Below are 57,671 nucleotides of genomic sequence, written 5' to 3' on the forward strand. Positions count from 1 at the left end.
CACCCCCCAGGTCATCCGTTCGACAGGGGGGAACAGTCATGCCGGGCCCGGAGGCCAACGGTCCTCTTGCAGGACCGCGGAAAACATAACGGGGGCGGCACCGTCCCGTACACACCGCCCCGCCCCCGGACGTACGCGGGGGGGCGGGGCGGGGCGGGGCGCGTCCGGGGCGCAGACGCCTACGCGGTGCCGGGCAGCGGCGTACGGCTGACCCGGATCTTGGACTGGCCGTGCGGGCGCCTCTCCCAGTCCGTCATGAACTGTGCGTACAGCCCGCGTTGACGGGCGAGGTCCAGCAGCGTCTCCGTGCGGTAGTAGAAGTCCTCGCGGAGCACCTGGTGTTCGGTGCCTTCGGTCCGGTCGAAGGTGAAGTCGAAGAAGCCGGACGGGGTGAGCACCCGCCCGATGTGGGAGAGGCATTCGTCGATCACGTGGAGCGGCGAGTGGGAGAACACGCTGTGCGCGTGCACCACGTCGAAGTGTTCGCTCGGCAGGAAGTCGAGCGTGAGATCACCGGTGATCGTCAGGTGCGGCAGTTTGTCCTGGAGTCCGCGCTCGGTGACGGTCTTCTTCGCGTGCATCAGGATGTCCGGCGAGATGTCGATGCCGTAGTAGTGGCCGCTGTTCAAGTGCTGTATGAACCGCCAGCCGCCGCGCAGGTTTCCGCAGCCGATCTCGAGCATGCGGTGCTCCGGGCGGAGACCGTGCTCGATGAGGTAGTCGAACTGCATCTGCCCCAGCGCCAGCCAGCGTTCCCGGGTCGGGCTGCCGATGGCGCCCCCGGGGTTGCGCTGCGTGTCCGAGGCCATGACGGCGCGGTAGTACGCGACGTGGTCGCGGTGCTTCCACCGCAGCACGGTGTCGCGTCCGGAGCGGCGCAGATACGGCGCGATACGGCCGGGGTTCCGCAGCGCGTAGGTGATTTTGTGACCGAGGCTCGACCGGTTGGAGGCGAGCTTCTTCTTCGACTTCGGCGAGGAATGCGCGGCGTTTTCGGGCATGACGAGAAGACCTTTCGTGCGGGTCATGGAAGAGGTGGTTCGACTGGTGAGGTGAGCCCGTACCGGAGGAACCGGAGAACGGGACGGGTCGGAAAGCAGGGATAGAGGTGGACGGGAAAGCGGGATCGGGACGGCGTGCCGTGGCGTTGCGGAAGGGATGCGCCGCAGTCACGACGCGGGGGCCGTCAGCACCCGCAAGGTCCGGTCCTGCCCGACCGGAATCTCAGGAGCCCTCGGACGAGGGCGAGTGGTGAGGTGGGGCTGAGTCAGATACGGCGGCGCAGCCGCCACACCGTCAGCGCCACCAGCCCGACGGCCAGTCCGGCGAGGACCGCCGTGTCGATCCACTGGAACGCCCAGTAGTCGCCGGGCGGGTTGGCCGAGTAGACGCGGGAGACGTAGCCGTGGCCGGTCATGCACTCCTTCAGCTCCCGGCCCGCGGGATAGGGGCAGTTGGCGATGGACTCGCGCCGCCCGGAGGGGGTGAGGTAGCCCCAGTTCCCCGCCGACCACTTGTCGGCCATCGGCTGTCTTCGTCCGGCTCCCTGGCTGACGTAGACCTGGGGCGGTACGAACAGGCGGGCCTGGTGCGCCCACTGGAGCAGGACACCCACCGTGCCCGTGACGACGACGGTCAGCCCCATCGCGAGGACCACGCGGCGCACGAGCAGTCCGGCCAGGGTGCCCACGGCGAGCCCGAAGACCGCCGCGGCCACGGCGCGCGGCCCGGATCCTTCCAGGGCCACGGTCTCGTACCAGTACAGGCCGTAGCTCCGGTCGGCCACCGGCTCCCACCACCAGTCGAAAAGCAGCGCCGGCACTCCGGAGACGACGACGGCGCACGCGGCGGCGAGCGTCATGCGGGTGGCGAACCAGCGGGTCCTGCTCACGCCTTGGGTCAGCACCAGCCGGTGGGTGCCCAGCTCCCGGTCGCGCCCGATGAGCGGTGCGCCCCAGAGCATGCCGATCAGGACGGGCAGGACCATGGTGAGGTTTCCGAGCAGCCGCAGGGGTCCGGTGTCCAGCCCTCGGGGAAGGCCGATGGGGTCTCGGCAGGTGAGTGGTCCGACGCCGCAGTCGCCCACGGCGCCGCTGCCCAGGGCCGAGACGATGGCGGCGCGTTCGGACGCCGCGACGACGGCGAGGACGGCCAGCACCCCGGCGCTGCCTATGATCAGCGCGCGCTGCTGGCGCCAGGCCAGCCAGAACGGGCCCTTCACGCGGCCCCCTCCCTCGTACCGGTTCCGGCGTGAGGGACAGCCCCGGGGCCGCGGAGGTGGCCGAGCACGATCTCCTCCAGGCCGGGGCGTTCGGAGATCCAGTCGCCGCGCACCGGGCCCCGCGTGCGGACGAGGGCGGTGATCTGTCTGCCGCTGGTACGCGTATGGACCACGCTGTGCTCCTCCAGTGCCTCGGCGGCGCCGGCGTGCCCGGTCAGCACGGTGTGCGACGCCCGCAGGTCGTCCACGTCCGCGCAGAGTCCGACGCGTCCCTCGCGGAGCAGGACGACCCAGTCGCAGACCTCTTCGACGTCGGGGAGCACATGGGAGGAGAGCACGATGGTGACGTTGCGCTCCGCCGCCTCCTCCATCAGCGTCGCGGTGATCTCCTCACGGACGAGCGGGTCGAGATCGGCCAACGGCTCGTCCAGGAGCAGCAGTTCGGGGCGGCGTCCCAGGACGAGCGCCAGAGCGACGCGGGTGCGCTGGCCGGCCGAGAGCCGGCCGACCCGGTGGGTCAGGGGGATGTCCCCCGCCCGTACGACGCGCTCGGCGACCGTCTGATCCCATCCGCGGTTGAACTCGCGGCCCAGGCGCAGGGTTTCGGCCACGGTGAAGCGCGGGTAGAGCGGCTTGTCCTGGGCGAGCAGCGCGACCCTGTTGCGGACGGCGGCCGTTCGGGGGGACGCGCCGAGCACCCGCAGCTCGCCCTCGGTGGGCGTGTTGAGGCCGGACGCGAGGTGCAGCAGCGTGCTCTTGCCGGCTCCGTTGCGCCCGACGAGCGCGGCGATCCGCCCGGCGGGCAGGGTCAGGTCGCAGTCCCGCAGGGCCCGGCCGCCGCGCGCACCGAACCGGAACCCCAGCCCCGCGGCGTGCAGGGCCGGCGCCGTCGCCCCCCTCATACGTCCTCCCGAATCTGCTCCCGGCTGTCCGGTGCCTCCTCGGCCGGCAGCTCGTCCAGCGCTGCTCTGCACAGCGCCAGGATGTCCTCCCGTTCCAGCCCCGCCGCCCGTGCCCGCTCCATCCACGCGGCGAGCCCGGCCCGCAGCTCCGAGCCACCCTCCGCCCCGGGCCGCGCGAGCGATCTGCGGACGAACGTCCCGAGGCCGCGGCGGCCCTCGACCAGACCGGCCCGCTCCAGCTCCCGGTAGGCCTTGAGCACGGTGTTGGGGTTGATGGCGGTGGCTGCCACGACCTCCTTGGCCGTCGGCAGCTTGTCACCGACCTGCAGTGTGCCCATCCGCAGCGCCTGCTCGGTCTGCTGCACGATCTGCACGTACGCGGGTACGCCGCTCCGCCGGTCGATCCGGTAGTCGACCACCGCCACCTTCCATGTTTCACTAGTTAAGTAGTGAAAGCATGGATCACGCGTGGGACGGGTGTCAAACCCCTGACGGGAGAACGGGATTCCGGGGGCGTGCCCCGGGCCGCGCGCCACCCGGCGCGGTGAGCGCCCCGCGGTCAGGCGCCGGTGTCCGGCGCGCCGGCCGCCGTACCGTCCTGCGGTCCGATCGTGCGCGCCCGCACCGGACCGCGTACGGCGTGCATCACCAGCACCGCGAGGTCGTCCTCCATCGGCTCCGGGGCAAAGTCGTGGGCCACCTGACGTACGCGCTCCGCCACCGCCATGGCGCCCATGCCTGCACATCCGCGCAGCACCTCGGACAGCCCGTCGTCGTCGTCCAACTGCCGGTTGCCGTTGCGGCGTTCGGTCACGCCGTCGGTCACGCACAGCAAGGTCTCGCCGAGCGCGAGGTCGAAGGTGTTGGCGCTGAAGCGGGTGCTCCTGTCGATGCCCAGCAACATCTGCGGATCCGCCGCGGGTTCCACCGTCCCGTCGGGAAACAGCCTCAGCGGCAGCGGGTGTCCGGCGCTCGCGATGGTGCACCGCGCGCCGCCCGCGACCGGGTCGGGTTCGAGTTCGCCGTAGAGGAGGCTGAGGAACCGGGGGTGCGCCTGCTCGCCGCCGTAGGCGACGGCCTCCGCGCTCTCCTCGGCCATGGCGATGTTGAGCCGGTGGAGGACGGACTCGACGCCGTGCCCCTCGCGCGCCAGCAGGCGGACGAGGTGGCGGGCCAGTCCCGTCACGGACATGGCTTCCGGGTCCTTGCCCTGGACGTCCCCGAGCAGGAAGCACCAGCGCCGGCCGCCCATGGGGAACAGGTCGTAGAAGTCGCCGCCGACGGTCTGCGCCTCACCGAACGGCTCGTAGACGATCGCGGTCTCCACGCCCGGGACCCGGGCCAGGGAAGGCGGGAGCTGCCGGCGCTGGAGCGCCTGGCTGATCGTGGTCTGCCGCGTGTACTGGCGGGCGGTCACGACCGCCTGCGCCACCAGGCGCGCCACGTCCTCGACCTTCCGGACGACGCTGTCGCTCATCTGCATGCGCCCGGCCCGCCCGAGCAGCAGCACCCCCTGGCAGGCACCACCGGTGACCAGCGGGAACGCGAGAACGGACCCGCCGGCCCCGTCGGCGTCGTGGTCCTCGGGCCACGGCCAGGGCCAGGGGAACCCGGCCGTTCGGAGGCTGGGAGGCGGCGGGTTCTTCTCCAGCACGGGGCGCAGCGTCTCGGTCATCCGCTCGTCCATGTGCCAGATCCGGGACAGCCGCATTCGCCCGCTGTCGGTGCTCAGCCATACGGCGCACCAGTCCGCGAGGCGGGGCACGACGAGCTGCCCGGCGAGCGCCGCGACCATGTCCTCGTCGAGCTGTCCCGCCAGCAGCTCGCTGGCCTCGGCGAGGAAGGACGGGCCGATGCGATCGACGCGGCGGGAGGCCGCACTGTTCTGCCGGGCCGCCTCGGGCTCCTGGTCGCGTGCGGGGCGGTCCGGGGCCGGGGCGGACGGTTCCGCCTCCTCCGTGTCGGACCGGGCGCCCAGGTCGGCCGTCACGAGCAGCTCCGGCTCCTCCGTCCGGGCCTCCAGCCGGAACCACACCGTCTTCGCCGTGTGCCGGTACGTGACACCCCAGGACTCGGCCAGCGCGCCCACCACTTGGAGGCCGAGGCCGCGCCTGCCGTGCCGCGCGTCCGTGCCGCGGCTCACTGCGCTGGACGGGTGGTGGTCGACCACCTCGACGACGAGACCCGGCCGCCTCTCCGCACCCGTCAGGCCGCCGCTGCCGCCGTCCCCGCCCACTCCCGGGGCCACGGCGGCGGGAAACCGCAGTCCGGCCTCCAGCCGCAGGATGACCTCGATCTCGGTCCCGGCGTGCATCACGGCATTGGTGACCAGTTCGTCGACGAGAAGCACGGCATCGTCCACGAAACGGTCGGTGATCGCAACGGAGGAAAGATCCGGGGAGGCCACCTGCTCCACGAGCACCGAACGCACGAAAGCCCTGGCCGCGGACGCGGCCAGCCGGTCCGACGGCAGGCTCGTCCGTGACACGAACACACGCGGGAACGACGGCGAGGGCTCCATAAGCGACCTCGGGAAAGCTGCCAGGGAATTCGGTCGGTTTTTGCAGTCTTATACTAGGACACGCCCGTATAAGTAGATCACTGAGAATGGGCTGTTATGGCACTCGATCCTGCCCCGCCCGCATCAGCGTCCACCACCAGTCGATCACCGGACTCCACAGGTCCACCGGGCCACGCCTCGGATGAAGGGCCGTGGGTGCGGGTAGCCGAGCTGCGCCCGCTGATCGCCGCCATGAGCGCGTTGTGCGACGGAGACTTCACCGTACGTGTCGATGCGGGCGGCGAGGGTGTCGCGGCCGAGATGGCCGGCGTGTTCAACCGCATCGTGGCGCGGAACGATCACTTGGCCCTGGAGCTCCAGCGCGTACGGCGCGAGATGATCCGCCAGGGCCGGCTGGACGAACGCATATCGGCCAGCCCCGGCCAGGGCGCCTGGGCGCGGAACGTCGACACGACGAACACGCTGCTGGACGCCCTGGTGGTCCCGGTCGGCAAGGCGACCCGGGTCCTCGACGCGGTCGCGGACGGGGATCTGACCCAGCACGTCGATCTGCACGACGGCAACCGCCAGCTCCGGGGCGACCTGCGCCGGCTCGGCCTCGGTGTGAACCGCATGGTGGACCAGCTCTCGCGGTTCACCGGCGAGGTGACCCGAGTGGCCCGCGAGGTCGGCACCGAGGGACGCCTGGGCGGCCGTGCGAAGGTCCAGGGCCTCTCCGGCGACTGGCGCTACGTGACGGAGGCCGTGAACACCATGGCGTCCCGTCTGACGGCCCAGGTGCGCGACATCGCGGTCGTCACCACGGCGGTGGCCAGAGGCGACCTCACCCAGCAGGTGACGGTGGAGGCCACCGGTGAGCTGCTGGAGCTGAAGCTGACCGTCAACACGATGGTCGACCAGCTCCGCGCCTTCGCCGACGAGGTCACGCGTGTGGCCCGCGAGGTCGGCACCGAGGGACAGCTCGGCGGACGCGCCCAGGTACGCGGCGTCTCCGGCGTCTGGAAGGACCTCACCGACAGCGTCAACTTCATGGCGTCGAACCTGACGTCCCAGGTCCGCAACATCGCCCAGGTGACCACCGCGGTCGCGACGGGCGACCTCGGTCAGAAGATCACGGTGGACGCGCGGGGCGAGATCCTGCAGCTGAAGAACACCGTGAACACGATGGTCGACCAGCTCTCCGCGTTCGCAGACGAGGTCACGCGTGTCGCCCGCGAGGTCGGCACCGAGGGACGCCTCGGCGGACGGGCCCAGGTACGCGGCGTCTCCGGCGTCTGGAAAGACCTCACCGAGAACGTCAACTTCATGGCGGACAACCTGACCTCCCAGGTCCGCAACATCGCCACGGTGGCGACGGCCGTCGCCGAGGGCGACCTCGGCAAGACGATCACCGTCGAGGCCAAGGGCGAGATCCTGGAGCTGAAGACGACGATCAACACGATGGTCGACCAGCTCTCCGCCTTCGCCGACGAGGTCACGCGTGTGGCCCGCGAGGTCGGCACCGAGGGAAACCTGGGCGGTCAGGCCCAGGTCAGGGACGTGTCGGGCGTCTGGAAGGACCTCACCGACAACGTCAACTTCATGGCCCTGAACCTGACGTCCCAGGTCCGCAACATCGCCCAGGTGACCACCGCCGTCGCCGACGGCGACCTGTCCAAGAAGATCACCGTGGATGCGCGCGGCGAGATCCTGGAGCTGAAGGACACCGTCAACACGATGGTCGACCAGCTCCGCGGGTTCGCCGACGAGGTCACGCGTGTCGCCCGCGAGGTCGGCACCGAGGGACGCCTCGGCGGACGCGCCCAGGTACGCGGCGTCTCCGGCGTCTGGAAAGACCTCACCGACAACGTCAACTTCATGGCGGACAACCTGACCTCCCAGGTCCGCAACATCGCCCAGGTCGCCACCGCCGTCGCCCAGGGCGACCTGTCGAAGAAGATCGACGTGGACGCGCGCGGCGAGATCCTGGAGCTGAAGACCACCATCAACACCATGGTCGACACGCTCTCCTCGTTCTCCTCCGAGGTGACCCGTGTGGCCCGCGAGGTCGGCAGCGAGGGCCAACTCGGCGGCCAGGCACGGGTCGAGGGCGTGTTCGGCACCTGGAAGAAGCTGACCACCAGCGTCAACGAGCTCGCGTCCAACCTCACCACCCAGGTGCGCGCGATCGCCGAGGTCGCCAGCTCCGTCGCCAAGGGCGACCTGTCGGGCGCCATTCAGGTGGAGGCCGAGGGCGAGGTCGCCGAGCTGAAGAACAACGTCAACCTCATGGTGGCCAACCTCCGTGAGACCACCCGCGCCAAGGACTGGCTGGAGTCGAACCTGACCCGTATCGCCGGTCTGATGCAGGGCCACCGCGACCTGGTCGAGGTGGCCGACCTGATCCTGCGCGAGCTGACGCCGCTGGTGAACGCGCAGTTCGGCGCGTTCTTCCTGGCCGAGGCAGGCGCGCAGCCCGGCGAGGGGCTGCAGTTCATCGCCGGGTACGGCACCGACGCCGCCGGCGGCAGCAGCTCCCAGACCACCAACGGCACGATCGGCCGCGGGCTGATCGCCCAGGCCGCGCTGGAGAAGACCCGGATCCTCATCACCGACGTCCCGCCGGACTACATCACCGTCAACTCCGGCCTCGGCGCCGCCCCGCCCGCCAGCATCGTCATCCTCCCGATCATCTTCGAGGACGAGGTGCTGGGCGTGATCGAGCTGGCCTCGTTCAGCAAGTTCAACGAGGTCCACCTGGCGTTCATCGACCAGTTCGTCAACACCATCGGTGTCTCGATCAACACCATCATCGCCAACTCCCGTACGGAGTCGCTGCTCTCGGAGTCCCAGCGCCTGACCACCGAGTTGCGCAAGAGCGCCGACGACCTGCAGAGTTCCAACGCCGAGCTGGAGGAGAAGGCGGCCCTGCTGGCCACCTCCTCGCAGTACAAGTCGGAGTTCCTGGCGAACATGTCGCACGAGCTGCGTACCCCGCTCAACTCCCTGCTCGTGCTGGCCCGGTTGCTCGCCGACAACCCCGACGAGCGGCTGTCCGAGCAGGAGGTGCAGTTCGCGGCCACGATCTACCGTTCCGGCTCGGATCTGCTCCAGCTCATCAACGACATCCTGGACCTGTCGAAGATCGAGGCGGGCCGGATGGACGTGCACCCCAAGAAGCTGCCGCTGACGAAGCTGCTCGACTACGTCCACGCGACCTTCCGGCCGCTGGCCCACGACCGCAATCTGACCTTCGAGGTCTCGGTCGCGGACAACGTGCCCAGGGAACTGTTCTCCGACGAGCAGCGGCTCCAGCAGGTGCTGCGCAATCTGCTCTCCAACGCGGTCAAGTTCACCTCGTCCGGCGGTGTCGAGCTGCGCGTGGAGCGCGTCGCGGGCACCGAGTTCGACGAGGCGACGCTGCGGAGCGCCGAGAGCGTCGTCGCGTTCACCGTCGAGGACACGGGTATCGGCATCCCGCCGGACAAACTGCCGGTGATCTTCGAGGCGTTCCAGCAGTCCGACGGGACCACCAGCCGCAAGTACGGCGGTACGGGCCTCGGCCTGTCCATCAGCCGGGAGATCGCCGGTCTGCTCGGCGGCCTCATCACCGCGGAGAGCGAGGAGGGTGTGGGGTCGCGCTTCACGCTCTTCATCCCGTCGCACTACCCGGCGGTCTCGCCCCAGCCGCAGACGTCGAAGCCGCTCACGGCCGCGACCACGGCCCTCCCCCCGCCGCCGCCACCCGCACCCGCCGCGCCGGCGCCGCTGCCCTCGCAGCTCCCGCCCGGTGCCGACTTCAAGCCGAGCCGGGTCACGGCTCCGGACGGCGACGGGGCGGAGCCCGACCGGATGCCGGCCCAGAGCTCCGACTACGAGGGGGCCCGCACAGAGGCGCCCCGGCTGACCGAGTGGATGGGCGGGCGTCCCGGGCGGCTGCTCGCGGGACGGCAGATCCTGATCATCGACGACGACATCCGCAATGTCTTCGCCCTCACCCACGTGCTGGGACGTGTGGGCATCACGGTGAAGTACGCGGAGAACGGCCGTGAGGGCCTCGAGGTCCTCGACCGCAATCCGGAGGTGTCGCTGGTCCTGATGGACATCATGATGCCCGAGATGGACGGCTACGAGACGATCGGCGCCATCCGCAACACCCCGCGGCTCGCCGGTCTGCCGATCATCGCGCTCACCGCGAAGGCGATGCCGGGCGACCGTGACAAGGCGATCGAGAGCGGCGCATCGGACTACGTGCCCAAGCCGGTGGACGTGGACCGACTGCTCTCGGCGGTCTGCAAGCTGCTCGAGAACGAGGCGGGACCGCCGGCGGACGGCGACCGGGCGGGCGATCAGGAGGCGGATGGGGAGACGGGTGCGGCTGAGTCCGGGCGGGCCGAGGAGACCGCCGAAGCCCGGGGGAAGGCTGCGGAGAAGGCCGAGGACGAGGAGACGGAGAAGGCACACAGGTCCGACGGAACCAAGAAGTCCGGTCCGGCGAAGACCCAGACGAAGGGCGGCAGGAAACCACCGAGGAAGGGCTCATGAGTACGAGCGCATCGGAGAAGTCGAGCATCCTCATCGTCGACGACATGGAGGAGAACCTCGTCGCGCTGGAAGCCGTACTCGGCTCGCTCGACCAGCAGGTCGTCCGCGCGCACTCCGGCGAAGAAGCCCTGAAGGCCATGCTCCGCCAGGAGTTCGCGGTCGTCCTGCTCGACGTGCTGATGCCCGGCATGGACGGCTTCGAGACCGCGGCCAACATCAAGCGGCTCGACCAGACCAAGGACGTGCCGATCATCCTGCTCACCGGCACCGATGCCGACACCGACTACGCCTACCGCGGTTACGCGGTCGGCGCGGCGGACTTCCTCACCAAGCCCTTCGACCCCTGGCTGCTGCGCACCAAGGTCAACGTCTTCCTGGAGCTTCACCGCAAGAACCGCCAACTCGCCGCCCAGGCCGAGCAGTTGCGCCGCCTGCTGGTCGGCGACGGCACCTCCGAAGAGACTACGGAAGGGGCGGAGGCGGAAGGGGCGCAGGAAGGCGAGAAGGCAGGAGCCTCCGAGGCGGGCAGCGCCGACCGGCTGACCGAGATCGTCAATCGCCTCGCCCAGATCGAACTGCTCCTGCGGGACGAGGAGGGCGAGGCGTCGACCGGACTGGCCGACCGGATCTCCGAGATGGAGCACGCCGTCGACACCCTGCGCATCAACGAGGAGTGAGCGGGCGACCGGCCGTACGGGCACCGGTTCGCCGCTCGCTCCGCCGCGTGCGGGCCTGCACCGGCACGTGACGCCCAAGGCCGCGCCCGTTGCGCCCAAGGCCGCGCCCGTTGTTCGGGTCTACCGCCGCTGGGTGTGCGGGAGCGGCTGCTCCGCCCAGATCGTCTTCCCCTCGGCCGTGTAGCGCGTGCCCCAGCGTGCGGCGCACTGCGCGACGAGGAACAGGCCGCGCCCGCCCTCGTCCGTCGTCCGCGCGCGCTGCAGATGCGGTGAGGTGTTGCTGTTGTCGGAGACCTCGCAGATCAGGTTCTGGTCGCGGATCAGGCGCAGATTGATCGGCCCTACGCCGTACCGGACCGCGTTGGTCACCAGCTCACTCACGATCAGTTCGGTCGTGAACGCCGATTCCTCCAGCCCCCAGGCAGCCACCTGCCGCCCCGCCTCGTGCCGTACATCGGCGACGACGGCGGGATCGGCGTCCAGCTCCCAGGACACGACGTCGTCGTCGCTCAGGCAGCGGGTGCGGACGACGAGGAACGCGACGTCGTCGTGCGGACGGTCCGGCAGCAGCGTCCGGACCATGGTGTCGCAGATCTCCTCCAGCGGTCGGTCGGGGTGGGCCAGCGCGAAGTAGAGGCGCTCGAAGCCGACGTCGACGTCCCGGTCGGCGGCCTCGATGAGCCCGTCGGTGTAGAAGGCGATGACGCTGCCCTCCGGGAGCTCGAACTCCGCCGACTCGAAGGGCAGTCCACCGAGTCCGAGCGGTGGGCCCGCGGGGATGTCGGGCAATTCGACCGGGGCTTCGAGGTGGGCTATGGCGGGTGAGGGATGGCCCGCCCGCGCCATGGTGGCCCGGCGCGTGATCGGGTCGTACACCGCGTACAGGCAGGTCGCGCCGATCACATCGCCGCCGTAGCCGGACCCCGCCTTCTCCGCCTCGTCCGACAGCCGTACGACCAAGTCGTCGACGTGGGCGAGAAGTTCGTCGGGCGGCAGGTCGAGGTCGGCGAGCGTGTGGACGGCGGTGCGCAGCCGGCCCATGGTGGCCGCCGCGTGGAGACCGTGGCCGACCACGTCACCGACGACCATCGCGACCCGCGCGCCGGACAGCGGGATGATGTCGAACCAGTCGCCCCCGACACCCGCCTGGGCGTCGGCGGGCAGATAGCGGTACGCCGCCTCGACGGCGCTCTGCTCGGGCAGATCGCGGGGCAGCAGGCTGCGCTGGAGCGTCAGGGCCGCGCTGTGCTCGCGCGAGAAGCGCCGTGCGTTGTCGATGCAGATGGCGGCACGGGCGCTCAACTCGCCGACGAGCAGCAGGTCGTCCTCGTCGAACGGTTCCGGGTTCTTCCAGCGGACCATCGTGGCCACGCCCATGGTGATCCCACGCGCCTGCAGGGGCACGGCCATCGCCGAGTGGATGCCCAACTCGCGCATCCTGGCGCCCCGGACGATGTCCCGGCCCACCCAGGGAGCCGACAGGTCCACGACGGACCTCAGCACGGGACGGCCGGTGACCAGGCACTCCATGGGCGCCCAGCCGACGGGGTAGCGGGTCGGCTCGCCGGGCCCCACGACGGCCTCGGGGACGTCCTCCTGAATGGACTGGTGCGCGACCCGGCGCAGCGCAGCGGCCGCGCTGACCGGCCCCGGGCGCAGTTCCTGCGTGCGGACGACGGCGTCCAGCAGGTCGACGGAGACGAAGTCCGCCATCCGCGGGACGAGCAACTCGGCCAGTTCGCGGGCGGTCTGGTCGAGGTCCAAGGTGTTGCCGATGGATCCGGCCGCCTCGTTGACGAGCGCGAGCCGCTGTCTGGCCCGGTGGTGCGCGGTGACGTCGAAGACGGTGTGGCACAGGCCGAGAGGTTCGCCTGAGGGGTCCTGGATGCGCCACAACCGGACGCGGTTGTGGCGCGGCGACCAGCCGGGGCCGGTCTTCACCGGCTCGAGCGTCTCGTACGTCTCCAGAGGGTCGCCCGTCTCCAGGACCTGTTTCGCCTCGCGCTGGACCAGCGCCCCGTCCACCCCCTGCACGACGTCGCCGAGCAGCCGTCCGACGTGCTCGTCGGCAGGCAGGTTGTCCATCGCCTCCAGCGCGGGATTGACATGCAGGTACTTCAAGTCGCTGTCGATGACGGCCATACCGATCGGGGACTGGCTGAACAGCCCGCGGTAGAGGGCCTGTTCGCGCTCCCAGTCCCGCAGCCCGGCGACGTCGGTGACGGCGACGAGCCAGCTCGGCCTGTCGGACGTCCCCCACAGCGGGCACGCGCGGAACGCCAACGCCAGCCGCCGGCCGTCGCGGTGACGGACCGCCACCTGTCCGCTCCAGCCGTCCCCTTCCTTGCGGCGGCTGCCCCGCGTCGCGTCCAGGGTGTCGCCGTCGGGCAGGAGTTCCGCGACCGGACGGCCCACGACGTCCTCCGCGCGGTGCCCGAGGAGTTCCTCGGCGCCGCGGCTCCACCTCTCGACGCTGCCGCGCTCGTCCACCACGGCGGTGGCCGCATGCGTCACGTCGAAGGGGCTGCGAGGACCCCCATGGGGCTCCGCTCCGGATCCGCTCATCGCCGCCCGTCCGTCCCTGCCATATGTCGCCCCCGGCTGTCGCCCCGGCTCTTTCGTACTCCGTTCCCATTGTTCGCGGATCCACTTCCAACGGGAAGGAAACAGCTCGGCCGGGATTACTCGATGCGCGAAATACACACCCTATTTCTGCATGGAACACCCAATAATTCCGGTTCGCAATTGCGCGACTCGCGCAATATCCAGTGCGCGGAATGCTCGGTTCAGCTCGCCGGGCGCACCCGCCGCCGCGATCCCGGAACGCCCTCGCGGCGGCCTCGTGACGTCCGACGAGCACGGCGCCCCGCACTTCGGACGGTCTTGCCCGGATCCCGGCGCTGCGGCTAACCTCGAAGGAGCATACCGACCAGTCGGTGTGACGACGCCAACAGCCGAGGAGCCACCGAGATGAGCCCCACCAATCACCAGTTCCGCTTGGCCGCCCGTCCCGTGGGACTCCCCAGGCCAACGGACTGGGAGCTGGTCGAGGAGCCCGTCTCCGAGCCGGGCGACGGCCAGCTGCTGGTGCAGGTCACCCACATCTCCCTCGACCCGGCCATGCGCGGCTGGATGAACGAGGGCCGTTCCTACATCCGGCCCGTGGAGATCGGCGAGGTCATGCGCGCGGGCGCCGTGGGCCGGGTCGTCGCCTCCCGCCGCGACGGCTTCGCCGCCGGTGACCACGTGTACGGCTCCTTCGGCGTCCAGGAGTACTGCCTGAGCGACGGCGCGGGCGTCATCAAGGTCGACCCGCAGCTGGCGCCCCTCCCGGTCTATCTGGGGACGCTCGGCATGACGGGGATGACCGCCTACTTCGGCCTGCTCGACATCGGCCGCCCCGAGGCCGGGCAGACCGTGGTCGTCTCCGGTGCGGCCGGGGCCGTGGGCAGTGTGGTGGGGCAGATCGCCAAGATCATGGGGTGCCGGGTCGTGGGCATCGCGGGCGGCGAGAGCAAGTGCCGCATGATCGTCGACGAGCTCGGCTTCGACGCCGCGATCGACTACAAGTCCCAGGACGTCCGCAAGGAACTGCGCAAGGCCGCGCCCGACGGCGTGGACGTCTACTTCGACAACGTCGGCGGCGACGTGCTGGACGCCGTTCTCACCCGCCTGGCGCGCGGCGCCCGCATCGTCATCTGCGGTGCCATCTCGCAGTACAACAGCGTCGAGCCGGTCCAGGGACCCGCCAACTACATGTCGCTCCTGGTCAATCGCGCCTCGATGACGGGCATGGTCGTCTTCGACTACGCGGACCGCTACCCGGAGGCAGCCGCCCGGCTGGCCGAATGGCTGGCCGCCGGAAAGCTGCAGACCAAGGAGGATGTCGTCGAGGGCGGGGTGAAGGCGTTCCCCGAGACGCTGCTCCGCCTGTTCAACGGGGAGAACCGCGGCAAGCTCGTCCTCAAGGTGGCGGACGCGTAGCCCGACCACGGGCGGGCGTACGCGGGCCGGAGCACGGCGACTGTTCGCAGGGCCGGACCGTGCACGCGGCCGGGCCGTACGTGGGGCCAGGCCGTGCACGCGGCCGGCCCGGCCCTCGTACGAGCCCCAGGTCCGGGGAGAGGACCGTCACCGAGCCGCCCGCCCCGGTCCGCCGCTCCGGAACTGCGGGCCGGAGCGTCCCGGGTTAGCTTCGGGGACATGAGCTGGAGGAGCAGAGTCAACCGGCACCTGGGCAAGCTGACCGGCTACGAACTGCGCCGTTCCGCGCCGCCGCCCGCGCCGCGGCGCCCCGCGTCACCCGCGCCGGGCAAGCAGAGCGCGGAGAGCGGGCCGAGCGCGCCGAGCGGACCCAAGCTGCCGGCCGACTACGACGACGAGACGCGCGAGATCATCGGCGCCGTCCGGCCGTACACCATGACCTCGCCCGAGCGGCTGAACGCCTTCGTCCTCGCCTGCCGCTACGTCGCCCGGCACCGCATCCCGGGCTCGATCGTCGAGTGCGGCGTCTGGCGCGGCGGCAGCATGCAGGCAGCGGCGCACTCCCTCATCTCGGCCGGTGACACCGACCGGGACCTCTACCTCTTCGACACGTTCGAGGGCATGCCCCCGCCCACGGAGAAGGACCGCCGCCGCGACGGCGAGATGGCCTCCGACCTCCTGGCCCGGCGCGGCAAGGACGCCCCCATCTGGGCCGTCGCCACACTGGAGGACGTTCAGCAGGGCTTCGAGCAGGTGCCCTACCCCAAGGAGCGCGTGCACTACGTCCAGGGCAAGGTCGAGGACACCGTGCCGGCCGGCGCCCCGGAGCAGATCGCGATCCTGCGGCTCGACACCGACTGGTACGCCTCGACGCGCCACGAACTCAGCCACCTCTACCCCCGGCTGGTCAGCGGCGGCGTCCTGCTCATCGACGACTACGGCTGGTGGCAGGGCTCGCGCGAAGCGGTGGACGAGTTCCTGGAGGAGACGGGCGCGCGGCTGCTGCTGCTCCGCATGGACGAGGGCCGTATCGCCGTCAAGCCGTAAAGCCGTAAAGCCGTAAGCGGCCGCCGGTCCGCGGCCGTTCGCCTCCTCCCCGCTCCACCGGCGTCCCACTGAACGATCGTGCGGCACCGGTCCGTATACGGGCCCGATGGGTGTCTCACACGGAGTTGCGGCCCCCGGGGTCCACACGCCGGGACGCAATGCGACGATGAGCGGACCATGAGGAAAGGGACCGTTCTGCGAGCGATGCGCACAGCGGTGTTCGCCGCGGTGTGCGCGCTGTTCGCCGCGCTGGGCCACGCGACGATGTCGGGTGCCCCCCTCCCCTGGTGGGCCGTCAGCGGTGCGTTCTGCGCCACGGCGGCCGGGACATGGCGCCTGGCGCGCCGCGAGCGGAGCCCGCTCGTCGTCGGTGCCGCGGCCGTGGGCGCGCAAGCGGTTCTCCACGCGGTCTTCTCCTTCGCCCAGGCCCTGACGCATCCCCTCCCCCACACCGGTGCCGCCTCCCTCGCCCGGCAGTGGCTGGCATGTCTGCTCTGCGTCGCACCGGCCGGTGCCTCAACTCCGGCCGCGACGGCTCACGGTGGCGCGGCGACCGGATCCGGCCACGGACAAACGGCGGGTCACCTGGCGTCGGCGCACGAGGCCGCGGGTCACATGGCCGGGACGCACGGCATGAGCGGCATGGGCGGGATGGACGGCGTCGGCGGCATGGACGGGCTGCCGCATGTGATGGGCGGCACCGGGCTGCCCGGCGGCGCCGTCGGCATGCTGGCCCTCCACCTGCTGGTCGCCCTGCTCGCCGCCCTCTGGCTGTCGGGCGGCGAGCGGGCCGCGTTCCAGCTCGTACGCGCCCTGTCCGCGCGGCTGTTCGCCCCGCTGGACCTCGCCGTACACGGCCGCACTCCCCTGCCGCCTCCGCGCGGCTGCGGACGCGTCAGGGACGTACGGCGTCCCCTGCGGCTGTATCTGCTCGTCCACGCCATCTCTTCGCGGGGTCCGCCGCGTCCCGTCCTCGCCACCTGACGCACAGCACAGGCGGCGCTGGACTGCACGGAGCCATCGGCCGCGAGGCGCGGGACGTCGCACACGCCCGCGACCGGCCGTCCATTCCTCCCGGTCACGCTGCTTCGCGGCGCGGACCGGAGTACGCGAAGGACCACATGATGACCAACCCTGCCCGGAAACAGACCGATCCGGATCGCCAGGGTCCGGCCGGTGCCGCCACGCCGCGGCACCACCGCCCCCGCCCCTCAACCAGCCCGTGTACCGCCGAGACCGTGGCACCCTCCGTCGGAACGACCGTCCGTACGGCGATCCGTACGGTCTCCCGTACGGCGGCCGGTCCGGCCCTCCGTCTCGGCTCGCACGCGCGCGAGCAGGGCGTCGGCGGCCGCCGGGTCGCCCTCGCTCCCGTCGTCGGAGGCGCGCACGGCGTCCCGGAGGCGCCCGATCCCGTCCGCGAAACGGCGGCACTCCGCACACGCCGCCAAGTGCTCGTCGAGCGCCGGGCCGGTGATGCCCGGCGGCAGCGCCTCGCCGTCGGCGCGGGCGGAGAGCGCGGTGCGGAAGCGGGAACACTGCATGGCCTCATTGTGGCCGAAACACATCGGGGGTCGCGGCGCACCGGGGAGGGGGCCCATGCGTGACGACACACGGGTGACGGAGTGGGCGCTGGCGGCACGGTCCGGTGACCAGGACGCGGTGGAGGCCTTCGTACGCGGCACCCAACTCGACGTACGCCGCTACGTCACCCACCTCAGCGGTGACGCGCAGGCCGCGGACGACCTCGTCCAGGACACGTATCTGCGGGCCCTGCGCAGCCTGCCGGGTTTCGAGGGCCGTTCGTCGGCGCGGACCTGGCTGCTGACCATCGCGCGGCGCACCGTCGCCGACCGGATCCGGGCGCATTCCGCGCGCCCGCGGCTCGCGGGCGTCGAGGACTGGCAGTCGGCCGCCGAGCGCGCCCAGCCGCGCGGGCTGCCGGGGTTCGAGGAGGGCGTGGCCCTCTCCGAGTTGCTGTCCGCCCTGCCGTCGGGGAGGCGCGAGGCGTTCGTGCTGACGCAGCTGCTGGGACTGCCGTACGCGGAGGCCGCCTCGGTGGCCGAGTGCCCCGTGGGAACGGTGCGGTCCCGGGTCGCGCGGGCCCGGGAGACGCTCATGGCGCTGCTGAACGAGGCGGAGGAACCGCCCCCCTCGCCCCGGGCCGACGCCCCGGCACGGCCACCGGTCCGGTCGCGCCCCACCACTCCCGTACGGCCGGGAACCGGAAGGGGAGCCGGAACCGGCCGACGCGTGGCGGCGCTCGCGGGCAGCCGCACCTGATACGGCGAGCCGGGGGCCGTACGACGCCGGTGCGCGCGTACGGCCCCCACCGGCTCCGCTACGTTCCCGGGCGGACGGCGACCGCTTCCACCTCGATCGGCGGGTTGTCGCGGAACTGCAGCGTGAACGGCACACGGTCGCCCGGCTTCAGGCGCGGCGCCGGCCTGATCATGACGTCCACGGTCGAGTGCGACATGCGCAGTGTGGAGCGCGCCGCGAGCGGAACGCTCGGCACCATGCGCATCGTCTGGGCGTTGTCCTTCTCCACCATGTCGCTCAGCATCGCGGAGCCGACGGCCGAGGACCGTACGCCCACGAGTTCGTCCGCCGTGTCCCCGGTGTTGCGCACCGTGAAGAAGGCCGCGGTGGTGTCCGGGTTCGCGGGCAGATAGATCCGGGCGTCGGCCACCTCGATCCGCTGCCCCTCGCCCGCCCTGCCGGACGCCGTCCAGGCCACCAGTCCGCCCAGGGTCAGCGCGCAGGCCAGCAGCGCCGCGAGGGCCGCCGGCACCCCGGCTCCGGACAGGACGCGGCGGGCCGCCAGGATCGGTGCGGCGTCCGGGTGTTCGGTCACGACTGCTCCCGCAGGCGGTTCGGGCGCGCGCGGCCGTGGCCGGTCCGGCGCGCGTCGGACGGAGTGCGGTCCGGACTCCAGTCGCGCAGGCGCAGGCTGTTGCCGACCACGAGCAGGGAGCTGGCGGACATGGCGGCGGCCGCGAGCATCGGGTTGAGCAGACCCACGGCGGCCAGGGGGACGGTGACGAGGTTGTAGCCGAACGCCCAGACCAGATTGGCGCGGATGGTGCCGAGCGTCCGGCGCGCCAGGCGCACGGCGTCGGCGACGGCCCGGATGTCCTCGCGGACCAGCGTGACATCCGCGGCCCCGATGGCGGCGTCGGTGGCACCGGCCATCGCGATGCCCAGGTCGGCGTGGGCCAGCGCCGCCGCGTCGTTGACGCCGTCCCCGACGACCGCGACCCGGCGGCCGCGCTCCCGGAGGGAGGCGACGAGTGCGGCCTTGTCCTCGGGGAGCGCCCCAGCGTGGACCTCGGTGATGCCCAGGTGGGCGGCGACGGCGTGGGCGGCGGCCGGGCGGTCCCCGGTGGCCAGGACGGGCTCCATGCCGAGGCGCCGGAGGTGTTCGACGGCGCGGTAGGCGTCGGGCCGGACCGTGTCGCCGATGGCGAGGACCGCTTCCGGGGCGTCGTCCACGCTGACGAGTACCGCCGTGTGTCCGGAGTCCTCGGCGCTCTCGACCGCCGTGCGCAGCGGCGCCGGGAGGAGTGCCGCGTCGCCCGGACCGGTCACGGCCACGCGGCGGCCCTCGACGGTTCCGCGCACGCCGTTGCCGGTGACGGACTCGAATCCGGTGACCGGCGGCAGGGGCAGGTCCGTCCCCGTGCGGCGGGCGTGTGCGGTGACGGCGCGTCCCAGGGGGTGTTCGGAGCCGTGCTCCACGGCGGCCGACAGGCGGAGCGCGTCGTCCGTGCTCAGCTCGCCGCCCCGCCCGGTGACGTCGATGACACTCATGCGGCCGGTGGTGAGCGTGCCCGTCTTGTCCAGGACGACCGTGTCGATACGGCGCAGCCGCTCCAGGGCCTCGGGGCCCTTGACGAGGATGCCCAGACGGGCGCCGCGTCCCGTGGCGGCCAGCAGGGCCGTCGGTGTGGCGAGACCCAGCGCGCACGGGCACGCCACGACGAGGACCGCGACCGACGCGGTGATGGCGGCCTGCGGGTCCGCCCCCGCCCCGAGCCAGAAACCGAGGACGGTGACGGAGACGGCGAGGACTGCGGGCACGAACACGGCGGCGACGGCGTCGGCGAGGCGCTGCACGCGGGCCTTGCCGTTCTGCGCGTCCTCCACCAGGCGTGTGATGCGGGCGAGTTGGGTGTCCGCGCCGACGGCGGTGGCCCGTACCTCCAGCAGCCCGCCGGAGTTGACCGAACCGCCGACGACGGCCGATCCCGGCCCGACCTCCACGGGACGGCTCTCGCCGGTGACGTGCGAGACGTCCAGGGCGGAACTCCCCTCGGTCACGACGCCGTCGGTGGCGACGCGCTCCCCGGGCCGTACGAGGAACCGCGCTCCGGCCCGCACCTCACCGATGGGGATGCGGCGTTCGGTGCCGCCCTCGTGAACGGCCACGTCCTGGGTGGCCAGTTCGGCCAGCGAGCGCAGCGCGGACCCGGTGCCACGGCGGGCCCTTACCTCCAAGTGCCGCCCCGCCAGGACGAACAGCGGGACACCGACGGCCGCTTCGAGGTAGACGTGGGCCGTGCCGTCCCCCGCCGTGGGCAGGAGCGAGAACGGCATCGTCATGCCGGGCGTCCCCGCCCCGCCGAAGAAGAGCGCGTAGGCGGACCATCCGAAGGAGGCGGCGACGCCGAGCGAGACGAGGGTGTCCATGGTCGCCGCGCCGTGGCGGAGTCCACGCAGCGCGCGGGTGTGGAAGGGCAGGGAGCCCCAGACGGCGACGGGCGCGGCGAGGACGAAGCACAGCCACTGCCAGTTGCGGAACTGCCAGGCGGGGACCATGGACAGGACGAGTACGGGGACGGCGAGCAGGGCGGTGACGCGCAGACGGTGGCGCTCCTCGCGCCGCTGCGCCTCTTCTGCGGACTTGGCGGGGCCGGACGCGGACTCGGCCGGGGATGCCGCGTCCGTACGGTTCGGGCACTCCTCGTCGCGAAGGGGGTCCGACGCGGAGGCCGGCGGCTGGGAGGCAGGTGGCTCGGGGAGTTCCGCGGTGAATCCCGCGGCCTCGACCGTGCCGATGAGGTCGCCCACCGCCAGCCCGGCGGGATGGCTGACCCGGGCCCGCCCGGTGGCGAGGTTGACGGTCGCGCTGACCCCCTCGATACGCCCGAGCCGCTTCTCGACCCGGCCGACGCAGGCGGCGCAGGTCATGCCGCCGATCAGGAGGACCGTGGAGACGGGGTCGGCGTCGCCCGGATCGCTTGCGGGCGCGGAGTCGGCCGCCGCGGCCTCGACGGGCACCGTGCCCGTGGACTCGTTGCCGGTGGAATCAGCGCCCAGCGCTTCGGGGTCCGCCGGTACGGGGTTCGCCGATTCGGGGTCCGTCGGTTCGGCGTCCGCCGATTCGGGGTCCGTCGATTCGGGGTCCGTCGGTTCGGCGTCCGGCGCTTCGGAGTTCGCGGGCGCGGTGGCGCAGGACCGCGTGGACCGGGCGCTCACCGCGCGTCTCCCCGTACCTCACCATGGCCGCCCATCCCGTGCATGCCGCCCATGCCACCGCCGCCCGGCTCCTCCGGTGCGGGCGCGTCGCCACCGGGTGCCCCTCCCCCGCTCCCGCCGCTCGCGGGGCGCATGGCCGGGGCGACCGGCCCCGCCAGCGTGCCCGCGCCGTACGAAACGGCGAACACCAGCGCCAGCAGCAGCGCGAAGCCGAGGACCGAGGGTGCGGGCAGGAGCCGTACGGTGCGCGCACGTGCCGCGGCAATGGACGGTCGACCGGACGTGGGAGGCATCGCCGCTCCTGTACGGGGGGTCGTGAGACAGCGGGGACCGGATTCACGAACCCCCGCCCGGCTCGCCATCGTGGCAGGCAGGAGCGGTGCGGAGGGGGCGATTCGGGGCCACGGAGGGCGTGAGAAATGTCGTTCCCGCCGCCCGGAACTCCCGCGTCGTTGCAGGCGACTTCCTGGGGAGTGCGCCGCCCGGATCGGCCGCCCCATGCGTAAGCGTCGCTACGGCGTACCCCGAGCCGATTTCACTTGTCCTGGCGCATCACCTGTCGCAGGCTGGCCCCTGTGAGCGCGGCGCCGTGCGCCGTGCCGAAGTGCGGCCGCATTCGACGAGCGGGCGTTCAACGGGGATGGAAGGACAGGCGCTGTGAAGCTGCGTTCCGGATCGGGGACGACGGGGAGTTCCGAGAGCACCGCAGGGCGTGACGGCGTCCATGCGCCTGCGCTGATCGCCGCCGCCGTCACCGTGCTGCTGTGGGCGTCGGCCTTCGTCTCCATCCGCAGCGCCGTGGCCCATTTCGAGCCGGGCGCGCTGGCGCTCGGGCGGCTCCTCGCGGGCTCCGTCGCCCTGGTCGCCGTCCTGCTCGTCCGGCGGGGCGGATTCCCGCCGCGCGCGGCCTGGCCCGGCATCCTGATCTCCGGCGTCCTCTGGTTCGGCGGCTACATGGTCGCGCTGAACTGGGGCGAACGCGAAGTGGACGCCGGTACGGCCTCCATGGTCGTGAACGTGGGCCCGATCCTCGTCGCGCTCCTCGGTGGCTGGCTGCTCAAGGAGGGATTCCCGCCGAAGCTGCTCAGCGGTATGGCGGTGTCGTTCCTGGGCGCGGTCGTCGTCGGGGTCTCGATGTCCGGTGGTGACGCGTCGTCCCTCACCGGCGTGCTGCTGTGCCTGGTGGCGGCCGTCGCGTACGCCGCGGGCGTGGTGAGCCAGAAGCCCGCCCTTCAGCACGCCACGGCCCTGCAGGTGACGACGTACGGATGCCTCATCGGTACGGTCGCCTGCCTGCCGTTCGCCGGGCAGCTCGTGTCGGCGGTGTCCGAGGCCCCGCTCTCGGCGACGCTGAACGTGCTCTACCTCGGGCTCTTCCCGACCGCCCTCGCCTTCAGCACGTGGGCCTACGCGCTGTCGCGCACCACGGCCGGACGGATGGGCGCCACGACGTACGCCGTTCCGGGTCTGGTCGTGGTGATGTCCTGGATCGTCCTCGGCGAGGTCCCCGACCTGCTCACGCTGCTGGGCGGCGCACTGTGCCTGGCGGGCGTGGCGGTCGCCCGGATGCGACCCCGCCGCGCGGAGCGCCGGCAAGCGGCCGAGGCGGACAGCGGCTCGTACGTGGCGGCCGAGGGCACGCCCGGCGCGACGCAGCCCGAGGCCGTCGCGCCGGAACCAGGCTGTGTGACGAGCCGCGGGGCCCGCGGGAGGGACTGAGAGCGCACCTCACGGGCCGAGGGCGTGGGCACCCGCTCCCGGGATGCCCACGCCCTCGCCTCGTCGGGGGCTCACTCAGCCGCGCCGCTCACTGTTCGCGCATGCCCCAGGGCGAACCGTAGGCGGTGAGACGGTCCAGGAAGGGGCGGGGCGGGAGCGCCTCGGGGCCGAGGATGCCGGCGCCCTCCCAGGTCTTCTCCGCCATCAGCTCCATGGCGACGACCGGGTTGATGGCGGTCTGCCAGACGACGGCCTGCGAGCCGTACTCCCGCATCGACCACTGGTTGTCGACCACGTGGTAGAGGTACACCTCGCGCGGCGCCCCGTCCTTCACACCGCGCACCCAGGTGCCCGCGCACGTCTTGCCGTGCATGCGGTCGCCGAGCGTCGCGGGGTCGGGCAGGCAGGCGGCCACGACGTCACGCGGCGAGACCTCCACGCCTCCGACCTTCACCTTGTCGGTGCGGTCGAGGCCCAACTGGTGCAGCGTGCGCAGGGTGTTGATGACCTCGGTGCCGAGGCCGTACTTGAAAGTGACCCGCTTGGCATCGAGCCAGCGCGGCATGAGGAGCACCTCCTCGTGTTCCACGTTGACGCACTCCAACGGGCCGATTCCTTCGGGGAAGTCGAAGGTCTCGGGCTCGCTGAACGGCGGCGTGGTGAACCACTCGCGGTCCGACTCGTAGACGACCGGCGGGTTGAGGCATTCCTCGATCATGGTCCAGATGGAGAAGGAGGGGGCGAAGCCCATGCCTTCGACCTCGAGGTCCGCGCCGTCGCGCACCCCGATCTCCTCGATCTCGTCGAAGAGTTCGTCGGAGGCGTAGCGGGCGAACACGTCGGACAGGCCGGGCTCGACGCCCATGCCCACGAGCGCCAGAAGGCCCTTCTGCTTCCACTGCTCCTCGAGCGCGAACTGGTCGTCGCCCAGCTTGACTCCGCACTCCTCGTACGGGCGGTCCGGGTGGGGCTTGGACAGGGACATCGCCATGTCCAGGTAGTGGCTGCCACCGGCCAGCGCCGCCCGGAACAGCGGCATGACGAACCGGGGGTCGGTCGCGTTGAGCAGGACGTCGCAGCGGTGCTCGGCGAGCAGGGCGCCGACGGCCGCCTCGTCGGAGGCGTCGACCTGGGCGGCCACGAAACGCGGGTCACCGACGGACTCCACGGCGCTCCGGGCGCGGTCGGGGTTGTAGTCGGCCACGACCATCTGCTCGAAGAAGTCCCGGCGGGCAGCGATGCCGACGACCGCGCTGCCGACTCCGCCCGCGCCTACCAGAAGAATCCTCAAGTCCGTCCTCCCGTACTGGAGTTGTCGTTGCCGTTGGCGGCCCTGCGGCCCCCCGGCAGCCATCATATGGGCCGATCACCCGGTATATCACCATCGGGGCAGTGCCCTGGGGCAGCGCGCCGACGCCGGAGCGCGACGCCCTCCCCTGAAAGGGGGAGAGTCGGACCCCACCCGGGGTTGCCTCGCCGACCGAGGTTGAGTAGTGCTTACTCCACGGCTCCCCGCTGGCCGGAGCAGTCGGCACACGGCGGGCGGGCCACCCACGCCGCCGCCGCGACCCCCTTCACGTCCCAGGCATTCGACGCCTCCAGCCTGCGATTCGGCCACCGAATCGCCCCGACCATCGACATTCCGCAGGGCCGCCCGGAACGTGCACATAAAGGGCAAAATTGAAGATGTCCGCTGGTCGAGAGGCGCGGACCCGGGCCGTGAGTACGGGGAGGAACAACGGTGTCCTCAGAACTGGCAGGCCAGACGCAGGGCCGGAGTCCGCTCTGGTCGGAGCCCGGTTCCCTGCTGGAACGGGTGCCGGTCGCCGTGTTCGGCGTCGACGACGACAACCGGATCTGCTTCTGGGGCCCGGGCGCGGAGTCGCTGTTCGGGTACGCCGCCGACGACGTGCTCGCGCAGCCCAGCGGCATGCTCTTCCCCGATGCCCCGCACACCCCGGGCTCCGCCGGCAGCGGGAGGGACGAATGGGCCCGCATGGTCGAGCGGGGACGGAGCGAGCGCTACTGGCGCGGCCGCCTGTCGATCCTCCGCCGCGACGGCACGGTCTTCGACGGCGGCTTCCGGGTCTTCCGGCTCGCGGGGCCCGACGGCCGGGACACGGTGATGGCGCTGGCGAGCGAGAGCGGCGAGCTGGAACGGGTCAGGAACAACCTGGCATTCCTCGACGCCCTCTTCGAGAGCTGCCCGATCGGGCTGGTCATGTTCGACGCGGACCTGCGGTTCGTCCATCTCAACCAGGCGCTGGCCGACATGGACGGGATGCCTGTCGAGGACCACGTCGGGCGGCACGTGGGCGAGGTGATGATCACGCCCGACGGCGGCGAGTACGAGAGCATGCTGCGCGCCGTCGGTGAGGTGGGCCGGCCCATCGTCGGCTCGCTCGTGGGGGTCCGCACCCGCGGGCAGCCCGACCGTGACCAGGTCTGGTCGGTGAGCCTCTTCCCGCTCAGCAGGCCCGGCGGGATCCGCCTCTTCGGCGTGGGCGGGATGATGGTCGACGTCACGGACCGGGAGCAGGCCCTCGTCGAGGCGTCGGCCGCGCGGCAGCGCCTGGCGCTGCTCGACCGCGCGGCCGCCCGGATCGGCACCACGCTGGACGTGGCCGTCACCGCGCGGGAGATCGTCCAGGTCGCGGTCCCCGACTTCTGCGACGCGGCCGTCGTGGAGCTCGTGGAGTGGATGAACGAGCAGGAGCCGTTCGACCCCGCCCTCCCGGTGGTCACGCGCCGGATCGCCTCGGACACCGTGCTCTCCTCGGCCGCCACCGAGCTGCTGAGCGGGCGGGAGACGGCCCGCTACCCGCCGGGCTCGGCCATCCACCATGTCCTGCAGACGGGCCGCCCCGAGTCCGCGCAGGTCGACGAGGCCTTCGTGACGCGCAACGTGCCCGACGAGACCAGCGCGCGCCTGCTGGTCGACAGCGGGCTGTCCGCACTCGTCATCGCCCCGCTCATCGCACGGGGAACGGTCCAGGGCATCGCCATGTTCGGCCGTTCCGCCACCCGCCCCGCCTTCACCGACCAGGACCTCAGCCTCGCGGCCGAGCTGACCTCACGCGCCGCGCTCTGCCTCGACAACGCCCGCCTCTACAGCAGGGAACGGGACATCGCGCTCACCCTCCAGCGCGCCCTGATGCCCGAAACCCTCCTGGCCGGACGTTATGTGACGGTGGCTCACCGCTACCTCCCGGGCGGCCGCGTCACCGAGGTCGGCGGCGACTGGTACGACCTGATCCAGCTGCCGGACCGCCGCGTGGCGCTGGTCGTGGGCGATGTGATGGGCCACGGCGTACGGGCGGCGGCGGACATGGGCGGCCTGCGCTTCACCGCGCGGGCCCTGGCCAGACGGGACCCGGAGCCGTCCGAACTCCTCGCGGAACTGGACCAGTTCGCGACGGAGACGGGCATCGAACTGGCCACATGCGTGTACGTCGTCTTCGACCCGGCCGCCGGGCACACCCGTATCGCCAGCGCCGGTCACCCGCCGCCGCTGATCCTGCGGCCGGACGGCGAGGTCGACACGCTCGACGAGGTACTCGGCGTCCCTCTCGGGGTCGGCGGGTTCACCTTCCGCGCGATGGACGTCGACCTCCCCGAGGACGCCGTGCTCGCCCTCTACACCGACGGGCTGGTCGAGTCGCACGACCAGGACTTCGACGCGGGACTGGACAGACTCCGCGACGAACTGCGCGCGGCGCCCGAGTCGTTGGAGCGTGCCGCCGACCGCATCCTCACCCAACTGGTGTCGCCCGACCCGGACGACGACACCGTGCTGGTGCTCGCCCGGGTCCGCCGGATGCCCCCACGCCCCCGGCCCGGCTGGACCGGCCGCTGGCGCCTGCCGAAGCGGGGCGGACGAGCCCGGGGCGGGGAGACCTGACCCGCGCCCGGGCGTCGTACAGCGGGGCGCTGCTAGAGGTATCGCGTTCCCGTGCTGACGGAGTGGTCGTCGGCCAGGCACTCGGACGCCGCACGGGAACCGCTGAGCGTGGCATCCACCCGGTTGGTGTTGCCGCAGCTGTTGTTCTGGCGGCCTGCCTGCGCCGTGTTCTGCAGCCGGTCCTGTGCCACGCCGGATGCGCCGCCGTCGACCTCGGCGCCACCGCCCTTGGTCACGGTGTCGCGGCTGACGGACCGGTCCTGGGTGTCGCAGCGGGTCTCCGACACGCTGCCCGTCGGACGGAGGATCCCCCGGTGGATGTCGGCGCAGTGGGTGTTCTGACGTCCCTCCTGAGCGACGTTCCGCTGGTGAATCGCATCAGCGGACGAGCCGCCGGACACCACCGCACCGCCGTTCTCGGTGACGGTCCTCCGGCTGCTGGACTCGTCGGCGTTCCGGCAGGTGTCCTCCACCCTGCCTCCGGACACGACGTGCGCCGACTCGTTCAGGTTGGTGCAGTGGACGTTCTGCCGCCCCTCCTGCGCAGCGTCCTGAGCGAAGGCGGCCACAACACCGTTGCCGCCGCTGACCCGAGCTCCTGTGCCCTTCACCGAGGTGGTGTGACTGCGGGAGTCGTCGGCGTTGGCACAGGTGCTCTCCGACCTGCCTCCGTCAAGGTCGATGCCCCCGGTCGCGACGTTGGCGCAATTCACGTTCTGCCGCCCTTCCTGCGCCCAGCTCTGGGAGTTCAGCAGACCGCCCGACGTCATGCCGCTGGTCTCGGCACCTCCTCCCTGCGTCGTGGTGAACCGGCTGCGGGAGATGTCGTGGTTCCCGCAGCGACTCACCACCCTTCCCCCCGACACCATCGCGCTGCTGACGTCCTGGCTCGCGCAGGTGGTGTTCTGCCGTCCTTCCTGAGCCACGGTCTGCTGGAACAGGGCCGAGGCCGTGGAGCCCGTTTCGGCGGCCGCTCCCTTGCCCTTCACGGTGGTGTGGTCGCTGAAGGAGCGGTCCCGGTCCACGCACCGGCTGTCGAAGCCACCGCCCCTCGCGCCGAGGGAACCGGCGTTCGGCGAGGCGCAGTTGTTGTTCTGCCGCCCGCGCTGGGCCGTGTTCTGCTGGCTGACCTGAAAGGGACCGGTCCCGCCCGCCGCATCCGCTCCGCCCCGCTCGACGTGGGCGAACGCGTTGAAGGATCCGTCGGCGGTCACACAGCGCCCGTCCGCACGGCCACCGGTCACCGTCGTCGACGCCCCGTTCGCCCGGACGCAGTTGTTGTTCTGCCGCCCGTCCTGCGCCGTGTTCTCCTGGCCCACGCCGCCCATCGGGGCGGACCCGCCACCGGCCGTCGCCCGCGGGCCATCGGCCCATGTCGGGCCCGCCCCCAGGGACGTCAGCCCACCGACGGCCAGGGCAACGGCCGTTGCTGTCGCGATCCGCTGAATCTGCACGCTTTCCTCCGGACGAACGCGGTCTCTCCGAGCGCCTCTCCAACGCCGGCTACGCCGTACCGGTCATGGCGCCTCGCGATGATCCCCCCGAACAGCCCACAGTCACCCCACCCCCGCAGGTGACGGACAATGGTCGCCATGTCCCGTCGCCGTTCACGCCCTCAGCCGCCCGCCGTCACCGCCGCCTCCCCCTGTCCCTGCGGTACGGGCGCCTCCTACGCCGACTGCTGCGGGCGCCTGCACGCCGGTACGGCCGCGGCGCCCACCGCCGAGGCGCTGATGCGGTCCCGGTACACCGCCTTCGCCGTACGGGACGCGGGCTATCTGCTGCGCACCTGGCATCCCGGGACGAGGCCGTCCGAGGTCGACTTCGACGCGGGGCTGCGGTGGGTGGGGCTGGAGATCCTGGACACCGCCGAGGGCAGTGCCTTCCACACCACGGGCACCGTCACCTTCCGCGCGCGGTACACGCACGACGGGCAGCCGGGCGAACTCCACGAGCGGAGCCGCTTCGTACGGCACGACGGCGCCTGGGTCTACCAGGACGCGGTCTTCACGCGCTGACAGCCGCCCCTGACGCGTCGGACGGGCCGGGGGCGATCCGGAGCCGGGACGGGGCGGACCGCGGCGTCTCCGGCAGCCGCAGACCACGGCGGCCGGGGGTGATGGAGCCCAGCACGCCGGCGTGCCGGGCGCCCGTGCACGCGGGGACCGTCCCGGGCAGCCCGTGGAGCGTCAGGAATCCGAGCACGGCGAACGCGTACGCCTCCTTCGCCTCCGACGGCAGGCCGAGGTCGTCGGAGACCCGCAGCCCGATGCCGTCGAGTTCGGTGCGGAGCATCGCCATGAGGACGGGGTTGCGGGTGCCGCCGCCGGACGCGATGACCTCGGTCGCCCCCACGGACCGCGCCGCGTCCGCGACGGTCCTGGCGGTGAGCCGGGTGAGCGTGGCCACGACGTCCTCCGCCGGGAGCGGCGGGCCACCCGCCAAGGCGGCCCGCAGGTACGGCAGATGGAACAGCTCCTTCCCCGTCGTCCTGGGGGCGGGCCTGGCGTAGTACGGCTCGTCGAGCAGCCGCTCCAGCAGCGAGGCGTCGACGCTGCCACGGGCGGCCAGGGCCCCGTCGGCGTCGTAGTCCGCCGCACCGTGGGTCAGATCGCGGACCGCCGCGTCGATGAGGGCGTTCGCGGGGCCGGTGTCGAACGCGACAGGATCGCCCGCGGCGACGGTGATGTTGGCGATGCCGCCCAGGTTCAGCGCGACGGGGACCCCGGGGCGCCCCCGCAGCCACAGAACGTCGACGATGCTCACCAGAGGCGCGCCCTGTCCCCCGGCGGCGACATCGCGGGTACGCAGGTCGGACACGACGGGGCAGCCCGCGGCCTCGGCGATCCAGGCCGGCCGGCCGATCTGCAGGGTGCCGTGCACGCGCCCGTCCTCGACCCAGTGGAAGACGGTCTGCCCGTGCGAGACGACGAGGTCGGCCCGGCCGTCGCACAGCTCCCGGTCGGCCCGGACCGCGACCGCGGCGAACTCCTGTCCGACGCGGGTGTCCAGGCGGCAGACCTCCTCCATGGTCGTCGCCGCGGGCGGCAGCGCCGCGGCCAGCGCCTTCCCCAACTCGTCCGAGTACGGGACGCTCAGCGATCCGAGCGGCGTCAGCACCAGCGCGTCGCCCTCGAAGGCCAGATCGGCGGCCGCGGCGTCGATGGCGTCCAGGGACGTGCCGGACATCAGACCGATCACGCGCATGGTTCAGCTCTCCTCGTTCAGGGCCCCACGTTCACGGATCTCCGCGTTCACGGATCTCCGCGTTCACGAGTCTCCTCGGTCAGGGGGCGTTCAGTCGCGCAACGCGCGCCGGTGGTCGTCGCCGCGCAGCGTGATCAGCGCGAGCCCGCTGACGACGCACGTCACGACCACGTAGTACGCGGGGATGTCGACGTTGGAGGTGCGCTTGATCAATTCGGTGATGATGAGCCCGGCCGAGCCCGAGAAGACGGCGTTCGAGAGCGCGTACGCCAGCCCGAGGCCCGTGTAGCGGACGCGGGTGGGGAACATCTCGGCGAGCATCGCCGGGCCGGGTCCCGCCATCAGGCCGACGACGGCGCCGGCCACGGTCACCGCGGCACCCTTGGCGGCGTCCGAAGCGCCGGGGTCCTGCAACAGGTTGAGCAGGGGGAAGGCGAGGAGCGCCACCAGGGCCGCCCCCGCGAGCATGACCGCGCGCCGCCCGATCCGGTCGCTCAGCAGCCCCGCCGGGATGATGGAGACCGCGAAACCCAGGTTGGCGAGCACGGTGGCCACCAGCGCCTGCTGGAACGTGGCGTTGAGCGCGCTCTGCAGATACCCGGGCATCACGACGAGGAAGGTGTATCCGGCCGCCGACCACCCCATGAGCCGGCCCGCGCCCAGTACGACGGCCTGGATCACCTCGCCCCGCGGGGTCCTGGAGGCCCTGAGCGCGTCGGGATCGACGGCGGGGTCGGACAGGCCAGCGCTCGCGCGCTCGAACGAGGGCGTCTCCTCCAGACGCAGCCGGAGCCACAGCGCGACGAGTCCCAGGGGCAGCGCCAGCAGGAACGGCACCCGCCAGCCCCACGCCTCGAGGTCGGACGCGGTCAGCAGTGTGGCGAGCGCAGCCGCGGTCCCCGCGCCGCCGAGCAGCCCGAGAGCGACGGTGAAGGACTGCCAGGACCCGTAGAGACCCCGCTTGCCCGGGGGCGCGAACTCCGTCATGATCGACACCGCACCGCCGAACTCGCCCCCGGCGGACAGGCCCTGGAGGATGCGCAGCAGCGTGAGCAGCCAGGGCGCTGCGGCCCCCACGGTGGCGTACGTGGGGAGTACGCCGATCAGGGTCGTGGCGGCCGTCATCAGCAGGACGACCAGGATCAGGGTGGGGCGGCGGCCGATCCGGTCGCCGACACGGCCGAAGACGGCCGCTCCGACCGGGCGGAAGAAGAACGCGAGGGCGAAGGAGGCGTAGGTCTTGATGAGCCCTTCGACGTCGCTGCCGCCCTCGGGGGTGAAGAAGTTCGCGGCGATGATCGTGGCGAAGTAGCCGTAGACGCCGAACTCGTACCACTCGATGAAGTTGCCGACCGAGCCTGCGACCAGGGCCCGGCGCGGGCGCGCCGGGCCGGTGGTGTCCTGGGCGGGGCCGTGTACGGAGGTGGTCATTCCCAGCCCTTTCGGCGTCGCGGATCACGGTCCCGGGCACGAGTCGGTGATGCCCCGTCCCGTGCTCAGGACGGTGATGTCCTGTCCTTGGCTCAGGATGGCGCGGCTCCGCGGAAGCGCAAGATCCGCGGAAGGGTCCTTCACGCAACCTGCCGCTGGTGTGCGCGAGATGAGGGCCGCTCCTGGTTGGCCTGGACGGCCGTCAGGGCGGGCTCAGCTCGTGCCGCCGTCCGCGTGGCGCGACGGGGTGGGGCGCGGTGACCGGTGGACGGGCGGCGTGTCGGGGCGTGCGGTACGCCCGGCGGGTACGGATCGTGCGAGGCAGTAGAGGAGCAGGGCCGCCAGGTGTACGAGGGCGATCGCCACCAGGAGCAGCGACGGGGACCAGGCCGCGGCCGCCCCGGTGAGCGCGGCCCCGCACGCCGCCGCCGAGATCTTCAGCCCCGCGCCGAGGGTGAACACCTGCGTGCGCAGATGCGGCGGCGCGTGGTCGGCGCGGATCCGCAACGTCGCGCTCAGCAGCGGCCCGTCGCACAGACCCGCCACCGCGAACAGCGCAGCGGCGGCGGTGAACGAGGGCAGGAGTGCCGCGGCGCCGAGGGCCAGGCCCGTCCCGAGGAGACTGGCGGCGACGAGACGGTGCGCGGGGAGGTGCGGCCGCCATCGGGCGAGGCCGAGCGAGCCGGCGAGGGCTCCGATGGCGAAGAGCGTCACCAGGAGGCCCCCTCCACCGGGGTGTCCGCGGTCCTCCGCGAGCAGGACCGCGGAGGTGGTGAGACCGCCGACGCCGACGAACGCCAGTGAGGTGGCGGCGGTGACGGCCCGCAGCTCGCGCGTTCGCCGGACGACGCGCAGTGCGGCGGCCAGGTCGGCGCGGAGCGTCTGCCGTGGCCCGTCCGCTCCGGTCGTACAGGCACCGGGCGTACGGGTCGCATCCCTACAGCCACCGGGCGTACGGGCTCCCGGTGTACGGGCTCCGGGCGCCCGCGTCGTGTCCGCGTCCGCGGGGCCCTGACCCACCGGCCCCGGATCAGCCGCTCCCTCCGTCCCCGTCCCCCTCGCCTCGCCTGGCGCCGCACCCGTCGCCGTCCGCTCCGGCGGCAGCGACACCGCCAGAACGGCGGCCAGCGCGGCCGCGCCCGCCAGGAGGAACGCCGCGGCGCCGGGCGAGAGCGCCATGGCGGTGACCGCCACGGCAGCGGGCCCGGCCACCGACGCGGCGTTGTAGGTGGCGGCGTCCCACGCGTAGGCCCGCGCCCGCTCCTCGCCCGCCGGCACCAGGACTGCCACCAGGCTGGACAACCCTCCCGAGACGACCGGTCCGCAGGCACCGCCCGTCAGAGCGATCGCCAGGGTCACGCCGACGGGTGCGCGCCCCAGGGTGAGGGTCAGCCCCGCGATGGCGGCGGCGAATCCGCCCAGCGCGCAGACACGGAAGAGGCGGGGGCGAGGCACCCGCGCGGCGAGGCTGCCCGCCAAGGGTGCGGCCAGTACGTGCGGCGCCATCCAGGCGGTCAGCAGGAAGGCTCCGTCGGCGGCGCTGCCGGTGCGCCGCAGCGCCAGAAGCACCACGACCACCGCCATGCCCTCGTCCGCGAGCCGGGCGCAGAACGCGGTCGTCAGATACCGCCCGAGATGCCCCCGTGTCCGCACAGCCTCACCTTCCTCCGTAACGGCTTATAACTCTAAGACGTTACACTCAGAGCGTGAGCTGGAGAACCCGAGAGGAAAGGATCACGCCCGCGTGAGCAACACCCCTCCCCCGCAAGGATTTCGGCCCGGGCAGCGGCTGATCGACATCGCCGGCGCCGTACGCCGCGAGCCGTCGATCCCCCGCGCCGATCTGGCCGCGCTCCTCGCCCGGCACGGGGAGAGCGCGGCCGACCTGGCCGAGGAGGCGTTCTCCGAGGCCGATGCCGCGAGTCTGCGCAGGGCCGCCGGGCGCCTCGTGGACGTCCTCACCGAGACGGACACCGACCGCGCGGCGCACACCATCAACGCCCTGCTCGCCGAGTGCGGTGCGCGTCCGCGCCTCTCGTGCCACGACGGCCACCCCTGGCATCTCCACGTCGACCGTGGTGAGGACGCGAGCTGGGCCGACTGGTTCCTCGCCTCCGGCGCGATGGCGCTGGCCCAACTCCTCACCGAGCACGGCCGTATCGCGTGGGGCGAGTGCGCAGCCCCGGGATGTGCCGCGCTGTATCTGGACACCGGCCCGGGAGCCGCCCGCCGCTACTGCTCGTCCACCTGCGCCTCGCGCACACGCGTCGCCGCACACCGGCGCCGTCGGCGCGAGGCGGAGCGTGACGGGCACTGAAGGTGAGGCACCTGATCGCGAGGGCTCGCTGCGGCTCGCAGGGGCTCGATGCGGCTCGATGCGGTGGAGCCGTCGGTCGGCCCCGCGCCGGCTCGCCTTGGGCGGGCACGCGGCACGACCGACCCGCCGACCGTCAACCTCCGGCGGTCAGCACCCGCCCCGCCCCACGCCCAACCGGCCCGTCCGGCAACGCGAGGAGCCCGAAGAGCCGGTGCGCGGCGCCCGTTCCGCGGCGGACGACCAAGAGGGCGGTGAGGGCCGCGGCGACGGGAACGCCCACCCACCAGCCCAGCAGGTGGACGAGGATGCTCGCCGCAACCGCCGTCCCGAGCGCCACCCCGAACACGGCACCGAGCACCGCACCTACGATGCGTGCCGGGCCCGGCACCGTCGCGACGACGGAACCGGAATCGGTACCGGCGGCACCCGCACCCGTGTCGGCCTCGCTCCGCCCCGACCTGATCCAGGACACGATCAGGACCAGCATGACGGGGACGAGCACCACGCCCATGCCGTACAGCGTCAGCGCCACCGGTGAGACCAGCCAGTCGGCGACGCGCGACAGGGCCTCCCCGAGGCCCGGCCGCTCCGGCCAGGTCGCGAACGTCTCGCGGTCCGCGGAGAAGAACCGCTGGTAGCCGCGCCCGTCCCAGCCGTGGACGAGGATGAAGAACATCCCCGCGTATCCGATTCCCGCCTGGAGGAACGCCGTGTAGACCCGGCCGGCGGCAATGAGACGTGACGCGACCCAGTAGCCGAGGACGCCCTGGCTCACGTTCGTCGCGGCGAACAGCGCGACCAGCCAGGCGGGCAACGACCCGTGCCCGTGCGCGACCTGCATGGTCTCCCAGTCGGGGAAGCCCCACAGGAGCCATGCCCCGCTCGGCGCGAACAGCACGGCGCAGTAGAGGATCGCCGCCGACAGAAAGGGGTCCGCCCACGGCCGCCGCACCGCCCGGCCGAGGGCTCCCTCCCGGGGCTTCAGGTGGTAGGCGGCGGCGGTCGCGAAACTCGCGCCGATGCCGTACGACCAGAACACATCGACCTGGACCATCGTGCTCTCCTTTCGGGAATGACACGTCATTCCGCTTCCAGGGGAGAGAAAAAGCGGCCGGACAACAGGACGGAAAACGAAGGTCGTGCGCGCCCTCGGTCCGCGGCGCCGGCCGCGAGCAGCCGTGCGAGCCGGGAGCCGTCAGGAGCCGAGGCCGTCGAACATCAAGGTCTCCACCGCGTGAATCCACGGATCGCGCATGGCGTCCGGGTCCCGCACATGCAGCATCCGCACCGCCCCGGTCAGGATCACGCCGTTGACCGCGAGCGCGACCACGTGCGCGTCCACGTCGCGGCGCAGGAAGCCCCGGTCCTGTCCGTTGCGGATGAACGCGGCCGTATAGGCGGCGGCCGCCTCCATCGCCCGGCCGGCGGTGTCCGGTTCGGCCCGGTCGATGGCGATGGCGTCGTAGAAGAGGATGCGGCACAACTCGGGCTCGGCGGCGACGAGGTCGAACAGCCTGTGGCCGATGCGCCGGACCTGCTCCCGGTACTGCTCCAGGGTGCCGGAGGAGCCGGGGTCCTCGTCGGACAGCGCGTCCGTCACCCGGCCGAGAGCGCGTGACACCACGCTGCGCGCTATGTCTTCCTTGTTCTTGAAGTACCGGTAGAACGTGCCGTGTCCGGCGCCCAGTTCGCGGGCGATGTCGGAGATGCCGGTCGCGTGGTAGCCGCGTTCGGCGAACACCTTGCCCGCCGCGCGCAGGATCGCGTCCCTTTTGCCGACCGCTTGTTGGGCCACAGCACACCTCTCGACCGGCGGAATGACACGTCATTCTGGTGCCGTCGGGCCCATGTCGTCAACAGGCCTGGGATGCACAGCCGTTGAGGGGCGGACCAGTGCCGCAAGGAAGGGGTGTCTCCCGCACCGGGGGTACTCAGTGCCGCGCTGCCGGGGTACGCGGCGTCGTGCTCCGGGGCGCACCCGGCCGGTACACCGTCCCGCACGACGGCGTACGACGACCCGGGTCAGGCAGGCGCGATGGCCCGGCGGCGGGCTAGCGTGCCTGTCTGCTGCGCTTTCCGCCGGTGCGGAACGCATGGATGCCGTGGCCCTGGTCGTGGGCGGCCTGGACGGCCTCCTCCCAGGTCAGCGAGCGCTCCCCGACGGCGAACACGGGGCCGGAGTCCCGGTCCTCGGCCAGCTCACGGAGGAATCCTGCCGCGCGCTCACTGAATCGGTCGAACTCGACGTCGCGCACGTCGAGGGAGAGCAGTTCGAGGACCGGTTGCTCGGCCTCCCACAACAGGAGCCAGAGCGTGCGGTGTACGGCCGGGATGGACTGATCGGCGAGGAGTTCCTCGAGCCGTTGGGCGGTGACGGTGTCGGCGGTGAGGGTCATGGCCCCGCAGTATGGACCCGGTTACGGTCCGCAGCATAGGGCTGGGTTGAAACCGCAACGAGAAGGGCGTCCGTACGTCGTACGGCTGTCACGTCCCCGCCCGCGGCCGGTCATCCGCTGCGGCGCACGGGCCCGAGCCGTTCGTTCCGCAGGACAACGGCAGGGTTTCCGCAACGGCGCGGTCAGCCCGGCGTGCGACCGTCGGGCGCGTGCGCGCGAGTGGAGGAGGGCATGTGAGGGTGCTGCCGGGGTTTACGGGACGGGACGAGTCCGCCGCTCTGGTCGTCAGGACCGACTACGGCGACGAGGCAGCGTGGCAGGCGGTGGTGGAGAAGTTGCCGGGACCGTGGGGGGACGAGGCCCGCTTTCATCTCGTGGACGAGCCGCTCTGGTCCGGTGCCTCACCCGACGCCGTCATGGCCGCGGCGGCGGAGGACGAGAACCTGAGCGTGGTGTTCGTCGCCGACGCCGTCACCATGCGGTCGCCGCTCCATGCGGTACTGGCCCTCACCACCGAGGAGGAGGACTGGGATCCGGAGCCGGTGCTGGACGAGGGCCGGATGGTGGCGCCGGCGCCGCGCAGGTTCCGTACGGTCCCGGCCGCCGTGCATGCCGTGAACGCGCATCCGGCGCTCGCCGACATGGAGTTCGGGGACTACGTCGAGGCGGCGTCCCGCGAACCCGACCACATCCACCGGTCCTTCTGAGGCGCGGCGTCAGGCGCCGGAGGGAGCGTCCTCGGGCGTGACGGCGGCGAAGCCGATCATCCGGTGAAGGCGCTCGGCCGCCGCCCGTCCGAACTCCGGGTCGTTGAGGTGCGTATCGACCTCCACGACGTCCACATCGCTGGACGCCAGCCCGTCGCGCAACGCTGTGAACAGCGCGCCGTCCGCGGCGGGATCGTGATAAGGACCGCCCGGCGCGCCGAGCGTCGACAGTCCCTGCCGCGGCAGGTAGACCGCCGCCGGGCCGGCCGCCGCGCGCAGCTTGGCGGCGACCCTGCGGCCGAGTTCGGCGCACTCCGCAGCCGACGTCCGGACCACCGTGATCGACGGATTGTGCACCCGCACCAGGCGGTCGCGGAAGCGCTCGGGGAGCGCGTCGCGCGGACCGAACTTGATCATGTCCAGCGCTCCCAGGCTCACCACCTGCGGGACCCCCCGTCGCCCGGCTGCCCGGAGGCGGTCCGGTCCCGCGGACAGAATGCCGCCGAGCAGGTCGTCCGCTATCTCACTCAGCGTCAGATCGAGAACGCCCGCGAACCGGCCCTGCCCGGCCATCGCCTCGAGCGACCTCCCGCCCGAGCCGCTGGTGTGGAAGACCAGGACCTCGTAACCGAGTTCGGCCAGCCGCTCGCGCGCGGCGTCGACCCCGGGTGTCGTCACGCCCGCCATGCTGGCCGCCACCACCGGGCGTCCCTCGCCCTCCGCCCACCGCACCGAGCGTTCGGCCCGCGAGGACGCGTATCCCTCGGCCATCGCCGCGACGGCGTCGGCGGCATTGGCGAGGACGGGCGCGAGGATCCGGTTGATCCCGGCGATGTCGACGACGCTGTGCACCATGGTGATGTCGGAGGAGCCGACGTACGGCGCGACATCGCCCGCCGCCATGGACGACACCATCATCTTCGGTACGCCCAGGGGTAGTTCACGCATCGCACGCGTCGCCATCGACGTGCCGCCACTGCCACCGATGGCCATCACCCCGTGCAGCCGGCCCTCCGTGTGGAGGCGCCGTACGACCTCCGCCGCGCCACGCGCCATGGTCGTCACCGCGGCGCCCCGGTCCCCCGCCGCGCGGAGATCGTCCACCTCGGCGCCCGCCGCCCGGGCGACGTCACCGCGCGGGACATCGGGCCGGACCACCGGTTCCCCGACGATGCCGACGTCGACGACGACCACCTCGGCGCCGCGGTGCCGCAGCCGGTCCCGCACCCACCCGTACTCCGCGCCCTTCGTGTCGAGGGCCCCCACCAGAACGACCACAGCCATGATCCCGGTGTCCCCGGCGCGCGAGGACCGAAACGGGCCAACGGCGGTGCACACGCGAGCGATTCACCGGCGGCAGACGGCCTCGGCGGCCGTCAGAGGCACGCGTAGACGGCGTCGATCAGAGCCGTCTTCCGGGGATCGTTCGCGAGATGCGCGCCCATACGGTTGAGCACGTACCCGATGCTGATGCCCGCCTCCGGGTCCGCCATCCCGAACGACCCGCCGTAGCCGTCGTGGCCGAAGGCCCGGCGGTTCGGCCCGTACGCCCGGTGGGGACCGCTCAGCCAGCACCCCAGGGCGATCTCCGTGGCACCTCCGAAGGCCGCGCCCAGGACGAGGTCGACGCACTCGCCCTGGCCTTCGCGTGCGCGCTCCGCCGCGGACCTGCTGAGCAGCGGCGCGCCGGCGGCGAGCGCGTCGCCCGCCAGGACGGCGTAGAGGGCGGCGACCGCACGCGCCGTTCCGTGGCCGTTGATGGCGGGCAGTTCTGCCCGGCGCCAGGCGAGCGTGTTCGCGTCCTTCGCTCGGACCACCGGGTTGCCGAGGGAGGAGAGCCCGATCATGTCCAACTGCGTGAGAATCCGGGCCTCTTCGCTGTTCCGGTCCAGCGGCTTGGAGACCAGTTCCGCGGCGCGGCCGTCCTCGTGTTCCGGCAGACCGATGGTGAAGTCGATGCCCAGCGGCCCGGTGACCGTCTCGGCCAGGTACGCCCCGGCGGTCCGTCCCGTCACCCGGCGGATCACCTCGCCGACGAGAAATCCGTAGCTGAGGGCGTGGTAGCCGGAGTGGGTGCCGGGCTCCCACCAGGGCTCGGACTCCGCGAGCCGGGAGACCGTCAGATCCCAGTCGTAGAGGTCGGCGACGGTCTGCGTCACCCGAGGGCCCGTCAGACCAGCGCGGTGGGCGAGGAGTTGACGGACCGTGATCTTCTCCTTCCCGGCGGCCGCGAACTCGGGCCAGACGTCGCGGACCGGCGCGTCCAGGTCGAGAAGTCCGCGGTCGGCCAGGAGGTGGGCGCACAAAGCCGTCACGCCCTTGGTCGTGGACCACACGTTGACGAGGGTGTCCCGCTCCCAGGGCCGGGTCTCGGCCACATCGGCCCAGCCGCCCCAGAGGTCCACGACGCTCCGGCCGCCGGCCATCACCGACACCGCCGCGCCGAGTTCGCCCCTGCGGCGGAAGTTCTCCTCGAAGGACTCCCTCACGGCCTCGAATCCGTCCGCGCAGTGCCCCTCGACAGCCGCCATGCTCGCCCGCCCCTCAGTCCGCCGCGCGGTCCGTCCGCCGTCGCACGGGGCTCACCGTACCGGCCGGTCGGACAGCCCGGAAGACGCACCCTGCGGGCGGTGGGTGCACGATGCTCGGGCCGTTGTGGATGATGCGCGGGCCGTTCCGCACGCGCGGGCCGTTGTGGATGATGCGCGAGCCGTTCCGCACGCGCGGGCCGCTCCGCGCACGCCGGAGCCCGGCGTGCCGTGTCGCCGTCACGTCACGCCTCCGTCCGGGGTCAGGTGGCGGGCCAGTCGTCCGGCCCGCCGCCGCGCCATTCGATCAGGCCGGGGTCGTCCAGCAGCGTGCCCTCGCCGCCGAGCCCGGCGCGGTCGAGCATCCCGCGCAGCTCGGTCGCGCTGACGGCGGCCCCCACGTCCTCACCGTGGATCATCACGCGGCGGCGTCCGTCGAGCGGCGGGTCCACCACCACGGGCGGCGTACGTCCCTGGGTCTCATCCTCCATGCGACCAGGCTGCCCCGGGTTCGCCCCGGCCGCAGCTCCAGCCGTACCGGAGGCGTAACCGGCGCTCGGCCCGGCCCGGGCACGTGCGGCGCGTAGAAGTCCAGCACGTGCGGCGCTCCGCATCCGGGCCCGGCACGCGCGTGCTCAGGAGTCCAGGCCCCAGGACCGTCCGATCCGGTGCGAGGCACAAAGGTTTGCGTCCAGGACGTACGGTCCCGCCACCCCGCACTGCTCCGCACCGCTCCCCGGGTCGACCGGCTGGCCGTGCCCCATGCCCGTCAGTGCGTAGCTCTCGACGACCGGCCTCCCGGAACCGTCCGTGAAGACCTCGTGGCGGTGGCCCTGAACGGTGTCCGAGGCGTCGGCGACCGCGTCGGTGCCGTGGGCGTCCGTCCACTGCTCGACGATCTCGGTCCTGTTCACCGGCCGTACGGTGATGTCCTCCGCGCCGTGCCACACGGACACGGTGGGCCGCGGTCCCGCGTACGAGGGGAACGCGGCCCGCACCTTGTCCCCCCATGCCTGCGGCGCGAGGTCCCGGCCCGGGTTCATGCACGTCAGGGCCTCGGCGATGGTGCGGGCGCAGTCGTACGGGAGGCCGGCGACGACGGCGGCCCCGGCGAAGACGTCCGGGTAGGAGGCGGCCATGGCCGACGTCATGGCTCCGCCTGCCGACAGTCCGGTGACATGGACGCGTGAGGCATCGGTGCCGAGGTCGGCCCGCATCCGGTCGACCATCTGGCGGATGGACAGGGCCTCGCCGGAGCCGCGCCCGGTGTCCTGCGGCTGGAACCAGTTGAAGCATCCGTTGAGGTTGTTGCCGCTCTGCTGCTGCGGAAGCAGGAGGGCGAAGCCCCACTCGTCGGCCCACCGCGTCCAGCCGGTCTCGTCGTCGTACGCGGCGGCCGATTGCGTACAGCCGTGCAGGGCGACCACCAGGGGACGACCGGAGGGCAGGCCGTCGGGCACGTAGCGGAACATCCGAAGCTGCCCAGGATTGGATCCGAAGCCAGTCACTTCGGTGAGGCTCGCGGCGGACGCGGACGCGGACGCGGGCTGCGGAAGGGCGAGGAGCGCCGCGAGGAGCGCGGCGGCGAACGGCGCGGTACGCCGGAGGCGGCGCGGGCCGCGGGTGGCGAACGGCGGTCCGGGCCGGGCGGGTTGCGGGGTGTCGGTCGCTGCCATGCCGCACATCGTGCGTGCTCATGACGCGCCCGGCCATGGGGACGCACCACAGCCAGGCGCCCGCCCGCATGGAGCGGGCACCCACTGCGCGAGGACCGCGCGGTCAGCGGCGCGCCGCACAGATCCGGCGGGCCGCACAGCGGCCAACTCCCTGCCATGAACGGCCCGTTCGAAGGAAGAGGAAGACCCCTGCCAGTGCGGAAACGGAGCCCGCTTCAGGGAATGAGCAACACCTTTCCGACCGTCTCCCGCCCCGCCAGCGCCGCGTGCGCGAGCGGGGCCTCCTCCAGCGGGAAGCACTGCCCGATGACCGGGACGATCCGTCCGATGGCCGCCTCCTCCAGGGCCCGGCTCTGCTGGGCGCGGAACCGCGAGGGGTCGACACCCGGCGTGCTGCGACCGTACCCCGTCACGGTGAGCCCCCGGCCGTAGACCAGCCCGCCCGGGATCTCGGTGCTGCGGCCGGAGGCGATGCCGTAGACGATGAAGCGGCCACCCGGTCCCAGCGTCTCCAGGGCCTCCCGGCCCACGTCCCCGCCGACCGAGTCCAGCACGACGTCGACCCCGTCGGGGCCCGCGGCCTGCCGGACCAGCTCCCCCCAGCCGGGCACGCCGTAGTCCACCGCGACATCAGCGCCGAGCTTGCGGACGATCTCCAGCTTGTGGTCGCCGCGGGCCGCTCCGATGACCTTGGCACCGGCGACCTTCGCGAGCTGGACGAGCAGACTGCCCACGCCCCCGGCCGCCGCCTCGACGAGGACGGTCCGGCCTTCGCTCACCGCGGCGAGGTCGAGCAGCCCGACCGCGGTGAGGCCCTGGCCGAGCAGACAGACCGCGTCGTGCAGGGACAGGCTGTCGGGGATGAGGTGCAGGGACCCGCGGTTCAGCACCGCCCGTTCCGCGTAGCCTCCGGTGCGCTCGGTCTGTCCGGCCACCCGCCGGCCGATCAGGCCGGTATCCACGCCGGGACCCACTGCGCTCACCACACCGGCGACGTCCCGGCCCGGTGTGTACGGCCGCGGCACGTGGGCCGACTTCCCCGCGCGCACCAGTGTCTCGACGAACTGCACACCCGCCGCGGCGACATCGACAAGCACCTCCCCCTCCCCCGGTTCAGGATGCGGCACGTACTCCACCCGCATGACCTCAGGCGGGCCGAACTCGGCAACACGGACAGCGCGCATGCTTCGGCTCCCTCGTCTCTGCTCCGGTGCCTCTCTCTCACCAGCAGATACGGGTGCCGACAGCGGTTTGCCTCAACCCTGCCCGGGCGGGGGCGTCAGACCGTGTACAGCTCCTCGATGTCCTGCGCGTACGCCTGCACGATCGCGCTGCGCCGCAACTTCAGCGAGGGCGTCACCAGGCCGCCCGCCGCGGTGAATTCGCGCGGCAGGATCCGGAACGCGCGGATGGACTCGGCCCGCGAGACGGCGCTGTTCGCCGCCGTCACGGCCCGCTGGATCTCGTGGTGCAGATCCTGATCGGCCAGATCAGGTACGGGATGTGACGCCCCGTCGGCCCGTCTCCCCGCCTGCCCCGCACTGCCGGCTGCGGGTGCCTCCTTGCCGCGCAACCGGAGCCAGTGGTGCAGCGCGTCCGGGTCGAGGGTGATCAGCGCGGCGATGTACGGCCGGTCGTCGCCCACCACCAGGCACTGCGAGACCATGGAGTGCGCACGGATACGCTCCTCCAGCACGTACGGGGACGTGCTCTTGCCGCCGCTGGTGATGATGATGTCCTTCTTGCGGCCGGTGATGACGAGGTGGCCGGCGTCGTCGAGGTGTCCGATGTCGCCGGTGGCGAACCAGCCGTCCTGAAGCACCGCCCCCGTGGCCCCCGGGTCGTTGTGGTAGCCGGCGAAGACCACACCGCCGCGCACCCAGACGTCCCCCTCCTCGCCGATGTGCACGGCGCACCCGGGCAGCGGCCGGCCCACCGTCCCGAACCGTACGCGCCCCACGGGCTGGCCGGTGACGGCCCCGGTCGTCTCGGTGAGTCCGTAGCCCTCGTAGATGGTGATCCCGGCGCCCGCGAAGAGCAGGCCGAGTTCGCGGCGGAGCGAGGAACCGCCGGAGACGGCGTAGCGGACACGGCCGCCCAGCACCGCCCGCAGTCTGGTGAAGACCATGCGGTCGAAGACGGCGTGCGCGGCGCGGAGCATCGGGCCGGGGCCCGGGCCGCGTCCCATGTGCCGGCGCTCGATGGCTTCCGCGTAGCGTTCCGCGACGTCGGTGGCCCGGTCGAACAGCTCACCCCTGCCGCTCTCCTCGGCGACCTGGCGCGCCCGGCTGTAGATCTTCTCGAAGATGTAGGGGACGGCGAAGACGAAGGTCGGGCGGAACGAGGCGAAGGCGGGGAGCAGTTCGGACGGCGCGAGGTCGGGCTGGTGGCCGAGGGTGACGCCGTTACGGATGCAGAAGACCTGCACCATCAGCCCGTAGATGTGCGACAGCGGGAGGAAGGCGAGCAGGGACGGCTGTTCGCCGCGCTCGGCCAGGATGGTGTTCCATCCGGCGAAGAGGGTGTCGCATTCGGCCATGAGGTTGGCGTGGGTGATCACGCATCCCTTGGGGCGTCCGGTGGTGCCCGAGGTGTAGGTGATGGTGGCGGTGGAGTCGGGCCCCACGGCGTTGCGGTGACGGCCCACCAGCGCGTCCGGGACGTCCCGCCCCTCCTCGGTCAGCTGCTCGACGCAGCCGGCGTCGAGCTGCCACATCCGGCGCAGCGGGAGGCCGCCGCAGGCCGCGCCCACGCTCATCGCGTGGTCCTCGTGCTCGACCACGACGGCCGCCACCTCCGCGTCGGCGAGGATCCAGCGGACCTGCTCGGCGGACGAGGTCGGATAGACGGGGACGACCTGGGCACCGATGGTCCATGCCGCGTAGCTGAACAGGGTCCACTCGTAGCGGGTCCTGGACATGATCGCGATCCGCTCGCCGAAGGCGATCCCGTTGGCGAGCAGCCCCTTGGCGAGCGCCGTCACCTCGTCGCGGAACGCGGCGGCGGAGACCTGGATCCAATCGGTTCCCTCCGGTCCGCCGCGGCGCGCGAGGGCCGGCAGGTCCGGGGTGCGCTCGGCCCGCTCGTGGACGGAGTTGGCCAGCCCACCCGACCGCGGGATCTCCACCAGCGGTGGAAGGCTGAAGTCCCGCACGACGACGTCCCCCTCGAACGAACTGCACAGAGCTGCCCTGCCGCGTGTGCGCGCGGCAGGCAGCGCACCATACCGGTCGGTCCGGAAGCTGCCTAGGGGGGTGAAAGGGGTTGCGTGCGCCGGGGTGCTCCGTCCCGCGTCAGGAGGACGGTGCCCGCACCAGTCGTGCCTGGACGGGGCGTCCGTCGACCGTCTCGAAGGCGACGACCGTGGACCCCTCGTCGTGACGTACCTGGCACGGCTCGCCGTCCGCCGCCGGACGCCAGCGGCCGCGGAGCGTCACCCGCAGGGTGTGTGGCCTGCTCGGGCTGGTGAGCCACGGGCGGGACCACGGGCTGAAGTGGCCGACGTAGGAGCCGTGTTCGTACTGGTCGGGGTCGATGCCCTCGTACAGCCGCAGGTCCGGATCGCATACGGAGAGGACGAGCGCCTGACCGTCGTCCCGTGTGAGCAGCATCGACGGGGTGTCCACACCGCGTACGGTTCCCTCGGCGAGCCTCCCGGTGGGCTCGAAGACGGCGTAGCCGGTGATACCGGTGGCGCGGTCGGTGACGACGTGCGCCGTGGTGTCCGCACGCAGGACCGAGTACGCGGCCCGCGCCGGGTCCGCCATGTCCCGGGTGAAGGCGGCCATGCGCTCGGGCGTGGCCCCGACGAGCGTCGCGTACTCGTAGCCCGCGCCCTGTGGCGCGGTGCCGTGCCGGATCCAGGCGGTGGCGAAGTCCCCGCTGGTGGGGGCGTCGGTGGCCTGGTCGCGGGAGGTCTGGGTGGTGCGCCGGACGCCGATGCGCCCGCCCGGCGGGAGGTAGTAGCCGAGGCCCTTGTCGTCCAGCAGCCAGAACGGGCGGTCGAGGGCGATGTCCGGCCGTTCGTAGGGGAGGTCGGTGACCGGTTCCGGCCCGTCCACATACGTCGGGTCCGCGGGATCGGCTAGCGCCGTCTGGAAGAGGGTGGTCTCGGTCTCGTGGGTCCGGTCGTCGTTGCGGATGCCGGTGCCGAGGGCGATGACGCGGTCGTCGAAGAGGAAGGCCGAGATGCGGGCGCGGTGCGAGCCGTCGTACTTGGGGTGCTCGCGGAGCCGCATCGCGAACATACCGTTGCGCCCGTCGATGGCGTGCGCCCCTGCGAACCGCTCCTCGGTGAGCAGCATCTCCTCGATGGTGCCGGTCAGGTCGGCGCGCAGCTCGGGCAGGGGCTTGCGGATCGTGGTGGTTCCGGGGCGGCGGTTCCAGTCCCAGCCGGCCTGGCGGTAGCCGCTGTCCGCGTTGGTGACGGGGGTGCCGCGGTGGAGGACCTGGATCTGGCCGTAGGTGTTGTAGCGGCCGTACCAGTTGGCGCCGTCGTAGACCTCGGTGCTCCAGAGGTAGCGGTTGTGCCCGCGGACGGTGATCAGCCAGTTGTCCCGCCGGTGGACGGCCAGGGCCGCGTAGTTGAGGGCCCAGGTGCCGTTGGGGTCGGCCTCGGCGGTGACGCCGCGGGCGGCGAGCCGTTCCGCCAGCCGTTTCTGACGGTCGGTCGGCTCGGCGGGGAGCAACCGCAGGAAGGCGGCGCCCAGTTCGGGGTCGTGGTCGCTCGTCCCGCCGGGTGTCCCGGCGAACGCCAGCCACTCGTACGGCGTCACGGACAGCGCCGTCGTGCCGCGCGGATGTCGGCCGGTGATCGAGATCGGCCAGTGGTGGGTGTTGGCGTACAGCCTCATCGTGAGCAGGGCCCGCTTCAGCCAGCCGTGGGAGCGGGCGGAGATCCGGAACGCGCCACCGCTCATCACGTACACCAGCGGGGCCAGTCCGCTGAATCCGTCGCGCGCGTAGTCCGGGTAGAAGCCGACGTGATGGAACGTGCAGCCGTCGTTCTTGACACCGTCCTGGATGCCGGGGACGGGCAGCAGCGCCGTGTCGAGCCAGGTCCGCAGGGCGTGCAGATACGCCACCTGCTCCGCCTCGGTGTCCCGCAGCAGGACGGCGGCGAGCATGCCGCGGAAGGTGGTGCCGAGGATGTCCATGATGCTGCCGTACGCCATGCGGTGGTCCCAGCCGCGGACGATCCGGCCGAGCCCGGACAGCCAGCTCACATCGGCTCGGACGGCGTCGAGCAGTCCGGCATCGCGCAGGACGTCGCGCATCAGGTGGACGGAGTCGTAGTAGCCGCGGGCGTCGTAGCCGAGGTGGTGGATGGTGCCCTGGCAACTGCCGTGCGTCCAGCCCTGGTCGCGGAGGTGGGCGACGATCCGCAGATAGAGCGCGGCGAGGGCGGGCCGATGCCCGGTGCCCGCGGTGTCGTGGGCCTGCGCGATCTTCTGCATCAGGTCGGTGACGGCGCGCAGCGTTGCGGCGCCGACGAAGGCTTTGAGGTCGCCGGCGATCTCGGGCGGGTAGGTCTGGGCCTGATAGGAGTGGACGGGACGGCCGGTGCCGCCGGTGCCGCGCTCCGGTACGCCGAGTTCGCCGACCTGGGCGGTCAGCGCCGCCACGTAGGCGTCGTCGACGGTCAACGACGTGGCCAGGTATTCCTCGTGATAGCGCGTCAGAAGCGTTCTCAGCGAGGCCCGTTCGTCGGGTGTGGGCGTGCGGACCACGGGCGGGCGCTTCGTCAGAAGCCGGTCGAAGAGGTAAAGGGCCTGCCAGTGCTGTGCGTCCCATGCGTCGCCCTCGCGGCAGACCTCGGGCACCTGGGCGTCGCGCGTCGGACCGTCGGGCCGGACCGCGACATTGAGCAGCATCTGATCGAGGTACAGCGTGCCGGACCGGCGCGGGGCGATGACGCGGACGGTGTCCATCTCGGGGTGCGGGCGGCCGTGCATGTCGTAGCCGTACCGCACCCACGCGGTGCGCCAGCCGCTGAAGCCGAGGCGGAAGTCGAACCAGGCGTCGGTGTGTTCGCCCCGCCCGAACTCGAAGCGCACGGTGTCGTCGACGGGCTTCTCGTTGAAGATCCACACCGAGAACGTGTCCACCGTGCCCTGCCACGCCTGGTCGTCGAGGGGGCGGTACGGGTCGGGCGCGTACTCCAGCCCGGCGCGTACGACGATGCGGGAGCGTGCCTCGTGGTCCCAGCGCAGCGCATGGCCCCCGCACACCGACGCCCGGTCGCTGATGCTCAGCCGCGAACCGCGCTCCGCCGTCATGTGCGGCGGGACGGCCGATTCGAGCAGGAAGGCGGGCGGGTGGAGGCCCAGGGCCCGCTGCTCGAGGCTCTCCGCGTCTGCGGCGGTCGTCATGGCGCGGGGGTAGGCCGCCGGGGTGGTTGGGTGGGCGGCGCCTGCCGGGGTGGCGGGGAGGACGAGCGGTCCGGCCGCGCCGACGGCGGCGGCCTTGAGGACGGTGCGGCGGGGTGTTCGTGGGGCGTCGTCCGACAAGATGCCTTCTCCTCGGGTCACTTGCCTTCCCTGACGTGCCTCTGAGCTGTCGAGGATTGTGTGGTGAGTCGTCGTCAGCGTCAACCATCGCGGGCGGCACGGTGGTCGGCGGGGTCCCGCGCCGGGAGGTCGGCCATTCGGTGACGGCCACGCGTCCGTCCTGGATCCGCACCGCGACCGCACTGCCCGGCTGCCGCGCTGCCACCCCGTACCGCCGGTCCCCCCTGCCGTCCGGCCCCGCCTGCCGTCCGCCAACCGGCCCAGGTTCCGCCGCGTCCGGACCGCCTCGATCCGCCGCCGGGCGCCGATCGGTGCGAACCTGAACGCATGGGTTGGGAAGAGGTCGCCGACCAGTTGTACGCGCTGCCGCCCGAGCAGTTCACAGCGGCGCGCGACAAGGCGGCCAAAGCCGCACCCCGCGGAGACGCTGCGAAGATCCGCGGGCTGCGGCGGCCCACCCTGGCGGCCTGGGCGGTGAACCTGCTCGTCCGCAGCGACCGTGACCAGATCACCGCGCTGCTCGGCCTCGGCGAACAGCTCCGCCGCGCCCACCAGGACCTCGACGGCAGTCAGCTGCGGGAGCTGTCCGGCCAGCAACGCAAGCTGGTGACGGCGCTGTCCCAGCAGACCCAGCGCCTGGCCACCGAAGCGGGCCGCCCGGTGGGCGAGAGCGTCCTGCGGGAGGTGGAGGCCACCGTGCAGGCCGCACTCGCCGACGCGGACGCCGCCGAGGAACTGGCCACAGGGCGCATGACCAAGGCCCTCACGCCGAGGGCCGGATTCGGCCCGCCTGTCAGCGCGACCGTGCACCGGCTGCGTCCCCGCGAAAGCGGCTCGGGCTCCCGCGGTGGCGGGCGCCGGGGCAAGGGATCGTCGGTGGCCCCGGGCCGTACTGCCTCCGTGACCCACCTGGCCGAGCGGGCGGAGGAGCAGGAGCGCGCCGAACGCGAGCGACGCGAGGCGCTGGAGACCGCCCGCGACCTCGAAGCCGAAATGGAGCGCGCCGCGCACGCCAGCGCGCGGAAGTCGGCGGACTCCCAGGACGAGCTGGCGGACGCGGAGACGCGGCGGCGGCAGGCCGAGGAGCGCGTACGGGAGCTGGAGGCCGAGCTGAAAGCGGCGCGGGCGGAGCTGACGGAGGCCAGGAGGGACGAGCGGAACGCACGCGTACCCGCCCGGCGGGCGCGCGACGAGGCGGAGCGGGACCGCAAGCGCGCCGAGGACGCCTCGGCCGACGTGGACCGGCTGGAGGCCGAGGAGCCGCGGAGCGGCAGGACACGGCGCTGACGGCCCCGCGACGGAAGCGGCCACACCGACCAGGCACCCAGGGGCACGGGAGCGGCCACGACCAGGATGGTTGCCGGATCAACCAGCGAGCCGAGGGGCGCACGCGGAGGCGCGTGGACGGGGCGCCGGAGCCGCCCGCTTCTTGCGGACCCTCATTGCACGGTGCGCGGTACACGCCTCCGCTTCTCCGTGCCGGTTCCTTTGCTCTCGGCGCCCACGCCACTTTCCATGACAGCACCCCTGACCTCTGCCGTCCAGGGCTCGCCTCCCGGTCCCTGAACGGCAGAGGCCAGGCTCGATGACGCGCTGCGCGGCCCGGCACCGCGGCCTAGGCTTCCGTGCATGAGTGCACACTTTGACGTCGTGGTCCTGGGCGCGGGCCCGGGCGGGTATGTCGCCGCGATCCGGGCCGCACAGCTGGGGCTCAACACAGCGATCGTCGAGGCACGGTACTGGGGCGGAGTCTGCCTCAACGTCGGCTGCATCCCCTCCAAGGCACTGCTGCGCAACGCCGAACTGGCCCACATCTTCACCCAGGAGGCGAAGACGTTCGGCATCCAGGTCGACGGCAAGGTGACCTTCGACTACCGCGAGGCGTTCAACCGCAGCCGCAAGGTGGCGGACGGGCGCGTCAAGGGCGTGCACTACCTGATGAAGAAGAACGGCATCACCAAGTACGAGGGCATCGGCAGCTTCATCGACGACCACACGCTGCAGGTGACGATGGCCGACGGCAGTACTGACACCGTCACCTTCGGGCACTGCGTCATCTCCACGGGCGCGACGACCAAGCTGCTGCCCGGCACGTCCCTGAGCAGCCGGGTGGTCACGTACGAGGAGCAGATCCTGAGCGAGGAGCTGCCGGAGTCGATCGTGATCGCCGGTGCCGGCGCGATCGGTGTCGAGTTCGCGTACGTCCTGCACAACTACGGCGTGCAGGTCACGCTCGTGGAGTTCCTCGACCGCATCGTGCCCCTGGAGGACGAGGAGGTGTCGGCGGAGCTGGCCCGCCGCTACCGCAAGCTGGGCATCGATGTGCTGCCGTCCACGCGCGTCGAGGCGATCGACGACTCCGGCGACAAGGTGCATGTCATCGTGACCACGGGCGGTCAGCGGCAGACCCTCGAGACCGACAAGGTGATGCAGGCCATCGGCTTCCAGCCGCGGGTCACCGGCTACGGCCTGGAGAACACGGGCGTACGCCTGACCGAGCGCGAGGCGATCGAGGTCGACGGCCTGTGCCGTACGAACGTGCCGCACATCTTCGCCATCGGCGATGTGACGGCCAAGCTCATGCTCGCGCACGCGGCGGAGGCGATGGGGGTCGTCGCGGCCGAGACCATCGGCGGCGCCGAGACGATGGAGCTGGAGTACGTGATGATTCCCCGGGTCACGTTCTGCCAGCCGCAGATCGCCAGTTTCGGCTGGACGGAGGCGCAGGCGCGCGAGCAGGGCTTCGACGTGCGGACGGCGAAGTTCCCGTTCAGCGCCAACGGCAAGGCCCACGGCCTCGGTGAGACGGCCGGATTCGTCAAGATCATCAGCGATGCCCGGTACGGGGAACTGCTGGGCGCCCACCTGATCGGTCCCGAGGTGACGGAGCTGCTGCCGGAACTGACCCTGGCCCAGCAGTGGGACCTGACGGTCCACGAGGTCGCGCGGAACATCCACGGCCACCCGACGCTCGGCGAGGCGGTCAAGGAGGCCGTCCACGGCCTCGCGGGGCACATGATCAACATGTGACGGAGGGGCGCCGCGTCCGCAGCAGGGCGTACGGGGTGCACCTCCGGGTGCACCGCCCCGTCCTCCGCGCTAGACCGCCCAGTCCAGCAGCAGCCCGTGCCGTCCGGGCGCCCTCAGCTGCGCCAGCGCCTGCTTCTCGAGCTGCCGCACCCGCTCGCGCGTCAGCCCGACCTGTTCGGCGACCTGGCCGAGCGTGTGCGGACGGCCGTCGTGGAGCCCGTAGCGGAGGGTGAGGACCATCGCCTCACGCGGCGGCAGGGTGCCGATGGTGGCGCGGAGCTGCTCGGCGAGGGCGCGGTACTCCACGACCTCGGGGGCCTGCAGCACCTCGGTGTCCTCGATCAGATCACCCACGACGCTCTCGCCCTTCTCACCGACCGGCGTGTCCAGGCTGATCACGTCGCGGCCGACGCGGCGCAGCCGGGTCACCTTGTCGACGGCGAAGCCGGTCTCGTCGGCGGCCTCCTGCGCGGTCGGTTCACGGCCGAGCCGGAGATGCAGGGCCCGCTCGGTCCGCCCGAGCTTGGAGAGGTCCTCGACGACGTGGACGGGCAGCCGCACGGTCCTGCCGTACTGGGCGACACCGCGCTCGATGGCCTGCCGGATCCACCAGGTGCCGTACGTGGAGAACTTGTAGCCCTTCGTGTAGTCGAACTTCTCCACCGCCCTCATCAGCCCCAGGTTCCCCTCCTGCACGACGTCGAGGAAGGGCAGACCGCGGCGGCCGTGCCGCTTCGCCACCGAGACGACGAGGCGCAGATTGGCCCGGATCATGTGGTCCTTGGCGTGGGCGCCGTCGCGGGCGACGGCCTCCAGCTCCTGCCGGTCGGCCCCGTCCGGCTCGCGCCCGTCGGCCTCGGCCTCGCGGAGCAGCGCGTCGGCGTACACCCCGGCTTCGATCCGGCGTGCCAGCTCGACCTCCTGCTCGGCGGTGAGGAGCGGGGTGGCGGCGATCTGTACGAGGTACTGGCGCAGCAGATCGGGTTCCTCGCCCTGCCCGGCCGGGTCGGTGCGGCGGTGAGCGGTGGCGCGCGACTCCGTGGGCATGGTGGCACCTCCTGACGCGAACCGTGGCCCACACGGGGTCCACCGGCGCCCGTCGGAACCATGGGCCACGAGCTTGCACGTACCCCTCACCGCCGCCCTTCACGCCGCTCCGGGACGCCTCGTACCGGCCCCTGGGCGGACGCGTGCCGCTCCCGGTCCGGCGCCGGCCGGCCGGGCCCCACGCAGTCATGGGAGCGCCCCCGCCACCGAGGGGGAGTGGGTGGCGGGGGCGCCGTTCGGGGGGCGGGATCAGCGCCGGGCCGCGCGGGTCCGGCGGTAGAGCACGGCACCGCCGAGCACCAGACCGGCGGCGGCCGGCAGGGCGAAGCCCGTCACATCCGCACCGGTGTGGGCCAGGGCGGCTTCGGTGTTCGTCTCACCGGAGTGCGCCACGCTCCGCGGCGGCGCCGGGGTGTCCGCCTTCGGCGGCACGGGGGTGCGAGGTGCCTCGGGGCGCTCCTCCCCCGGCGTGTTCGACGAGGTGTTGCTCTCGGCGCTGTTGCCGACGCCGACGACGTTCGCCGAGTTGCCGGTGATGTTGACCGGCACGTCCACCGGTACGCGCACCGTGTTGCCCGACGCGATGCCCGGGGAGCCCTCCGCCCGCGCCTGGGTGGCACCGGCGGGCTTGGCGCGGTGCGAGCCCTGCCCGTAGCTGCCGCCCGGCTCCTCACCGCCCGAGCCGTTCGTGCACTCGTTGCCCGAGGCGCGGTTGAGCAGGCCCACGACGTTGACCGTGTTACCGCAGACGTTGACCGGGACGTCGACCGGAACCTGGACCGTGTTGCCCGACAGCACTCCGGGAGACCCCGCCGCGGCGCCGACGGCACCGGAGTCGGCGTGCGCGTAACCCGCTGCCGCGGCCAGCACGCCACCCGTGGCCATGACGGTGACCAGGCCCTTCTTGGCGACCTGCTTCATGCGTTCCCTGCCTTCCAGTCATCCTCGCGGGGCACATGCCCGCACCGGGAACAACGGCCGCAGGGCCAATCGGGTTATGCCTCATATGCATTTCACTCCATCGAGTGGGCCGCTTATCGCTCCACCCGACGCCGCGGCAGACACCCGCGGAACGACGTACGAGCAGGGCCTGGCACCCCTATTCGGGCGGCCCGCCTCCCGCATCGGCAGCTCGCATCAACTCGACGTATGCGTACGCACATTGACGGAATGTCATGTGAAGCGGGAGGCAAACCGGATCACTGCTCGGCGACCGCGTTGCACCCGGACTCCCCTGGCACTGCGGCCGGTTCAGCGGCCGGTGGCGTCGAGCCTCGCCATCTCCTCGTCGCCGAGCGTCAGTTCGGCTGCCGCCAGTGAGTCCCGGACGGTCTCGGGACGGCTCGCGCCCGGAATCGGGATCACCTGCGGCGACTTGGCGAGCATCCAGGCCAGGCAGACGCGGTACGCGCTCACTCCGTGGTCCTCGGCGACCTCCGCGAACGGCGCGAAGGGCGAACCGGGCGCGGACGCCTGCCCGACGCCGCCCAGGGGGCGCCAGGGCAGGAAGGCGATGCCGAGCTGGTCGCAGAGGTCGAGTTCCGGCTCACTGGAGCGGAAGTCGGGCGCGAACTGGTTCTGCACGGACGCCAGGCGGCCGCCGAGGATGTCGTTCGCGAGGCCGATCTGCGCGGGATCGGCGTTGGAGATGCCCGCGTTGAGGATCTTGCCCTCGTCGAGGAGGTCGCGGAGCGCGCCGATGGACTCCTCGTACGGCACCTCGGGGTCCGGGCGGTGGAACTGGTAGAGGCCGATCGCCTCGACGCCCAGCCGCGCGAGCGAGAGTTCACAGGCCCGCTTGAGATGCCCGGGGCTCCCGTCCAGCGTCCAGGCGCTGCCGCCGGGCCGCACATGGCCGCCCTTGGTGGCGACCAGCACGTCGGCACCGCGCTCGTGGCTCGCCAGCGCCTTCGCGATCAGGCTCTCGTTGTGCCCGACGTCCTCGGAGCCGAGGCTGTACGCGTCGGCGGTGTCGATCAGGGTGGCGCCCGCATCGAGGGCGGCGTGGACGGTGGCGATCGAGCGCTCCTCGCCGGGCCTCCCCTCGACCGACATGGGCATCGCCCCGAGACCGATCGCGCTGACCTCGGCGGTGCCGATACGGCGAGTCTGCATGACGGGTGCCCTTCCTCGTTGCTGATGGAGATCCGTGCGCCGGACGGGTTCCCGTTCGGCTCCTCCAGCCTCGCGCCGGAAGCAGCCATCTGTCCAATAGAAGAATGTGAAAGCATTCAGCATCTACACTGCTGAATTGTGGAACTACGGCACCTCGAACACTTCGTCGCCGTCGCCGAGGAGCGTCACTTCACCCGCGCGGCGCAGCGGCTGATGGTCTCCCAGTCCGGGCTCTCCGCCTCGGTGCGGGCGCTCGAACGGGAGCTGGGGGCACAGCTCTTCGTCCGCACCACGCGCAGCGTCGAGCTGACCGGCCCCGGCCGCGCGCTGCTGGTGGAGGCCTCGCGCGCGCTGGCGAGCGTCCGCGCGGCCAGGGAGGCGGTGGCCGCCGTCCAGGGTCTGCTGCGCGGCGCGCTGGCCGTGGGCACCGAGCAGTGCATCGCCGGTGTGGACGTGGCGGCCCTGCTCGCCCGCTTCCGGTCGGACCATCCCGAGGTGGAGGTCCGGCTGCGGCAGGCGGGCTCGGCCGCCCTGGTCTCGGAAGTGGCCGCGGGCCGGCTCGACCTGGCCTTCGTGGCCCTGTGCGGCACGCCGCCCGAGGACGTACGCCTGCTGCCGCTCACCCACGAGCCGATGGTCCTGCTCTGCCACCCCGGGCACCGGCTCGCGGGCGCCGAGGTGGTGGAGTGGAGCGCGCTGGGCGGCGAGTCGTTCGTGGACTTCCATCCCGACTGGGGTGCGCGAGGGCTGACCGACCGCGCCTTCGCCGAAGCGCGTACGGAGCGTCAGGTGGCGCTGGAGGTCGGGGACGTCCACAGCCTCATCGAGCTCGTGGGCCACGGGCTCGGCGTCGCCGTCGTCCCGAGGCCGCTCGCCCGCAAGCCGCAGGCGGAAGGGCTGTCGGAGGTGCGGCTGGCCGGTGTCCCGGAGGCGGTGTGGGAGGTCTCGGTCGCGGTGCCCGACGGTGACCGGGTCGGCCCCGCCGCCCGCGAACTGCTCACCTACCTCGGCGCCGACCCGACCTGACGGCCCGTCCGGACCCGTCAACGGTTCGGCGGCGGGCCGGCGTGCCGCCACCCGCCGCCGAGACGTTCACCGATGTCCGGGCCCGCCGGCCCTCACATCGTCTCGATCTTCATGTAACGCCGGATCTCGGGCGCCTCCGCCAGGAGGGCCGTGACCACGGCGGCTGCCAGAAGGCCGAGCGTGGCACGCACCACGACCGCAGGAATGAAGATGCCGTTCTTCATCGGGGACTCACCTCCTCTCCCCTGAGCAACTCCCCCACGAGGGACTCGACCAGGCCGACGGCCTCGTCGACAGCCGCCTTGACGGGCGGGCTCAGTCCGACGACCACATCCGGCTCGTCGCCGTTCATCCGCACCATCGGCTCGCAGCCGACGACGAGGATCCGGGGCAGCGGTCCCTCGCCCAGGTGGCGGGCGAGCGCCAGGACCTTGACGGGGTCCATGGCGTGGGCCTCGGGCGCGACGTCCCCTTCGGCGACGTCCGGCTCGATGACGCTGAGGGTGCCGGGTGCCAGACCGCGCGGGGCCGCGTCGACGAGGAGGGCGACGTCGTACCCGTCGAGCAGCCGGTAGGCGAGGTCCATGCCGCGGATGCCGAAGTCGGCGACGTGCACGCTGCCCGGCAGGGCGACGCCGCCGAGCGCCGCGGCCACCGCCGGCCCGAACCCGTCGTCGGCCATGAAGACGTTGCCGATGCCGGCGACGAGGATCCGCGTACGGGAGGGGCTGTCGCCGACGGCCGGTTCCACGGGCTCCAGCTCGTCCGGCGCGAAGAAGAAGCGGTGACCGATCTGGCCGCTCGACCCGAAATCGCGGCCCGGGTCGCCCTCCAGCACCACCGCGACGTGGATGTTGCCCTCGAAGTCCTCCTCGACGCCGTCCACTTCGGCGATACGGCCGGTGAGCGCCAGGTCGAAGATGTCCGCGCTGCGCGTGGGCCTGAGCCGCACCCGGCTGCCCTTGCGGACGGTGATCCCGTCCACCGTGACGGTCCGGGTCCGGGACAGCCTCACGTCGTCCCGCGTCTGCTCGCTCACACGTCCTCCAAGGGCCGGAACTCGCGGATGGTCCCGTGCAGGGCGATCAGTTCGTCGGGGGTGAGCCCGGCGCAGCGGTCCAGGATCTCCCGCGCCCTCGGGTCGGCCGCCCGGGCCTCCCGCTGCTCCTCCTCGGTCATGCTGAGCACGCTGAGGACGAGGAGCTGGTCGATCTCGGTGCCGTCGAACAGGTCGCCGGGGCTCTCGGGCGCGACCGCGGGGAAGTCGTAGAGCGTGACCGGCGAGGAGAGCACGGTGCCCGCCCCCTCCTCGGTGTCGCCTTCGCCGACGAGAACGGGCCACGTCCCCTGGTTCTCACAGGACTTGGCCTCGACGACCAGCCGCTCGGGCGGGTCGATGAGCGAGACGAAGCGCCCCGGGGCCGCGTCCAGCACGGTGTGCGTCGAGACGAACGCGTAGGCCGCGGCCGCCTCGCGGGCGTGCCGGGAGCCCGGGGCGGGCACGGTGCACGGGGTGCTGTTCTCCACGCGTACGGTCAGCCGGTGCACGTCGTCGGCGACGCGCTCGGCGGCGACCTCCACCGTGCCGGTCAGCGCGTTCCAGCCACGGACGAGCGCCCCGACGCGCCGGCCCGAGGCGTCGGTCAGGTCCTCGTGGTCGGTTCCCGCCGCGATGTCGACGGCTGTCGTGACGGGCGCGGCGAGGGCGGCGCTCAGGCTCACCGACACCGGCACCTCGCGCTCGGTCGCCTCCTGCCACGCCACGTGGCGCTCGCCGTCCACCGTCAGTTCGTCCACGGCCTCGGGCCCTTCGGGCCCTTCCCGCAGCACACCGCGGTCGACCACGTGCAGGAACCGCACGCGGACCGACACCTGGGATGCGGCGGGACCCTCGATGAGGACCTGGGTCTGCATACGGCTCGGCTCGCCCAGTCCGACGGCGCAGGACCGCGGGAAGACCCCGCCGAAGGTCCAGCGCTTGGTGTTCTTCAGAGCGGACCTGCGGTAGGGCCACAGCAGATAGCCCTCGTAGAGGCAGGTGCGCACGATCTTCTCCACGGCGTGGTCCGCGGTCTGCGGTACGGCGGCCTGCTTCACTGCGTCCATGGCGCTCCGGCGGTTGCGGGGAGTGAGGGAAGGTCGGGAACTGCGGGGCTGCCGGCGCCGTGCGGCGCCGCGTCGAGCAGGCTGCGGACGGTGGCGTCCCAGCCCACGTGGACACCGCCGGCGCGGTACGCGTCGAGCCGGTCGTAGGTCTCGCGGGAGAGCCGCAGCCAGGGGCTGCCGTCGAAGTACCGGTCGATCAGCTCGTGCCAGAGCCCGGCGGGGAGGCGGAAGGCGGCGTCGCTGTTCCAGGAGATCTGCGCGGTGCGCATCCCCCCGTCCGGCGCCTCGTAGAAGATCGTTCCGTTGAAGAGGAAGTCCAGCGGCACGTCGCCGTCGCGGACGGCGCGCAGGTACTTGGTGACGGCGAGCTCGGTGTCGTAGGTGCAGGGAACGTGGAGGCCGACCGTGGTGCTCTCGTCGAACGGAGGCACCACGACGGTGACTTGGGTCCAGGACAGCGGCCGTACGGTGCTGCCCCAGCGCTGCGGCTCGCCGAACAGCTCAGCCAGCGCCCGCTGTTCGGCGGCGTCGTAGCGACGGCGTGCGACGTCGATGCGGACGGCGGTCGTGAGGCTGACCGAGCGGACGGGCCCGCCGCC

General features: G+C 72.3%; 46 protein-coding genes (1 of these 46 running past the window's edge). 14 read left to right on the top strand and 32 right to left on the bottom strand.

What is annotated here, in order from left to right:
* Positions 1-179 precede the first annotated feature (179 nt).
* The 5 genes from ABZ822_RS30390 to ABZ822_RS30410 form a co-directional block, all read right to left on the bottom strand.
* Positions 180-1,001 (bottom strand): class I SAM-dependent methyltransferase, encoded by an 822-nt coding sequence (locus ABZ822_RS30390; protein ID WP_360861370.1) that lies wholly within the window; start codon positions 999-1,001, stop codon positions 180-182.
* Between the two features lie 266 nt (positions 1,002-1,267).
* Positions 1,268-2,221, bottom strand: coding sequence for a transporter (locus tag ABZ822_RS30395; protein ID WP_360861241.1), 954 nt, complete (start codon positions 2,219-2,221; stop codon positions 1,268-1,270).
* On the bottom strand, positions 2,218-3,123 hold the full coding sequence (locus tag ABZ822_RS30400; protein WP_360861243.1) for an ABC transporter ATP-binding protein: 906 nt from the start codon (positions 3,121-3,123) through the stop codon (positions 2,218-2,220). The genes ABZ822_RS30395 and ABZ822_RS30400 overlap by 4 nt, the downstream gene beginning before the upstream one ends.
* Positions 3,120-3,542, bottom strand: coding sequence for a GntR family transcriptional regulator (locus ABZ822_RS30405; RefSeq protein WP_360861245.1), 423 nt, complete (start codon positions 3,540-3,542; stop codon positions 3,120-3,122). The genes ABZ822_RS30400 and ABZ822_RS30405 overlap by 4 nt, the downstream gene beginning before the upstream one ends.
* Before the next feature lie 140 nt (positions 3,543-3,682).
* A complete protein-coding gene (locus ABZ822_RS30410; protein ID WP_360861247.1) occupies positions 3,683-5,644 on the bottom strand; it encodes a SpoIIE family protein phosphatase in 1,962 nt (653 codons plus the stop codon).
* 231 nt (positions 5,645-5,875) lie between these two features.
* On the opposite strand from ABZ822_RS30410, the gene ABZ822_RS30415 reads away from it, so the two are divergent.
* Positions 5,876-10,168 (top strand): HAMP domain-containing protein, encoded by a 4,293-nt coding sequence (locus ABZ822_RS30415; RefSeq protein ID WP_360861372.1) that lies wholly within the window; start codon positions 5,876-5,878, stop codon positions 10,166-10,168.
* Positions 10,165-10,845: a response regulator gene (locus ABZ822_RS30420; RefSeq protein WP_360861249.1), complete on the top strand. Its 681-nt coding sequence runs from the start codon at positions 10,165-10,167 to the stop codon at positions 10,843-10,845. Before ABZ822_RS30415 ends, ABZ822_RS30420 begins: the two co-directional genes overlap by 4 nt.
* A 120-nt stretch (positions 10,846-10,965) precedes the next feature.
* On the opposite strand, the gene ABZ822_RS30425 is transcribed toward ABZ822_RS30420, so the two are convergent.
* Complete coding sequence (locus ABZ822_RS30425; RefSeq protein ID WP_360861251.1) at positions 10,966-13,359, bottom strand: SpoIIE family protein phosphatase; 2,394 nt, start codon at positions 13,357-13,359, stop codon at positions 10,966-10,968.
* Positions 13,360-13,815: 456 nt separating this feature from the next.
* Here ABZ822_RS30425 and ABZ822_RS30430 point away from each other — a divergent pair, with 456 nt between their 5' ends.
* The 3 genes from ABZ822_RS30430 to ABZ822_RS30440 all read left to right on the top strand — a co-directional run bounded on the left by ABZ822_RS30430 (position 13,816) and on the right by ABZ822_RS30440 (position 16,860).
* Positions 13,816-14,829, top strand: coding sequence for an NADP-dependent oxidoreductase (locus tag ABZ822_RS30430; RefSeq protein ID WP_360861254.1), 1,014 nt, complete (start codon positions 13,816-13,818; stop codon positions 14,827-14,829).
* A gap of 219 nt (positions 14,830-15,048) precedes the next feature.
* Positions 15,049-15,876 (top strand): TylF/MycF/NovP-related O-methyltransferase, encoded by an 828-nt coding sequence (locus ABZ822_RS30435; protein WP_360861256.1) that lies wholly within the window; start codon positions 15,049-15,051, stop codon positions 15,874-15,876.
* A 177-nt stretch (positions 15,877-16,053) separates the two neighbouring features.
* Entirely contained in the window at positions 16,054-16,860 is an 807-nt protein-coding gene (locus tag ABZ822_RS30440) for a PE-PGRS family protein (protein WP_360861258.1), read from the top strand.
* A 227-nt stretch (positions 16,861-17,087) separates the two neighbouring features.
* On the opposite strand, the gene ABZ822_RS30445 is transcribed toward ABZ822_RS30440, so the two are convergent.
* Positions 17,088-17,420: a zf-HC2 domain-containing protein gene (locus tag ABZ822_RS30445; RefSeq protein WP_360861260.1), complete on the bottom strand. Its 333-nt coding sequence runs from the start codon at positions 17,418-17,420 to the stop codon at positions 17,088-17,090.
* 55 nt (positions 17,421-17,475) lie between these two features.
* On the opposite strand from ABZ822_RS30445, the gene ABZ822_RS30450 reads away from it, so the two are divergent.
* Positions 17,476-18,159 (top strand): sigma-70 family RNA polymerase sigma factor, encoded by a 684-nt coding sequence (locus ABZ822_RS30450; protein WP_360861262.1) that lies wholly within the window; start codon positions 17,476-17,478, stop codon positions 18,157-18,159.
* 58 nt (positions 18,160-18,217) lie between these two features.
* On the opposite strand, the gene ABZ822_RS30455 is transcribed toward ABZ822_RS30450, so the two are convergent.
* From ABZ822_RS30455 to ABZ822_RS30465, 3 genes are all read right to left on the bottom strand, one after another.
* Positions 18,218-18,733, bottom strand: coding sequence for a copper chaperone PCu(A)C (locus tag ABZ822_RS30455; RefSeq protein WP_360861264.1), 516 nt, complete (start codon positions 18,731-18,733; stop codon positions 18,218-18,220).
* On the bottom strand, positions 18,730-21,081 hold the full coding sequence (locus tag ABZ822_RS30460) for a heavy metal translocating P-type ATPase (protein WP_360861374.1): 2,352 nt from the start codon (positions 21,079-21,081) through the stop codon (positions 18,730-18,732). Before ABZ822_RS30460 ends, ABZ822_RS30455 begins: the two co-directional genes overlap by 4 nt.
* A 272-nt stretch (positions 21,082-21,353) precedes the next feature.
* Positions 21,354-21,650, bottom strand: a complete 297-nt coding sequence (locus tag ABZ822_RS30465) for a hypothetical protein (protein WP_360861266.1) — start codon at positions 21,648-21,650, stop codon at positions 21,354-21,356.
* Between the two features lie 442 nt (positions 21,651-22,092).
* Between ABZ822_RS30465 and ABZ822_RS30470 the strand changes: the two genes are divergently transcribed.
* Positions 22,093-23,076 (top strand): DMT family transporter, encoded by a 984-nt coding sequence (locus ABZ822_RS30470; RefSeq protein WP_360861376.1) that lies wholly within the window; start codon positions 22,093-22,095, stop codon positions 23,074-23,076.
* An 88-nt stretch (positions 23,077-23,164) separates the two neighbouring features.
* Here the strand turns inward: ABZ822_RS30470 and ABZ822_RS30475 are convergent, their stop codons facing one another.
* Positions 23,165-24,367 (bottom strand): saccharopine dehydrogenase C-terminal domain-containing protein, encoded by a 1,203-nt coding sequence (locus ABZ822_RS30475; RefSeq protein ID WP_360861268.1) that lies wholly within the window; start codon positions 24,365-24,367, stop codon positions 23,165-23,167.
* Between the two features lie 450 nt (positions 24,368-24,817).
* On the opposite strand from ABZ822_RS30475, the gene ABZ822_RS30480 reads away from it, so the two are divergent.
* Positions 24,818-26,977, top strand: coding sequence for a SpoIIE family protein phosphatase (locus tag ABZ822_RS30480; RefSeq protein ID WP_360861270.1), 2,160 nt, complete (start codon positions 24,818-24,820; stop codon positions 26,975-26,977).
* Between the two features lie 32 nt (positions 26,978-27,009).
* Here the strand turns inward: ABZ822_RS30480 and ABZ822_RS30485 are convergent, their stop codons facing one another.
* Positions 27,010-28,431, bottom strand: a complete 1,422-nt coding sequence (locus tag ABZ822_RS30485; protein ID WP_360861272.1) for a hypothetical protein — start codon at positions 28,429-28,431, stop codon at positions 27,010-27,012.
* A 138-nt stretch (positions 28,432-28,569) separates the two neighbouring features.
* On the opposite strand from ABZ822_RS30485, the gene ABZ822_RS30490 reads away from it, so the two are divergent.
* Positions 28,570-28,995, top strand: a complete 426-nt coding sequence (locus ABZ822_RS30490; protein WP_360861275.1) for a YchJ family protein — start codon at positions 28,570-28,572, stop codon at positions 28,993-28,995.
* On the opposite strand, the gene ABZ822_RS30495 is transcribed toward ABZ822_RS30490, so the two are convergent.
* The 3 genes from ABZ822_RS30495 to ABZ822_RS30505 form a co-directional block, all read right to left on the bottom strand.
* On the bottom strand, positions 28,985-30,184 hold the full coding sequence (locus tag ABZ822_RS30495; protein ID WP_360861277.1) for an anhydro-N-acetylmuramic acid kinase: 1,200 nt from the start codon (positions 30,182-30,184) through the stop codon (positions 28,985-28,987). The genes ABZ822_RS30490 and ABZ822_RS30495 overlap by 11 nt on opposite strands.
* Before the next feature lie 90 nt (positions 30,185-30,274).
* Complete coding sequence (locus tag ABZ822_RS30500; RefSeq protein WP_360861279.1) at positions 30,275-31,615, bottom strand: MFS transporter; 1,341 nt, start codon at positions 31,613-31,615, stop codon at positions 30,275-30,277.
* A gap of 213 nt (positions 31,616-31,828) precedes the next feature.
* Positions 31,829-33,268, bottom strand: a complete 1,440-nt coding sequence (locus ABZ822_RS30505; RefSeq protein WP_360861281.1) for an MFS transporter — start codon at positions 33,266-33,268, stop codon at positions 31,829-31,831.
* Between the two features lie 91 nt (positions 33,269-33,359).
* On the opposite strand from ABZ822_RS30505, the gene ABZ822_RS30510 reads away from it, so the two are divergent.
* Complete coding sequence (locus ABZ822_RS30510) at positions 33,360-33,932, top strand: CGNR zinc finger domain-containing protein (protein WP_360861283.1); 573 nt, start codon at positions 33,360-33,362, stop codon at positions 33,930-33,932.
* 133 nt (positions 33,933-34,065) lie between these two features.
* Here the strand turns inward: ABZ822_RS30510 and ABZ822_RS30515 are convergent, their stop codons facing one another.
* From ABZ822_RS30515 to ABZ822_RS30525, 3 genes are all read right to left on the bottom strand, one after another.
* Positions 34,066-34,986 (bottom strand): hypothetical protein, encoded by a 921-nt coding sequence (locus ABZ822_RS30515; protein ID WP_360861285.1) that lies wholly within the window; start codon positions 34,984-34,986, stop codon positions 34,066-34,068.
* Between the two features lie 141 nt (positions 34,987-35,127).
* Positions 35,128-35,727: a TetR/AcrR family transcriptional regulator gene (locus tag ABZ822_RS30520; protein ID WP_360861287.1), complete on the bottom strand. Its 600-nt coding sequence runs from the start codon at positions 35,725-35,727 to the stop codon at positions 35,128-35,130.
* Between the two features lie 256 nt (positions 35,728-35,983).
* Positions 35,984-36,328, bottom strand: a complete 345-nt coding sequence (locus ABZ822_RS30525) for a hypothetical protein (protein ID WP_360861289.1) — start codon at positions 36,326-36,328, stop codon at positions 35,984-35,986.
* Between the two features lie 233 nt (positions 36,329-36,561).
* Between ABZ822_RS30525 and ABZ822_RS30530 the strand changes: the two genes are divergently transcribed.
* Entirely contained in the window at positions 36,562-37,035 is a 474-nt protein-coding gene (locus tag ABZ822_RS30530; RefSeq protein ID WP_360861291.1) for a hypothetical protein, read from the top strand.
* A 9-nt stretch (positions 37,036-37,044) separates the two neighbouring features.
* Here ABZ822_RS30530 and ABZ822_RS30535 read toward each other — a convergent pair whose 3' ends face one another.
* The 7 genes from ABZ822_RS30535 to ABZ822_RS30565 form a co-directional block, all read right to left on the bottom strand.
* Positions 37,045-38,319 carry a Tm-1-like ATP-binding domain-containing protein gene (locus tag ABZ822_RS30535; RefSeq protein WP_360861293.1) on the bottom strand — a complete coding sequence of 425 codons (1,275 nt, stop codon included), beginning with the start codon at positions 38,317-38,319 and terminating at the stop codon, positions 37,045-37,047.
* 92 nt (positions 38,320-38,411) lie between these two features.
* Positions 38,412-39,566, bottom strand: a complete 1,155-nt coding sequence (locus tag ABZ822_RS30540; RefSeq protein WP_360861295.1) for a serine hydrolase domain-containing protein — start codon at positions 39,564-39,566, stop codon at positions 38,412-38,414.
* Positions 39,567-39,826: 260 nt separating this feature from the next.
* The gene (locus ABZ822_RS30545; RefSeq protein ID WP_360861297.1) at positions 39,827-40,054 is read right to left on the bottom strand and encodes a hypothetical protein; all 228 of its coding nucleotides are present in this window, start codon (positions 40,052-40,054) and stop codon (positions 39,827-39,829) included.
* Positions 40,055-40,198: 144 nt separating this feature from the next.
* Positions 40,199-41,239, bottom strand: a complete 1,041-nt coding sequence (locus ABZ822_RS30550) for a PHB depolymerase family esterase (protein WP_360861300.1) — start codon at positions 41,237-41,239, stop codon at positions 40,199-40,201.
* A gap of 215 nt (positions 41,240-41,454) precedes the next feature.
* Positions 41,455-42,423: a zinc-binding dehydrogenase gene (locus ABZ822_RS30555; protein ID WP_360861302.1), complete on the bottom strand. Its 969-nt coding sequence runs from the start codon at positions 42,421-42,423 to the stop codon at positions 41,455-41,457.
* A gap of 95 nt (positions 42,424-42,518) precedes the next feature.
* On the bottom strand, positions 42,519-44,393 hold the full coding sequence (locus ABZ822_RS30560; protein WP_360861304.1) for an AMP-dependent synthetase/ligase: 1,875 nt from the start codon (positions 44,391-44,393) through the stop codon (positions 42,519-42,521).
* Between the two features lie 139 nt (positions 44,394-44,532).
* Complete coding sequence (locus tag ABZ822_RS30565; RefSeq protein WP_360861306.1) at positions 44,533-47,748, bottom strand: chondroitinase family polysaccharide lyase; 3,216 nt, start codon at positions 47,746-47,748, stop codon at positions 44,533-44,535.
* Positions 47,749-48,075: 327 nt separating this feature from the next.
* Between ABZ822_RS30565 and ABZ822_RS30570 the strand changes: the two genes are divergently transcribed.
* Positions 48,076-49,035, top strand: coding sequence for a hypothetical protein (locus ABZ822_RS30570; RefSeq protein WP_360861308.1), 960 nt, complete (start codon positions 48,076-48,078; stop codon positions 49,033-49,035).
* Positions 49,036-49,377: 342 nt separating this feature from the next.
* Positions 49,378-50,778 carry a dihydrolipoyl dehydrogenase gene (gene lpdA / locus ABZ822_RS30575; protein ID WP_360861310.1) on the top strand — a complete coding sequence of 467 codons (1,401 nt, stop codon included), beginning with the start codon at positions 49,378-49,380 and terminating at the stop codon, positions 50,776-50,778.
* A 69-nt stretch (positions 50,779-50,847) separates the two neighbouring features.
* On the opposite strand, the gene ABZ822_RS30580 is transcribed toward lpdA, so the two are convergent.
* The 3 genes from ABZ822_RS30580 to ABZ822_RS30590 all read right to left on the bottom strand — a co-directional run bounded on the left by ABZ822_RS30580 (position 50,848) and on the right by ABZ822_RS30590 (position 53,940).
* Entirely contained in the window at positions 50,848-51,825 is a 978-nt protein-coding gene (locus ABZ822_RS30580; RefSeq protein WP_360861312.1) for a sigma-70 family RNA polymerase sigma factor, read from the bottom strand.
* A 249-nt stretch (positions 51,826-52,074) separates the two neighbouring features.
* Positions 52,075-52,746 carry a chaplin gene (locus ABZ822_RS30585; RefSeq protein WP_360861314.1) on the bottom strand — a complete coding sequence of 224 codons (672 nt, stop codon included), beginning with the start codon at positions 52,744-52,746 and terminating at the stop codon, positions 52,075-52,077.
* Between the two features lie 330 nt (positions 52,747-53,076).
* Complete coding sequence (locus tag ABZ822_RS30590) at positions 53,077-53,940, bottom strand: aldo/keto reductase (RefSeq protein WP_360861316.1); 864 nt, start codon at positions 53,938-53,940, stop codon at positions 53,077-53,079.
* 138 nt (positions 53,941-54,078) lie between these two features.
* Here ABZ822_RS30590 and ABZ822_RS30595 point away from each other — a divergent pair, with 138 nt between their 5' ends.
* Positions 54,079-54,966, top strand: coding sequence for a LysR family transcriptional regulator (locus ABZ822_RS30595; RefSeq protein ID WP_360861318.1), 888 nt, complete (start codon positions 54,079-54,081; stop codon positions 54,964-54,966).
* A gap of 92 nt (positions 54,967-55,058) precedes the next feature.
* On the opposite strand, the gene ABZ822_RS30600 is transcribed toward ABZ822_RS30595, so the two are convergent.
* The 4 genes in view from ABZ822_RS30600 to ABZ822_RS30615 are tightly spaced (each overlapping or abutting the next) and all read right to left on the bottom strand, a layout consistent with a single transcriptional unit that may run on beyond the window.
* A complete protein-coding gene (locus tag ABZ822_RS30600) occupies positions 55,059-55,190 on the bottom strand; it encodes a hypothetical protein (RefSeq protein ID WP_360861320.1) in 132 nt (43 codons plus the stop codon).
* Positions 55,187-56,005: a hydrogenase maturation protease gene (locus tag ABZ822_RS30605; protein ID WP_360861322.1), complete on the bottom strand. Its 819-nt coding sequence runs from the start codon at positions 56,003-56,005 to the stop codon at positions 55,187-55,189. The genes ABZ822_RS30600 and ABZ822_RS30605 overlap by 4 nt, the downstream gene beginning before the upstream one ends.
* Positions 56,002-57,072, bottom strand: a complete 1,071-nt coding sequence (locus tag ABZ822_RS30610; RefSeq protein WP_360861324.1) for a hypothetical protein — start codon at positions 57,070-57,072, stop codon at positions 56,002-56,004. Before ABZ822_RS30610 ends, ABZ822_RS30605 begins: the two co-directional genes overlap by 4 nt.
* On the bottom strand, positions 57,060-57,671 hold the 3' portion of the coding sequence (locus ABZ822_RS30615) for a DUF6084 family protein (RefSeq protein ID WP_360861326.1). 111 nt of this gene lie beyond the right edge of the window; the window shows 612 of its 723 coding nt (coding positions 112-723); the start codon falls outside the window, past its right edge; the stop codon is at positions 57,060-57,062. The genes ABZ822_RS30610 and ABZ822_RS30615 overlap by 13 nt, the downstream gene beginning before the upstream one ends.

Origin of the sequence: Streptomyces sp. NPDC047108 (genome assembly GCF_040643575.1) — a bacterium.
Lineage (GTDB): Bacteria > Actinomycetota > Actinomycetes > Streptomycetales > Streptomycetaceae > Streptomyces.

Excerpts from the sequence above, each read along its gene's own strand:
- ABZ822_RS30390 (WP_360861370.1), bottom strand. The coding sequence starts at position 1,001 with ATGCCCGAAAACGCCGCGCATTCCTCGCCGAAGTCGAAGAAGAAGCTC.
- ABZ822_RS30400 (WP_360861243.1), bottom strand. The coding sequence starts at position 3,123 with ATGAGGGGGGCGACGGCGCCGGCCCTGCACGCCGCGGGGCTGGGGTTC.
- ABZ822_RS30410 (WP_360861247.1), bottom strand. The coding sequence starts at position 5,644 with ATGGAGCCCTCGCCGTCGTTCCCGCGTGTGTTCGTGTCACGGACGAGC.
- ABZ822_RS30415 (WP_360861372.1), top strand. The coding sequence starts at position 5,876 with ATGAGCGCGTTGTGCGACGGAGACTTCACCGTACGTGTCGATGCGGGC.
- ABZ822_RS30420 (WP_360861249.1), top strand. The coding sequence starts at position 10,165 with ATGAGTACGAGCGCATCGGAGAAGTCGAGCATCCTCATCGTCGACGAC.
- ABZ822_RS30430 (WP_360861254.1), top strand. The coding sequence starts at position 13,816 with ATGAGCCCCACCAATCACCAGTTCCGCTTGGCCGCCCGTCCCGTGGGA.
- ABZ822_RS30435 (WP_360861256.1), top strand. The coding sequence starts at position 15,049 with ATGAGCTGGAGGAGCAGAGTCAACCGGCACCTGGGCAAGCTGACCGGC.
- ABZ822_RS30440 (WP_360861258.1), top strand. The coding sequence starts at position 16,054 with ATGAGGAAAGGGACCGTTCTGCGAGCGATGCGCACAGCGGTGTTCGCC.
- ABZ822_RS30445 (WP_360861260.1), bottom strand. The coding sequence starts at position 17,420 with ATGCAGTGTTCCCGCTTCCGCACCGCGCTCTCCGCCCGCGCCGACGGC.
- ABZ822_RS30450 (WP_360861262.1), top strand. The coding sequence starts at position 17,476 with ATGCGTGACGACACACGGGTGACGGAGTGGGCGCTGGCGGCACGGTCC.
- ABZ822_RS30465 (WP_360861266.1), bottom strand. The coding sequence starts at position 21,650 with ATGCCTCCCACGTCCGGTCGACCGTCCATTGCCGCGGCACGTGCGCGC.
- ABZ822_RS30490 (WP_360861275.1), top strand. The coding sequence starts at position 28,570 with ATGTCCCGTCGCCGTTCACGCCCTCAGCCGCCCGCCGTCACCGCCGCC.
- ABZ822_RS30495 (WP_360861277.1), bottom strand. The coding sequence starts at position 30,184 with ATGCGCGTGATCGGTCTGATGTCCGGCACGTCCCTGGACGCCATCGAC.
- ABZ822_RS30500 (WP_360861279.1), bottom strand. The coding sequence starts at position 31,615 with ATGACCACCTCCGTACACGGCCCCGCCCAGGACACCACCGGCCCGGCG.
- ABZ822_RS30515 (WP_360861285.1), bottom strand. The coding sequence starts at position 34,986 with ATGGTCCAGGTCGATGTGTTCTGGTCGTACGGCATCGGCGCGAGTTTC.
- ABZ822_RS30525 (WP_360861289.1), bottom strand. The coding sequence starts at position 36,328 with ATGACCCTCACCGCCGACACCGTCACCGCCCAACGGCTCGAGGAACTC.
- ABZ822_RS30535 (WP_360861293.1), bottom strand. The coding sequence starts at position 38,319 with ATGGCTGTGGTCGTTCTGGTGGGGGCCCTCGACACGAAGGGCGCGGAG.
- ABZ822_RS30540 (WP_360861295.1), bottom strand. The coding sequence starts at position 39,566 with ATGGCGGCTGTCGAGGGGCACTGCGCGGACGGATTCGAGGCCGTGAGG.
- ABZ822_RS30545 (WP_360861297.1), bottom strand. The coding sequence starts at position 40,054 with ATGGAGGATGAGACCCAGGGACGTACGCCGCCCGTGGTGGTGGACCCG.
- ABZ822_RS30550 (WP_360861300.1), bottom strand. The coding sequence starts at position 41,239 with ATGGCAGCGACCGACACCCCGCAACCCGCCCGGCCCGGACCGCCGTTC.
- ABZ822_RS30555 (WP_360861302.1), bottom strand. The coding sequence starts at position 42,423 with ATGCGCGCTGTCCGTGTTGCCGAGTTCGGCCCGCCTGAGGTCATGCGG.
- ABZ822_RS30570 (WP_360861308.1), top strand. The coding sequence starts at position 48,076 with ATGGGTTGGGAAGAGGTCGCCGACCAGTTGTACGCGCTGCCGCCCGAG.
- lpdA (WP_360861310.1), top strand. The coding sequence starts at position 49,378 with ATGAGTGCACACTTTGACGTCGTGGTCCTGGGCGCGGGCCCGGGCGGG.
- ABZ822_RS30580 (WP_360861312.1), bottom strand. The coding sequence starts at position 51,825 with ATGCCCACGGAGTCGCGCGCCACCGCTCACCGCCGCACCGACCCGGCC.
- ABZ822_RS30585 (WP_360861314.1), bottom strand. The coding sequence starts at position 52,746 with ATGAAGCAGGTCGCCAAGAAGGGCCTGGTCACCGTCATGGCCACGGGT.
- ABZ822_RS30590 (WP_360861316.1), bottom strand. The coding sequence starts at position 53,940 with ATGCAGACTCGCCGTATCGGCACCGCCGAGGTCAGCGCGATCGGTCTC.
- ABZ822_RS30600 (WP_360861320.1), bottom strand. The coding sequence starts at position 55,190 with ATGAAGAACGGCATCTTCATTCCTGCGGTCGTGGTGCGTGCCACGCTC.
- ABZ822_RS30610 (WP_360861324.1), bottom strand. The coding sequence starts at position 57,072 with ATGGACGCAGTGAAGCAGGCCGCCGTACCGCAGACCGCGGACCACGCC.